General features: G+C 32.7%; 58 protein-coding genes, 2 tRNA genes and 1 pseudogene (1 of these 61 running past the window's edge). 22 read left to right on the forward strand and 39 right to left on the reverse strand.

Annotated elements, in window-relative coordinates:
- Window positions 1-1,497, reverse strand: a pseudogene (locus A5893_RS18250) (hypothetical protein); the annotation flags it as partial.
- Window positions 1,498-1,891: 394 nt separating this feature from the next.
- On the opposite strand from A5893_RS18250, the gene A5893_RS12240 reads away from it, so the two are divergent.
- Window positions 1,892-3,277: a LutB/LldF family L-lactate oxidation iron-sulfur protein gene (locus tag A5893_RS12240; RefSeq protein WP_068822872.1), complete on the forward strand. Its 1,386-nt coding sequence runs from the start codon at window positions 1,892-1,894 to the stop codon at window positions 3,275-3,277.
- A 7-nt stretch (window positions 3,278-3,284) separates the two neighbouring features.
- Complete coding sequence (locus A5893_RS12245; RefSeq protein WP_068823137.1) at window positions 3,285-3,908, forward strand: SprT-like domain-containing protein; 624 nt, start codon at window positions 3,285-3,287, stop codon at window positions 3,906-3,908.
- 1 nt (window position 3,909) lies between these two features.
- On the opposite strand, the gene A5893_RS12250 is transcribed toward A5893_RS12245, so the two are convergent.
- Together A5893_RS12250 and trmB are read right to left on the reverse strand one after the other, a co-directional pair.
- Window positions 3,910-4,251, reverse strand: a complete 342-nt coding sequence (locus tag A5893_RS12250; protein ID WP_068822873.1) for an MGMT family protein — start codon at window positions 4,249-4,251, stop codon at window positions 3,910-3,912.
- Window positions 4,251-4,898 carry a tRNA (guanosine(46)-N7)-methyltransferase TrmB gene (trmB, locus tag A5893_RS12255; RefSeq protein WP_068822874.1) on the reverse strand — a complete coding sequence of 216 codons (648 nt, stop codon included), beginning with the start codon at window positions 4,896-4,898 and terminating at the stop codon, window positions 4,251-4,253. Before trmB ends, A5893_RS12250 begins: the two co-directional genes overlap by 1 nt.
- 61 nt (window positions 4,899-4,959) lie before the next feature.
- On the opposite strand from trmB, the gene fcl reads away from it, so the two are divergent.
- Complete coding sequence (gene fcl / locus A5893_RS12260; protein WP_068822875.1) at window positions 4,960-5,889, forward strand: GDP-L-fucose synthase; 930 nt, start codon at window positions 4,960-4,962, stop codon at window positions 5,887-5,889.
- 99 nt (window positions 5,890-5,988) lie between these two features.
- Here the strand turns inward: fcl and A5893_RS12265 are convergent, their stop codons facing one another.
- The 6 genes from A5893_RS12265 to A5893_RS12290 form a co-directional block, all read right to left on the reverse strand.
- A complete protein-coding gene (locus tag A5893_RS12265; protein ID WP_068822876.1) occupies window positions 5,989-6,459 on the reverse strand; it encodes a hypothetical protein in 471 nt (156 codons plus the stop codon).
- 2 nt (window positions 6,460-6,461) lie between these two features.
- The gene (locus A5893_RS12270) at window positions 6,462-6,818 is read right to left on the reverse strand and encodes a phage holin family protein (RefSeq protein WP_068822877.1); all 357 of its coding nucleotides are present in this window, start codon (window positions 6,816-6,818) and stop codon (window positions 6,462-6,464) included.
- Between the two features lie 11 nt (window positions 6,819-6,829).
- Window positions 6,830-7,105 (reverse strand): YtxH domain-containing protein, encoded by a 276-nt coding sequence (locus A5893_RS12275; protein WP_068822878.1) that lies wholly within the window; start codon window positions 7,103-7,105, stop codon window positions 6,830-6,832.
- Window positions 7,106-7,194: 89 nt separating this feature from the next.
- Complete coding sequence (locus A5893_RS12280) at window positions 7,195-8,229, reverse strand: AI-2E family transporter (RefSeq protein WP_068822879.1); 1,035 nt, start codon at window positions 8,227-8,229, stop codon at window positions 7,195-7,197.
- Window positions 8,230-8,356: 127 nt separating this feature from the next.
- Entirely contained in the window at window positions 8,357-8,869 is a 513-nt protein-coding gene (locus A5893_RS12285; protein WP_068822880.1) for a hypothetical protein, read from the reverse strand.
- Window positions 8,866-9,444 carry an RNA polymerase sigma factor gene (locus tag A5893_RS12290; protein ID WP_068822881.1) on the reverse strand — a complete coding sequence of 193 codons (579 nt, stop codon included), beginning with the start codon at window positions 9,442-9,444 and terminating at the stop codon, window positions 8,866-8,868. Before A5893_RS12290 ends, A5893_RS12285 begins: the two co-directional genes overlap by 4 nt.
- Window positions 9,445-9,730: 286 nt before the next feature.
- Here A5893_RS12290 and A5893_RS12295 point away from each other — a divergent pair, with 286 nt between their 5' ends.
- Window positions 9,731-10,084 carry a DUF6249 domain-containing protein gene (locus A5893_RS12295; RefSeq protein WP_068822882.1) on the forward strand — a complete coding sequence of 118 codons (354 nt, stop codon included), beginning with the start codon at window positions 9,731-9,733 and terminating at the stop codon, window positions 10,082-10,084.
- Between the two features lie 65 nt (window positions 10,085-10,149).
- Here the strand turns inward: A5893_RS12295 and A5893_RS12300 are convergent, their stop codons facing one another.
- A complete protein-coding gene (locus A5893_RS12300) occupies window positions 10,150-10,335 on the reverse strand; it encodes a CsbD family protein (protein ID WP_068822883.1) in 186 nt (61 codons plus the stop codon).
- Window positions 10,336-10,411: 76 nt separating this feature from the next.
- A complete protein-coding gene (gene acs, locus A5893_RS12305; protein ID WP_068822884.1) occupies window positions 10,412-12,319 on the reverse strand; it encodes an acetate--CoA ligase in 1,908 nt (635 codons plus the stop codon).
- A gap of 472 nt (window positions 12,320-12,791) precedes the next feature.
- Here acs and rpmB point away from each other — a divergent pair, with 472 nt between their 5' ends.
- The 10 genes from rpmB (at window position 12,792) to A5893_RS12355 (ending at window position 20,539) form a co-directional block, all read left to right on the forward strand.
- Window positions 12,792-13,025 (forward strand): 50S ribosomal protein L28, encoded by a 234-nt coding sequence (gene rpmB / locus A5893_RS12310; protein ID WP_068822885.1) that lies wholly within the window; start codon window positions 12,792-12,794, stop codon window positions 13,023-13,025.
- A 24-nt stretch (window positions 13,026-13,049) separates the two neighbouring features.
- Window positions 13,050-13,232 (forward strand): 50S ribosomal protein L33, encoded by a 183-nt coding sequence (gene rpmG / locus A5893_RS12315; RefSeq protein ID WP_068822886.1) that lies wholly within the window; start codon window positions 13,050-13,052, stop codon window positions 13,230-13,232.
- Between the two features lie 36 nt (window positions 13,233-13,268).
- Window positions 13,269-13,442: a DUF4295 domain-containing protein gene (locus A5893_RS12320; protein WP_068822887.1), complete on the forward strand. Its 174-nt coding sequence runs from the start codon at window positions 13,269-13,271 to the stop codon at window positions 13,440-13,442.
- A 69-nt stretch (window positions 13,443-13,511) separates the two neighbouring features.
- Entirely contained in the window at window positions 13,512-14,474 is a 963-nt protein-coding gene (gene ftsY, locus A5893_RS12325; RefSeq protein WP_068822888.1) for a signal recognition particle-docking protein FtsY, read from the forward strand.
- 78 nt (window positions 14,475-14,552) lie between these two features.
- On the forward strand, window positions 14,553-14,927 hold the full coding sequence (locus A5893_RS12330) for a GxxExxY protein (protein ID WP_068822889.1): 375 nt from the start codon (window positions 14,553-14,555) through the stop codon (window positions 14,925-14,927).
- Window positions 14,928-15,007: 80 nt separating this feature from the next.
- Window positions 15,008-16,339: a 30S ribosomal protein S12 methylthiotransferase RimO gene (rimO, locus tag A5893_RS12335; protein ID WP_068822890.1), complete on the forward strand. Its 1,332-nt coding sequence runs from the start codon at window positions 15,008-15,010 to the stop codon at window positions 16,337-16,339.
- Between the two features lie 47 nt (window positions 16,340-16,386).
- Complete coding sequence (gene bshC, locus A5893_RS12340) at window positions 16,387-17,973, forward strand: bacillithiol biosynthesis cysteine-adding enzyme BshC (protein WP_068822891.1); 1,587 nt, start codon at window positions 16,387-16,389, stop codon at window positions 17,971-17,973.
- A gap of 22 nt (window positions 17,974-17,995) precedes the next feature.
- Window positions 17,996-19,084: an Ldh family oxidoreductase gene (locus A5893_RS12345; protein WP_068822892.1), complete on the forward strand. Its 1,089-nt coding sequence runs from the start codon at window positions 17,996-17,998 to the stop codon at window positions 19,082-19,084.
- A 335-nt stretch (window positions 19,085-19,419) separates the two neighbouring features.
- A complete protein-coding gene (locus A5893_RS12350) occupies window positions 19,420-20,022 on the forward strand; it encodes a hypothetical protein (protein WP_068822893.1) in 603 nt (200 codons plus the stop codon).
- A gap of 22 nt (window positions 20,023-20,044) precedes the next feature.
- The gene (locus A5893_RS12355) at window positions 20,045-20,539 is read left to right on the forward strand and encodes a photosystem reaction center subunit H (RefSeq protein WP_068822894.1); all 495 of its coding nucleotides are present in this window, start codon (window positions 20,045-20,047) and stop codon (window positions 20,537-20,539) included.
- Between the two features lie 75 nt (window positions 20,540-20,614).
- On the opposite strand, the gene A5893_RS12360 is transcribed toward A5893_RS12355, so the two are convergent.
- The 5 genes from A5893_RS12360 to A5893_RS12380 form a co-directional block, all read right to left on the reverse strand.
- Window positions 20,615-21,454 carry a 2OG-Fe(II) oxygenase gene (locus tag A5893_RS12360; protein ID WP_068822895.1) on the reverse strand — a complete coding sequence of 280 codons (840 nt, stop codon included), beginning with the start codon at window positions 21,452-21,454 and terminating at the stop codon, window positions 20,615-20,617.
- A gap of 122 nt (window positions 21,455-21,576) precedes the next feature.
- Window positions 21,577-21,650, reverse strand: a tRNA-Ala gene (locus A5893_RS12365).
- Window positions 21,651-21,707: 57 nt separating this feature from the next.
- Window positions 21,708-22,793 carry an alkene reductase gene (locus A5893_RS12370; RefSeq protein WP_068822896.1) on the reverse strand — a complete coding sequence of 362 codons (1,086 nt, stop codon included), beginning with the start codon at window positions 22,791-22,793 and terminating at the stop codon, window positions 21,708-21,710.
- A 125-nt stretch (window positions 22,794-22,918) separates the two neighbouring features.
- Entirely contained in the window at window positions 22,919-23,365 is a 447-nt protein-coding gene (locus A5893_RS12375; protein ID WP_068822897.1) for a hypothetical protein, read from the reverse strand.
- A gap of 68 nt (window positions 23,366-23,433) precedes the next feature.
- Window positions 23,434-26,397, reverse strand: coding sequence for a leucine--tRNA ligase (locus tag A5893_RS12380; RefSeq protein WP_068822898.1), 2,964 nt, complete (start codon window positions 26,395-26,397; stop codon window positions 23,434-23,436).
- A 355-nt stretch (window positions 26,398-26,752) separates the two neighbouring features.
- Here A5893_RS12380 and A5893_RS12390 point away from each other — a divergent pair, with 355 nt between their 5' ends.
- On the forward strand, window positions 26,753-27,244 hold the full coding sequence (locus tag A5893_RS12390) for a hypothetical protein (RefSeq protein ID WP_068822900.1): 492 nt from the start codon (window positions 26,753-26,755) through the stop codon (window positions 27,242-27,244).
- 419 nt (window positions 27,245-27,663) lie between these two features.
- On the opposite strand, the gene A5893_RS17705 is transcribed toward A5893_RS12390, so the two are convergent.
- The 3 genes from A5893_RS17705 to A5893_RS12400 form a co-directional block, all read right to left on the reverse strand.
- Window positions 27,664-27,813, reverse strand: coding sequence for a lmo0937 family membrane protein (locus A5893_RS17705; RefSeq protein ID WP_157687553.1), 150 nt, complete (start codon window positions 27,811-27,813; stop codon window positions 27,664-27,666).
- 115 nt (window positions 27,814-27,928) lie between these two features.
- A complete protein-coding gene (locus A5893_RS12395) occupies window positions 27,929-28,516 on the reverse strand; it encodes a YceI family protein (protein WP_068822901.1) in 588 nt (195 codons plus the stop codon).
- Between the two features lie 111 nt (window positions 28,517-28,627).
- Window positions 28,628-29,542: a PfkB family carbohydrate kinase gene (locus A5893_RS12400; protein ID WP_068822902.1), complete on the reverse strand. Its 915-nt coding sequence runs from the start codon at window positions 29,540-29,542 to the stop codon at window positions 28,628-28,630.
- 135 nt (window positions 29,543-29,677) lie between these two features.
- Between A5893_RS12400 and A5893_RS12405 the strand changes: the two genes are divergently transcribed.
- The 3 genes from A5893_RS12405 (at window position 29,678) to A5893_RS18335 (ending at window position 30,338) form a co-directional block, all read left to right on the forward strand.
- A tRNA-Asn gene (locus tag A5893_RS12405) sits at window positions 29,678-29,751 on the forward strand.
- Between the two features lie 51 nt (window positions 29,752-29,802).
- Window positions 29,803-30,105 (forward strand): GIY-YIG nuclease family protein, encoded by a 303-nt coding sequence (locus A5893_RS18330; RefSeq protein ID WP_068822903.1) that lies wholly within the window; start codon window positions 29,803-29,805, stop codon window positions 30,103-30,105.
- An 89-nt stretch (window positions 30,106-30,194) separates the two neighbouring features.
- Window positions 30,195-30,338 carry a GIY-YIG nuclease family protein gene (locus A5893_RS18335; protein ID WP_082911433.1) on the forward strand — a complete coding sequence of 48 codons (144 nt, stop codon included), beginning with the start codon at window positions 30,195-30,197 and terminating at the stop codon, window positions 30,336-30,338.
- A gap of 292 nt (window positions 30,339-30,630) precedes the next feature.
- Here A5893_RS18335 and A5893_RS12415 read toward each other — a convergent pair whose 3' ends face one another.
- The 4 genes from A5893_RS12415 to A5893_RS12430 all read right to left on the reverse strand — a co-directional run bounded on the left by A5893_RS12415 (window position 30,631) and on the right by A5893_RS12430 (window position 36,428).
- A complete protein-coding gene (locus A5893_RS12415) occupies window positions 30,631-31,497 on the reverse strand; it encodes a DUF808 domain-containing protein (protein WP_068822904.1) in 867 nt (288 codons plus the stop codon).
- A gap of 99 nt (window positions 31,498-31,596) precedes the next feature.
- Window positions 31,597-32,904, reverse strand: a complete 1,308-nt coding sequence (locus A5893_RS12420; RefSeq protein WP_068822905.1) for an amidohydrolase — start codon at window positions 32,902-32,904, stop codon at window positions 31,597-31,599.
- A 73-nt stretch (window positions 32,905-32,977) separates the two neighbouring features.
- Complete coding sequence (locus tag A5893_RS12425; RefSeq protein WP_068822906.1) at window positions 32,978-33,922, reverse strand: Smr/MutS family protein; 945 nt, start codon at window positions 33,920-33,922, stop codon at window positions 32,978-32,980.
- Between the two features lie 196 nt (window positions 33,923-34,118).
- Window positions 34,119-36,428 carry a sensor histidine kinase gene (locus A5893_RS12430; protein WP_068822907.1) on the reverse strand — a complete coding sequence of 770 codons (2,310 nt, stop codon included), beginning with the start codon at window positions 36,426-36,428 and terminating at the stop codon, window positions 34,119-34,121.
- Between the two features lie 417 nt (window positions 36,429-36,845).
- Between A5893_RS12430 and thrA the strand changes: the two genes are divergently transcribed.
- From thrA to thrC, 3 genes are all read left to right on the forward strand, one after another.
- Entirely contained in the window at window positions 36,846-39,302 is a 2,457-nt protein-coding gene (thrA, locus tag A5893_RS12435; protein ID WP_068822908.1) for a bifunctional aspartate kinase/homoserine dehydrogenase I, read from the forward strand.
- A 97-nt stretch (window positions 39,303-39,399) separates the two neighbouring features.
- Window positions 39,400-40,326, forward strand: coding sequence for a homoserine kinase (locus tag A5893_RS12440; protein WP_068822909.1), 927 nt, complete (start codon window positions 39,400-39,402; stop codon window positions 40,324-40,326).
- 106 nt (window positions 40,327-40,432) lie between these two features.
- Complete coding sequence (thrC, locus tag A5893_RS12445; protein WP_068822910.1) at window positions 40,433-41,734, forward strand: threonine synthase; 1,302 nt, start codon at window positions 40,433-40,435, stop codon at window positions 41,732-41,734.
- A 5-nt stretch (window positions 41,735-41,739) separates the two neighbouring features.
- Here thrC and A5893_RS12450 read toward each other — a convergent pair whose 3' ends face one another.
- From A5893_RS12450 to A5893_RS12500, 11 genes are all read right to left on the reverse strand, one after another.
- Window positions 41,740-42,084, reverse strand: a complete 345-nt coding sequence (locus A5893_RS12450) for a type II toxin-antitoxin system PemK/MazF family toxin (protein ID WP_068823138.1) — start codon at window positions 42,082-42,084, stop codon at window positions 41,740-41,742.
- On the reverse strand, window positions 42,074-42,343 hold the full coding sequence (locus tag A5893_RS12455; RefSeq protein ID WP_068822911.1) for a hypothetical protein: 270 nt from the start codon (window positions 42,341-42,343) through the stop codon (window positions 42,074-42,076). Before A5893_RS12455 ends, A5893_RS12450 begins: the two co-directional genes overlap by 11 nt.
- A gap of 207 nt (window positions 42,344-42,550) precedes the next feature.
- Window positions 42,551-42,979: a hotdog fold thioesterase gene (locus tag A5893_RS12460; RefSeq protein ID WP_068822912.1), complete on the reverse strand. Its 429-nt coding sequence runs from the start codon at window positions 42,977-42,979 to the stop codon at window positions 42,551-42,553.
- A complete protein-coding gene (locus tag A5893_RS12465) occupies window positions 42,976-43,497 on the reverse strand; it encodes a DinB family protein (RefSeq protein ID WP_068822913.1) in 522 nt (173 codons plus the stop codon). Before A5893_RS12465 ends, A5893_RS12460 begins: the two co-directional genes overlap by 4 nt.
- Window positions 43,478-44,680, reverse strand: coding sequence for a sensor histidine kinase (locus A5893_RS12470; protein WP_068822914.1), 1,203 nt, complete (start codon window positions 44,678-44,680; stop codon window positions 43,478-43,480). The genes A5893_RS12465 and A5893_RS12470 overlap by 20 nt, the downstream gene beginning before the upstream one ends.
- Window positions 44,681-44,862: 182 nt before the next feature.
- Complete coding sequence (locus tag A5893_RS12475) at window positions 44,863-45,768, reverse strand: prohibitin family protein (protein ID WP_068822915.1); 906 nt, start codon at window positions 45,766-45,768, stop codon at window positions 44,863-44,865.
- 21 nt (window positions 45,769-45,789) lie between these two features.
- Complete coding sequence (locus A5893_RS12480) at window positions 45,790-46,017, reverse strand: DUF6358 family protein (RefSeq protein ID WP_068822916.1); 228 nt, start codon at window positions 46,015-46,017, stop codon at window positions 45,790-45,792.
- Complete coding sequence (locus A5893_RS12485; protein WP_068822917.1) at window positions 46,017-46,331, reverse strand: rhodanese-like domain-containing protein; 315 nt, start codon at window positions 46,329-46,331, stop codon at window positions 46,017-46,019. The genes A5893_RS12480 and A5893_RS12485 overlap by 1 nt, the downstream gene beginning before the upstream one ends.
- Window positions 46,332-46,582: 251 nt before the next feature.
- Window positions 46,583-48,013, reverse strand: coding sequence for a hypothetical protein (locus A5893_RS12490; protein ID WP_068822918.1), 1,431 nt, complete (start codon window positions 48,011-48,013; stop codon window positions 46,583-46,585).
- Between the two features lie 84 nt (window positions 48,014-48,097).
- Window positions 48,098-49,930 carry an outer membrane protein assembly factor BamB family protein gene (locus tag A5893_RS12495; protein WP_068822919.1) on the reverse strand — a complete coding sequence of 611 codons (1,833 nt, stop codon included), beginning with the start codon at window positions 49,928-49,930 and terminating at the stop codon, window positions 48,098-48,100.
- Between the two features lie 33 nt (window positions 49,931-49,963).
- On the reverse strand, window positions 49,964-50,344 hold the full coding sequence (locus A5893_RS12500; protein WP_068822920.1) for a hypothetical protein: 381 nt from the start codon (window positions 50,342-50,344) through the stop codon (window positions 49,964-49,966).
- A gap of 163 nt (window positions 50,345-50,507) precedes the next feature.
- On the opposite strand from A5893_RS12500, the gene A5893_RS12505 reads away from it, so the two are divergent.
- On the forward strand, window positions 50,508-51,620 hold the full coding sequence (locus A5893_RS12505; protein WP_068822921.1) for a DUF4407 domain-containing protein: 1,113 nt from the start codon (window positions 50,508-50,510) through the stop codon (window positions 51,618-51,620).
- Between the two features lie 142 nt (window positions 51,621-51,762).
- Here the strand turns inward: A5893_RS12505 and A5893_RS12510 are convergent, their stop codons facing one another.
- From A5893_RS12510 to porU, 5 genes are all read right to left on the reverse strand, one after another.
- Window positions 51,763-52,704 (reverse strand): L-histidine N(alpha)-methyltransferase, encoded by a 942-nt coding sequence (locus tag A5893_RS12510; RefSeq protein WP_068822922.1) that lies wholly within the window; start codon window positions 52,702-52,704, stop codon window positions 51,763-51,765.
- A gap of 5 nt (window positions 52,705-52,709) precedes the next feature.
- Entirely contained in the window at window positions 52,710-53,861 is a 1,152-nt protein-coding gene (gene egtB / locus A5893_RS12515; protein WP_068822923.1) for an ergothioneine biosynthesis protein EgtB, read from the reverse strand.
- Between the two features lie 214 nt (window positions 53,862-54,075).
- Complete coding sequence (gene ispF / locus A5893_RS12520; protein WP_068822924.1) at window positions 54,076-54,552, reverse strand: 2-C-methyl-D-erythritol 2,4-cyclodiphosphate synthase; 477 nt, start codon at window positions 54,550-54,552, stop codon at window positions 54,076-54,078.
- On the reverse strand, window positions 54,553-55,716 hold the full coding sequence (porV, locus tag A5893_RS12525; RefSeq protein WP_068822925.1) for a type IX secretion system outer membrane channel protein PorV: 1,164 nt from the start codon (window positions 55,714-55,716) through the stop codon (window positions 54,553-54,555).
- A gap of 39 nt (window positions 55,717-55,755) precedes the next feature.
- Window positions 55,756-57,671, reverse strand: partial view of a type IX secretion system sortase PorU gene (gene porU, locus A5893_RS12530; RefSeq protein ID WP_068822926.1) — the 3' portion only. It continues 1,921 nt past the right edge of the window; 1,916 of the gene's 3,837 nt are visible here — the last part of the coding sequence; the start codon falls outside the window, past its right edge — the gene reads right to left on this strand; the stop codon is at window positions 55,756-55,758.

A 57,671-nucleotide genomic window follows, 5' to 3' on the forward strand; every position in this document is an offset into this window, starting at 1 on the left:
TTTATCGCCTGTCGCTCCGGTAGAACCTGTATCTCCTTTGTCGCCTGTCGCTCCAATGTTTCCGGTTGCTCCAATTGAACCCGTATCTCCTTTGTCGCCTGTCGCTCCAGTGTTTCCGGTTGCTCCAATTGAACCTGTATCTCCTTTATCACCTGTCGCTCCAGTATTTCCGGTTGCTCCTGCTGAACCTGTATCGCCTTTATCGCCTGTCGCTCCGGTTGAACCTGTATCGCCTTTATCACCTGTCGCTCCGGTATTTCCGGCTGCTCCGGCTGAACCTGTATCCCCTGTTGCTCCAGTATTTCCTGTTGCTCCGGTAGAACCCGTATCGCCTTTTTCACCTGTTGAACCGGTATCTCCTTTTGCTCCATCTATTCCATTTGTGCCGTTCGTACCTGCTGAACCTGTCACTCCAGTTTCGCCTTTTTCACCTGTTGCTCCTGTATCGCCTTTTAATCCTTGTATGCCTTGTAAGCCTGTTGCACCGGTATCACCTTTTACACCATCAGCTCCGTTAGTTCCATTTGTTCCTGCTGAGCCTATTGCTCCTGTATCGCCTTTTACACCATCAGCTCCGTTAGTTCCTGTTGCGCCAGTATCTCCTTTTAATCCATTTGTTCCTGCAGAACCTGTATCGCCTTTTGCTCCAGTTGCTCCGTTGGTTCCGTTTGAGCCATTATTTCCTGTTGCACCTTTTTCTCCTGTATCTCCTTTTGGTCCTTGCGCTCCAGTATCTCCCTTGAGACCTTGTGATCCTATTGAACCAGTTAAGCCTATATCGCCTTTTAACCCTTGAATCCCTTGTAAACCAACTTCTCCCTTATCACCAGTTGATCCTTTAGCCCCAGTTGCTCCTGTTAAACCAATTGGCCCAACATCTCCTTTTACACCTTTTTCTCCTTGTAGTCCTGCTGCCCCTTGTGCTCCTTTATCTCCCGTTTCACCTTTATCTCCTGTATCGCCCTTTATTCCTTTATCGCCTGTGTCACCTTTAATTCCCTTGTCTCCTTGTGGACCTTTATCACCAATTAAACCTTTATCACCAGTTGGACCTTTAGAGCCAGGAGTTGTACTTGATTTATTTCCACTTGATTTTGCATATAAAGCAAAAGGAACTGCAATTAATTCTGAGCTTCCAAAAGGTTGGAAATTATTACCATTATTTAAGTCCAGTTCTATTTTTAGGTAATAATTTGAGACTGAAAAATCTACGTCTGTTAATTTAATTGAAGAAGTTGGTGTTCCTCTTCCTACAATATGAGAAAAAAGTCCAAACTGATTTGATGTAACTCTTTGGGTTTCACTATATATTTCAACACCGTTAGAAGATCCACTAAGGATAGTGAATCTGGCATTTATTTTTTGATTAGATAGCTCTTTTCCATCCGCTTTTCTTACTACTGCCTGATACTGAAAACCATTAAGTCCGTCTTGGGCATAAGTGTTTCCGAAACACAGAATAAAAAGAAAACATAAGAAGAGTAAGGATTTTTTCATATTATTTATTTAAGAGCGTTTGTTATATTATAGTTATTTAAGTTTTCTGATGTTTAGTAATTTTAGTTTGACTTGTAGTTTCATTTATTTCTACATAATGGAGAAAAATTTCTACATTATTATTAATCATCGCTTTTCCACAATTTAAAGCAAAGAGTGTTAATAACTTTTGAACATTAAATTTAATTAACATGATTTGAAAAAATATTTATTATTTCAACATGCAAAAACTAATATTAATTATAAGTTAATAACATAGTTTCAAATACTATCAGTCCATTTCCAACATCTTAATCAATTATACGAAGGAGTAGTGGTAATGGTTATGATATTTTTTCACATGAGGTAACCAAAAGAAGCATTAAAAACTTAAAAGAAATGTTAAATTTGATATATGCTTAACACCTCGGAAAAGTTTGTAGAAATTTCTACCCAAAAATCTTTTGATATCCCACACAGATCAATTATTAACAATAATATAGGTAAATATGACGCTGCTGTAGATAGAGGATTGAGTAGATTACAAAACCTGGAAAATGCTAAAAAGAAAGGTCATCAAACAAAATGGAAAGTGATGGAGAACCTTGATAAGCTTTTACCCGAATTTGAAAGTAACTTTCAGAAAAAAGGAGGCAAGGTATTATGGGCTAATACTGTTGATGAAGCTAACCAAGAAATTCTAAACATACTTAAAAAGGTTAATGCTAAAAGTGTTATAAAATCTAAATCTATGGTTACAGAAGAAATTCATTTAAATGAATTTCTTGAAAGTAATGGTATAGAATCTTTGGAATCTGATTTGGGGGAATACATAGTGCAATTATTGGGACAAAAGCCATATCATATTGTAACTCCGGCTATGCATTTAAGCAAAGAGGATATCGCAAAATTATTTAATGAAAAATTTGGAACACCAGTTAATGCCTCTCCACAAGAACTTACTTTAAAAGCAAGAGAATTGCTGAGAGATAAATATCTTACTGCCGATGTTGGCATAACTGGGGCAAATTTTTTAATTGCAGATTGTGGAAGTATCGCAATTACAGAAAACGAAGGAAATGCTAGATTAACCACAACTTTTCCAAAAATTCATATTGCAATTGTTGGTATCGAAAAAATGATTCCCTCAATTACTGACTTAGATTTATTTTGGCCTATGCTTTCTACCCATGGAACCGGACAAAATTTAACTGTTTACAATACTATTTTAAATGGGCCGAGACAGGCTAATGAAACAGACGGGCCAGAAGAGATGTATGTTATATTGTTAGATAACGGCAGAACAGAATTATTGGCCCAAAAAGAACAAAGACAAGGTTTATATTGCATAAGATGTGGAGCATGTTTAAATGGCTGCCCAATTTATAAGAATGTTGGCGGTCATGCATATGATACTACTTATAGCGGACCAATTGGTTCTATCATAACTCCGCATTTAAAAGGGATGAAAGAATTTAAACATTTAAGCTATGCTTCTAGCCTATGCGGAAAATGTAGCGAGGTTTGTCCTGTAAAAATTGATATCCACAAAATGCTTTTGCTAAATAGACGAGATTCTGTAGAGGAAGATTTAAGTACAAAGACAGAAAAAGCAGGTTGGTATTTTTGGAAAAATGGAATGTTGAAAAGAAGCTTTATGGATCAATTTGGTGGGAATTTCAAAAACTTTATCCTTTCTAAATTTTTTAAGAAAACCTGGGGAGAACAAAGAAAACTTCCAAAAGTTGCTGTCAAATCCTTTAGTAAGCAATGGAAAAATAACCATAATCAAAAAGATTAATTTTTGCATGGTTGATCAAAAAGTTCATATCCTTTCTAAATACATTCATATTGAAGCAGCACAATTAATTGCGAAATGGATTGATTTTTATCATTGCGATTTTAAAATCTCTAAAACAAGAAATACAAAATTTGGAGATTATCGACCTCCGCAAAACGGAAACGGACATAAAATTTCTGTTAATCATAATCTAAACCAATATTCTTTTTTAGTGACTACAGTTCATGAGTTTGCTCATCTGGTTACTTGGAAAGAATTTACAAACAAAGCAAAACCTCATGGCTTAGAGTGGAAGACTAATTTTAAAAAAATGATGCAACCGTTTTTTGAATTTGAGGTTTTCCCAATGGATATAAAAAGAGCAATTGTTACCTATTTAGAAAACCCAGCGGCTTCTAGTTGTAGTGATCTAAATCTTTTTAGAGTTTTAAGTAGTTATGATAAAAAAGACCCCAATTTAATTCATGTAGATAAAATTATCGAAAACCAACAATTTGTAATGAAAAATGGACGTGTTTTTAAAAAGTTAAATAGGATTAGGAAACGATTTAGATGCGTTGAAGTAAAAACTGGATTGATATATCTTTTTAGTCCGATTGCTGAAGTCTATTTATATAATGAAGAAAATTAAATTACTTATTCAAATCTAATTCTAGATTTGGGTCCCAATAATTATTCTTAAAATTTACAATTTTATCATCAACTACAGCAATTCCTTCGGCGGCTAAAAGTTCTTGCATTTTATTAGGCTCTTCAAAATGAAATTTCCCGGTTAAAAGTCCATTTCTATTCACTACTCTATGGGCTGGAATTTCAGGATTCACACTCACAGCTCCATTCATTGCATAACCTACCATTCTTGAGGAGCTTTTTGAACCTAGATATTGAGCAATTGCACCATAAGATGTTACTTTTCCTTTTGGAATTAAGGCAACAACTTGATAAACTTGCTCATAAAAAGACGCCCTATCCATTAAAATTTAAACTTTAAATAATTGATGTTTTTACCTTTATTCAAATAAATTCTTTCATAATGAGTTTTGATTGAAAGAACTTCATCATTAGGAAAATCTCTATAAACATCAGCCGTTTTTTCTAAAACATTTAAACCTAATTCCGCCACTTTTTGTAAAGTATATTCATAAAAACCATCATTATCTGTTTTCAAATTTACTGCCCCACCATTTTTTAAAACGGTTTTATACTTATTCAAAAAAGTAAGATTTGTCAATCTTTTTCTTTCTAGGGGACTTTGCGCTTGTGGATCTGGAAATGTGATCCAAATTTCATCAATCTCATCATCTGCAAAATAATCCATAATATTTTGTATCTGAATTCTCAGAAATCCTACGTTTTCTACATTTTCATCCAGCGCCATTTTAGCACCAATCCATAATCTATTTCCTTTATAATCTATCCCAACAAAATTTTTATTTGGATATTTTTTCGCCAGATTAACACTGTATTCACCTTTACCGCATGCTAGTTCTAAAACAATGGGATTATCGTTATTAAAAAAAGATTTAGACCAATTACCTCTAAATTCTTTTCCCTCTTCTAATTGTTTAACATTCTTAAATGTACCAACTTCTATAAATCGTTGTAATTTTCTTTTAGCCACTAATATTGTTTTTTTACAAAAATAGAATTTTATCTTTGACGATATTTTTAAAAACGATCCATTGGAAAAATCTTCAAAAATTTACGTTGCCGGCCATAACGGAATGGTAGGTTCTGCAATAATAAGAAAACTAGAAAAAGAAGGCTTCACAAATATCATAAAAAGAAGTTCTAAAGAATTAGACTTAAGAGACCAAGTTGCTGTAGCAAATTTTTTTGAAGAACAAAAGCCCGATTATGTTTTTTTAGCAGCAGCAAAAGTTGGTGGAATTGTAGCTAATAATACCTATAGAGCCGAATTCTTATTTGATAATTTACAAATCCAAAACAATATTATCCATCAATCTTATTTAAATAAAGTTAAAAAATTGATGTTTTTAGGTTCGAGCTGTATTTATCCAAAAATGGCGCCTCAACCTTTAAAAGAAGAGTATTTATTGACCGGATTATTAGAAGAAACGAACGAACCTTATGCCATCGCAAAAATTACGGGTATAAAAATGTGTGATGCTTATAGAGCGCAATACGGTTGCAATTATATATCGGCTATGCCAACTAATTTATATGGTTATAACGATAATTATCATCCTCAAAACTCTCATGTCTTACCTGCTTTAATAAGAAAATTTCATGAAGCAAAACAAAATAATGAGCCTCACGTAACCATTTGGGGCAGCGGAAGCCCAATGCGAGAGTTTTTATTTGCAGATGATTTAGCTGATGCCTGTTTTTATTTAATGCAAAATTACGATGAACCAAACTTAATTAACATTGGTACTGGAGAAGATTTAACCATTAAAGACTTAGCGTTAATGATTAAAGATATTATAGGCTTTAAAGGAGATTTAGTTTTTGATAGCAGCAAACCAGACGGAACTCCACGTAAATTGATGGATGTTAGCAAACTACACAGCAAAGGATGGAAACACAAAGTTAATTTAAAAGAGGGAATTCAACTGGCTTACCAAGACTTTTTAAATAAGCATTCATAATCGCAAGAAAAATAGGGCTTAATTTCTTTGGAATATTATGAACCGAAATTTAAATAAAAAAAAGCCTCGAAATTAAATTTCGAGGCTTTCTGGATAATATTAATATGTTTCGCTTCCCGGAGGAATACCATAATCAATTTGTTTAGCTGGCTTAACTTTTTTCTTAGTCGAATTAATAAAACCAGTAGCCTTATCAATCCAGTTTACCAATACATTTTTATTAAAGCTCATAGAATTAACTGTTCTTTGAGATAATATAGAAACTAAAGATTTAACAATTATTCCTCTATTTCTTAATAATGTTTTATTCAATAATAATGGTAAAAAAACGCGACCAAAATTAGTTACCCAATCTGCTTTAGTAGATGAAGTTGAATGAGTTGCTGCTCCACTATTGTGAGTTATTCCCACCATTGAACCAATTCTTTTTAAAAATTTTAATGGTGATGTTAATGTATCTTTAATTGATTGAAATTTTTGTTTTATGACTAATTCATCATCAAGCTGTTTTAATTCTAAAAAAGCTATTCTTGTTTTTAAGTCTTGTAAGTTTTGAATTTGAGTCTCCATTTTTAATCTTTTTTAGTAGAAAAAATACTTTTAACCAATGAGTTTGCTAATGGATTTGCAATCAAATTACCTTTTCCAAAAAATATAATTAATGCAATAATTAGATAGAATAAAGCAACTATAAAATATCCTGCAAAACTGCTATCTAAAACTGTACAAAGATAAATGCTACAACCAATACTTAAAAACACAAGAAAAAATAAACCAACAATTGCTAGCACCATTAAAGAAACCAAACTACCAACTCCTGTTACTACTTTTTCTATAATGGTTAGTTTTTTTAACTCAACAGTAGTAGAAATATAATCTTTAATTTTTATAAAAAGCTCTGAAAAGCCTTTGTGGTCAGTATTTTCCATTGGTAGGTAAATTAGGCGTGTTCTACATCGTTATCAAGTTGATCAATATCTTCTTCAGCTACCTGAAGTTTTGATTTGATTTTACTCACAACTTTATCCTTAAATTCACTTAAATTATCAATTTCTTCAGCAGCTTTTTCTTTAATGCTATCTCCAAGATTTTTTAAAGAATCTGATAATTTATCTCTTGTTTCTGAACCTTTTTCTGGCGCAAATAAAACTCCTAAAGCAGCTCCTGCAACCAATCCTGCCATTAATGCAATTAATGATTTTGAATTATTTTCCATGTTTTTAATGTTTTAGATTAATAATAAAATTGTTTTTCGATTTTCATTAAGAAAATACCTTGCCAAAAAAAGCTAATATCATTTAAAAATTACGCTGTATTTTCTAAGCGATGTTCTAATCTATCTTCAGCTGCTTTATCATTTTCATAAATATTAATAAGGTGCATAAACCAAACTAATAACAATGGTCCAAATACTAAACCAACAAACCCAAATAATGGCAAACCTATAATAACACCAATTACAGTAATAATTGGATGCGTATCCGCTAGCTTTTTATTAATTATAAATCTAATTACATTATCAATATTAATGATAACAACTAATGTAAATACCAATAGAAAAGCACCTTGCCAGGTATCGCCGTTTAAAAACAAAAATAAAGTTGCTGGCAGTGTAACAACAGGTGCACCAATTACTGGCATAAATGATAAAAAGAATCCAATAACTCCCCAAAAAATTGCATCATCTAAGCCAACAATAAAAAAAGATAACGTAACTAAAGATCCCTGTATAAAAGCAATTAAACCTTGACCTAATATGTTTGAGTATGTGGTGTTTTTAAGCTCTTTTGCAAATTGAATAGCGTGATGCTGTCTTAAAGGAGTATATTTTAATAAATTTTTTTCAAAAGCGGATGATTGTACAAACATAAAATAAAGTATGAAATACATTACTGTTATGGTTAAAAAAACACCTAATGCCCCGGTTAATAAAGAAGGGAATAAATCCTGTACAAAAGTTGAAAGCTTAGATAAATAATTATCTATTAAATTGGGCTGGTTTAATTTTAGTCCTACAAAATCATCTAATCTAGAAATCATAGCTTTAATAACAAACTGATCTTTCTTAAACATTGCCATTCTGTTAACTATCATATAGCTTAAAGAAAAGAAAGGAATGATGATAATTACAAAAGATATAAATAATACCGAAATTGCAGAAGCTACCTTACCTATCTTTTTCTTAAAATAAACATATAATGGTTTGCATAATACATATAGAATTACAGCCCCTAAAAAAGCATTAAATAACTCTCTTAAGCTGTATAAAATAATTGCACCTAAAAAAATTAGTGCCACCAGCACTAAAATATTCCTTTGTTTATATGTAAATACCGACATTCAATTATAAAGTTGCATAAAAAAACCCGCAATAAGCGGTTTTTTTATTTTACAAATTATCTTCCTTTCACAAATAACATTATAAAATTTATATTATCAAATGAATAATTACATTAATAAAAGGTATCTAAAAACTAGGCGATTTTTTTCTCATCAACTTATCCAAGAACATCAATCCAACTATCATATCAAACATTAAAAATCCATAAAAAAATTTATTGATAAAACCATTTGAAATCTCTCCGCTAAAGCTTTTAAGATTTAATCCATTTTTAGGCATTATACTAAAAGGTGTAGAATTATTAATGCTCCAATCAATTTGATTAATCCCTACCATAATACAGGCTACCATCATCAAACCAAATAATCCTGCTATCAGATAGATAATTTTTTTATCCGTTTTGGCCTTCGCCGATAAAGGCTTTGCTTCCAAATAAATTTGATGCATTACTTTATTGGTAAAAACCATTGAGGGAGCATCTAATCCTATTAAATCAAAATCCGAATTAGCTGCTAAAAGCTCTTCATATTTGGCTTTAAAAACTAAATCAGTCCTAATTAATTGTTCAACATTGGTTCTTTCATCTTCGGAAGAAAGTCCATCAATATAGTCCCAAATCCTTAACTCTTCATCTTTCATAATAACTCCTTTACTTCATTTTTTAAAAGGGTTTCTAATCTCTCTTTCAATTTATGCCTTGCTCTGTGCAATTTAACTTTTACCGTATTAGGTTCTAAATTCATTACAGTTGCGATTTCTTCTAAAGACTGCTCTCCTTGGTAAAATAGAGTAATAATTGCAGCATCATCTGGCAACAACATTCCAATTGCTTTGTTTAAATAAAAACTTCTAGATTTCTTCTCTACAGAATATTCATCATAAGCACCTTTACTTTCCAGTTGGATTAAATTTGCTTCATCATCCAAAGAACTTGTTTCCAATTTCTTCTTTCGCAAATGCGTCATCGCAGTGTGATAGGTAATTGTATACAGCCATGTAGAAAATTTACTTTCTTTTTTATATTGCGATAATGACCTATAAGCTTTAACAAAAGTTTCTTGCGCAACTTCCTCCGCATCTTCTCTTTTTCTGGTAAAGCGCATAGCCAAACTAAAAACATAAGACTGATGTCTCTTAACCAAATCAGCATAAGCCGATTGATTACCGTTAAGTATCACATCTATAATTTCTAAATCAGAACTTTTATTTCGCATTTATAGATACTTTGACTACTTACATTGAATACAGGTTACGATAGTTTATTAAAAATAAATTATTAAAATTGAATTTGGGCGTTTTAACACGCTATACGTTATAGTTTTTTTGCTAATTGCGTAATGGTGAAAAGCAAAAAAAGCTGCCACTCCTATCGTTAACGCAATCTTCACATTAAAATATGCCCTTCAATAAATAAAATGAAACTTCTTGTAACCTAAATAAAATTGAGGTAGTCATAAACTGCAAAACAACAAGAATTTTAAAATTTAATAATTTATTATCATGAACGGACCAGAAATTTTAATACCCATCACATTTTTCATTTGCACATTTGCAGCAATTTTCGGACTAAGATACATGGCCAATAAAGAGCGTATGGCGATGATTGAAAAGGGAATAGATATTGGCTCTATTAAGGCACAACCCCAACCATATAAAAATTTAAAATGGGGATTATTACTTATCGGCGCTGGCTTAGGTTTATTTTTGGCTTTTGTATTAGACCAAACTGTCTTTAAAATTGCAAGTGGTGTAAATCTGGATAAAAATGTTCCAATTTATTTTGCATTGATTGCCATTTTTGGTGGATTAGGTTTATTTATATCTTATCTGATAGAAAAGAAAGAAACTTTATAACTGCTATCTATAAAGTTCAAAAATAAACATGCATAAAAAAACCCGCTAAAAGCGGGTTTTTTTATTTATAAACTTTTAAGCCAATCAACAACCTCATCTCTGGTTTTACCAGTTTTTTGTTGAACTTTTCCAACCATTTCGTCTTCTTGTCCTTCTGCGTATGTTAAATCGTCGTCAGTTAAATCTGCGTAAGCTTGTTTTGCTTTTCCTTTAACTTCATTCCATGCTCCTTTAAATTCTAACTTATCCATGATGTTTTATTTTTGGTATTTGTTAATAATTGTATTAATTATTGATAATAAACCAAGGATTGTGCCAAAGCAAAATTTAAATCTTATTGTTTTTAATATCCTCAACTACAGTTGGATCCAATAAAGTCGAAGTGTCCCCGAGATTAGCAACATCTCCTTCAGCAATTTTTCTTAAAATTCTACGCATTATTTTACCTGATCTTGTTTTAGGCAAACCTTTTACAAATTGGATTTTTTCTGGACGAGCTATAGCACCAATAATTCTGCTTACCGTCATTGAAATATCTTTACGAGTCAATTCTTCATCATCAGATTCTTTATTTAAGATTACGTAAGCATAAATTCCTTGTCCCTTAATTTCATGTGGGTAACCTACAACTGCAGATTCTACCACATCTGTAAACATATTTATAGCGTTTTCAACCTCGGCTGTGCCAATTCTATGTCCAGAAACATTGATTACATCATCTACCCTACCCGTGATTCTGTAATAACCATCTTCATCCCTCATGCAACCATCACCTGTAAAGTATTTATTTTCATAAGTAGCAAAATAAGTTTGGCGACAACGTTCATGGTCTCCATAGGTTGTACGCAACATTCCTGGCCAAGGGAAAGTGATACATAAATTTCCAGAAACTCCATTTCCTTTAATTTCATCTCCTTTTTCATCAACCAACATTAATTGTACGCCTGGCAAAGGTAAAGTTGCAAAGCAAGGTTTTGTTTTTATGATGTTTGCCAACGGAGAAATCATAATTCCGCCAGTTTCTGTTTGCCACCAAGTATCTACAATTGGGCATTTTCCTTTACCGATATTTTCATTGTACCAATTCCAAGCTTCTTCATTTATTGGTTCGCCTACAGAACCTAAAACTTTTAAAGAAGAAAGGTCTTTATCTTTAACATAATCTAAACCAGATTGCATTAATGATCTAATAGCTGTTGGTGCGGTATATAAAACATTCACTTTAAATTTATCTACAATGTCCCAAAACCGACCAGCATCTGGATAAGTGGGTACGCCTTCAAACATTAATGTGGTTGCACCTTGAGCTAATGGTCCGTATATAATGTAAGAATGTCCGGTTATCCAGCCAATATCTGCCGTACAGAAATAAACATCATTAGGTTGATATTGAAAAACATTTTGAAAAGTATAAGCAGTGTAAACCATATAACCAGCGGTTGTATGTACAACTCCTTTTGGTTTACCTGTAGAGCCCGATGTGTATAAAATGAACAACTCGTCTTCGGCATCCATTTCTTCTGCGGGACAATCTATTAAACCTAAAGTCTCAACTTTTTTAATCTCGTCTTCCCACCATTTATCCCTTCCTTTAATCATAGAAATTGGCGTTCTGGTTCTTGTTAAAACGATAACCGTTTTAACAGAGCAACATTGAACTAAGGCATCGTCAATTACATTTTTCAATGGAATATCTTTTGGACCTCTAAAACCACCGTCAGATGTGATTACCATTTCGCATTGGGCGTCATTTATCCTATCGGCGATTGATTGTGCTGAGAAACCTCCAAAAACAACCGAATGGATTGCGCCAATTCTGGCACAAGCTAAAACTGCTATAGCTAATTCTGGCACCATTGGCATATAAATACAAACTCGATCACCTTTTTTAACGCCATTGTTTTTTAAGACATTAGAAAAAAGACAAACTTTTTGATGCAGTTGTTTATAGGTTAAAACCCGATGATGTTCTGTTGGATCATTTGCTTCCCAAATGATAGCAGGTTGATCTGCTTTATCTTTTAAGTGTCTATCTAAACAATTTTCTGTTATATTAAGCTTTGCGCCTTTAAACCATTCTATTTTTGGCTCCTTAAAATTCCAGTCTAGCACTTTATCCCATTTCTTTTTCCATTGAAAATTTTCGGCTATTTCTGCCCAAAATTCTTCGGGTTTTTCTACACTTTTTTGATATGCAGCGTTATATTCTTCTATGGATTTTATTTGAAAATTCATTTAAAATAAGTTTTTTGGTTTACGATGTTAAATTACGGGTTTTAAATTATTATGAAGAATTATATGTTAAAATGAATATTTTGAGGGTGATGTCGGAAACAAATGAAAGTGTTTTTGTTTTTGGTTATGAAAAATCTAAATGAATGCAAACAGAAGTAAAAGCACAATTTCTGTTATTAGCTGCGTTAGGGATAGGAGCGATATCCTTTTTTGTTTTTCACAAAAAAGATTTAGTGTATAGCCCGATCCGTCCGCTAGCTAGCGGACGGAGAACGCCCAAATTATTTTAATCTATTATTTTTTGGTCTACAAGTAAGAGTCTATTAACAAATTTTAAATATAATTTAATAGGTAAATTGAGCTAAAAATATTCCTTAACATTTTTTTGAATTGATGTTGCTATTTCAAAAGTATTTTAGGATATTTGCAAACTCTTTGTGAAAAGGGGTTTAACAGAAACAACAAAACAGTCATGTCAAGAATTTGTGATTTAACAGGAAAGAAGACGTTAGTAGGTAACAGAGTATCTCACTCTAACATCAAAACGAAACGTAAATTTTACCCTAATCTTCAAATGAAGCGTTTTTACCTTCCCGAAGAAGACAGATGGATTACTTTAAAGGTATCAACATCGGCAATTAAAACCATCAATAAGATTGGTATCACCGAAGCAATAAACAGGTTCGTTTTAAAAGGAACTATTTAATTAAAAATATAAAACCCGAATATAATGGCTAAGAAGGGAAACAGAGTTCAGGTAATTTTAGAGTGTACCGAACATAAAGGAAGTGGAATGGCTGGAACATCTAGATACATTACCACTAAAAACCGTAAAAATACTCCTGAAAGATTAGAGGTTAAAAAATTTAACCCTGTTTTGAGAAAAGTTACTGTTCATAAAGAAATCAAATAATTGATTGCTAATTTATTAGCGTAAAAAATATTTAACATGGCAAAGAAAGTAGTTGCAACATTAAAAACCGGTAAAGGTAAAGAGTACTCTAAAGTGATTACTATGGTAAGATCACCAAAAACTGGTGCTTATTCTTTTAAAGAAATGATTGCGCATAATGATCACATTAAAGATGCAATTGTAGTTGCTAAAGAAAGCGTTACAGAATAATTATATCTTGAAAATATTAAAGCCATCCTGAAAATTTAGGATGGCTTTTTTTGTTTAAATTTATCGCCCATGGGATTATTTGATTTCTTTAAGAAAAAAGAAAATACGGTTGAAGAGCAAGTTTCTTTAGATAAAGGTTTAGAGAAAACAAAAGATAATTTTTTTGCTAAAATAAGTAAGGCAGTTGTTGGTAAATCTACTGTTGATGATGAGGTACTAGATAATTTAGAAGAAATTTTGGTAACTTCTGATGTTGGTGTTTCCACGACCTTAAAAATTGTTGAACGCGTTCAAAACCGTGTTGCAAAAGACAAATACACCAATGTTTCTGAACTCAACAATATTTTAAGAGAAGAAGTTCAAGCTCTTTTAGAAGAAAACAACAGCACCAATTTTGAGCAAATGGATTATGGAAACCATAAACCTTATGTGATTATGGTGGTGGGTGTTAATGGCGTCGGCAAAACCACAACTATTGGTAAACTGGCTTACCAACTAAAACAAGCAGGACAAAAAGTGGTTATCGGCGCTGCTGATACTTTTAGAGCTGCAGCTGTAGAACAGATTCAACTTTGGGGAAAAAGAGCTGATGTAAGGGTTGTTTCGCAAGGAATGAATGCCGATCCTGCTTCTGTAGCTTTTGACACCATTCAATCTGCAGTTGCAAACAATGAAGATGTTGTAATTATTGATACGGCGGGGCGCTTACATAACAAAGTTGGTTTAATGAACGAGCTTTCTAAGATTAAAAAAGTGATGGATAGAGTTGTACCCGGTGCACCTCATGAAATTTTATTGGTTTTAGATGCCTCTACCGGACAAAATGCAATTGAACAGTGTAAGCAATTTACTCAAGCAACTGATGTAAATGCTTTGGCTTTGACCAAATTAGATGGTACAGCCAAAGGTGGTGTAGTAATCGGTATTTCTGATCAGTTTAAGATACCGGTTAAATATATTGGGGTTGGAGAGAAAATGACTGACCTTCAGCTGTTTAATAAGAAAGAGTTTGTGGATAGTTTGTTTTCGTGATTGCACAGATCTAAATGATTTCACAGATATTCTTTGTGATTTCACAGATTTATTAGATTATACAGATTAGTTTGATTTATGGATACTGAGATATATGATGCTTTAACCCATAAAATTATTGGTTGTTGTTTTGAAGTTCATAGGGAATTAGGTCTTGGATTTTTAGAGAAGATTTATTCAAGAGCTTTAATTGAACAACTGACCATTGAGAATATAAAATTTGAATGTGAGAAAGAGTTTAATGTATTTTTTAAAAATAAGTTGATTGGAAAGTTTAGATGTGACTTTTATATTGAAGAGAAAGTAATCTTAGAAATAAAATCAGTTACTGGAATTCAACCGCAATTATTTCAAACTCAATTAATATCATATCTAAAAGCAAGCAAAGTAAAAACAGGCCTATTAGTAAATTTTGGTAACGGTAGTTGTGATGTAAAACGGTTATCAGTATAGATTAGATTCGTGATTATAATCACAAAAATAAGAAATCTGTGAAATCACCTTAATCGGTGTAATCACAAAAATAAGATAGAATGAGAGTTAAAGATAAACAGATTAAGGAATTAGTTAAACCTCGTGTAAACGTAATCACACTTGGTTGTTCTAAAAATACCTATGATTCTGAAGTGTTGATGGGACAATTGCAGGGTAACAAAATCAATGTGGTTCATGAGGCAAATGATATTCGAAAAGATGATATCATTGTTATAAATACTTGTGGCTTTATTGATAATGCAAAGCAAGAATCTATCGATACTATCTTACAATATAGTGATTTAAAGCAAGAAGGAAAAGTTGGAAAAGTTGTGGTTACCGGTTGTTTATCAGAACGTTACAAGCCTGAATTATCTGCAGAGATTACCAATGTAGACTCTTGGTTTGGCACAAATGATCTTCAAAACTTACTGAATTCGATTGGTGCAGATTATAAGCATGAACTGATTGGAGAACGCTTATTAACTACGCCAACACACTCGGCTTATTTTAAAATTGCCGAAGGTTGCAACCGCCCTTGTTCATTTTGTGCAATTCCGTTAATGCGTGGAATGCATGTTTCTAGACCGATAGAAGATTTAGTAAAAGAAGCGAAGAACTTAGCAAAAAATGGAACCAAAGAACTGATTTTAATTGCACAGGATTTAACTTATTACGGTCTAGATTTATATAATCAACGTAAGCTTGGAGATTTAATGCGCAATCTGTCTGATGTGGAAGGTATTGAATGGATCAGGTTACAATATGCTTATCCAAGTGGCTTCCCAATGGATATTTTAGATGTGATGAATGAACGTTCTAACATCTGCAAATATTTAGATATGCCCTTACAACATATTTCTGATGATATGTTAAAGTCTATGCGACGTGGAACCACAAAACAAAAAACCATAGATTTAGTCAATAAAATTAGAGATAAAGTGCCAAATATCGCCATGCGAACCACTTTAATTTGCGGTTACCCGGGCGAAACAGAATCAGATTTTGAAGAGATGAAAAATTGGGTTGAAGAAACTCGTTTTGATCGTTTAGGTTGCTTCACTTACTCTCACGAAGAAAAAACCCATGCTCATGATTTAGTTGACGATGTTCCTCAGGAGGTAAAAGAGCAACGTGTTGAAGATATTATGGAAATTCAACAAGCTATTTCTTTTGATTTAAACCAACAAAAAGTTGATAAAGTTTTTAAAGTTTTAATCGATAAAAAAGAAGGCGATTATTTTGTTGGACGTACCGAATTTGATTCTCCAGAAGTGGATAATGAAGTTTTAATTGATGCAAAAATCAATTATGCAACTTCAGGAACTTTTGTATACGCTAAAATTGACCGAGCAGAAGACTTTGATCTTTATGGTACAATTGTCAAATAATTGATGTAAAAAACCTTAATTATGTTTTTTGGTTATTTTCGTAATTCATGGATGCACAATATATTGAATACGATGAAACTCGATGTTTTTCCTCAACGGTAAACAGATTATTAGCTAAAGATGAAAACATTAAACCTTTCATTAATCAATTTCCTGATTTAAAAAGTTTCAAAGACATTATTTCCGAAAGAAAATTCAATGGAAATAGAACTGAATTGGTTAATGTTTTAACAAGCCAATATCAAAATATAACTGCTTCTGATTTAGTATATCAGCATATAGAATCTCTTAAGGCCGAAAATACTTTTACAATAACCACAGGTCATCAACTCAATATTTTTACTGGTCCGCTTTACTTTATTTTCAAGATTGTTAGTGCTATAAATCTGGCTAAGGACTTAAAAATTGCTTTCCCTGATCAAAATTTTGTGCCTGTTTATTGGATGGCAACGGAAGATCATGATTTTGAAGAAATTAATCATACCTATTTAGCTGGCAAAAAAATAGAATGGAAAAACAATAAGGCTGGCGCAACCGGCAGGCTGGCTACAAAAACCATTATCCAAGCTTTAAATGATTATAAAGGTGTTTTGGGTATTTCAGAAAATGCAAAAAAACTTTCAGAAATTGTTTCTAAGGCTTACGCCGATGATAAGACGCTAGCAGAGGCTACATGTTATTTAGCAAATGAACTGTTTGGAGAGTATGGTTTAGTGATTATTGATGCTGACGATAAAACCTTGAAATCACAGTTTGCAGAGATTATGGCGCAAGATATCATTCAACGAAACAGCTTTAAAAATATTGAAGAAAGCAGCAAGAAATTATCCGAGATTGATATTCATGCTCAAGTAAACCCTAGAGAAATTAACTTCTTTTACCTTACGGATGATTTGCGGGAACGCATTGTTTTTGAAGATGGAAAATATCAGGTTTTAAATACAGCTATTTCATTTAGCGAGGCAGAATTAAAAAAAGAAATCAAAGAAAATCCAGAAAGATTTAGTCCTAATGTGGTGATGCGTCCACTTTACCAGGAAGTGATTTTACCCAATTTAGCTTACATTGGCGGCGGTGGCGAGTTAGCTTATTGGTTGCAATTAAAATCTAATTTCGATTTTTACAAGGTTGATTTCCCTTTACTAATCCTAAGAAATTCGGCTATGATTGCAGATGAAAAATCTGTTGCTAAGCTTCATAAATTAACTTTGGCTTTCGCCGATGTTTTTAAAGCGACAGAAATCTTAAAAAAAGAATATGTTGATGCGCATTCAGAACATACTTTAAATTTAAAAGTCGAGTGGCAAGAACTTCAATCAATTTTTGAAAATTTAAAAACAAGAGCAGCCAAAATTGATCCCACTTTAAAACCAAGTACTGAAGCTGTTGAAGCGAGATTAAAAAAAGCAATAGATAGTTTAGAAAAAAAGTTAATGCGAGCAGAAAAAAGGAACTTTTCTGAAGCTATGGACGATATTGAAAAGTTAAAAAGTCAACTATTTCCAGGCGGTGGTTTACAAGAAAGAAAGGAAAATTTTGGTTTATTTTATGTTAAATACGTTGAGGATTTTATCCCTGAACTTATTAAACATTTTAATCCCTTAGATTTTAAGTTTACTATTTTGTTTGATTAAGTTATAAGTTTTAAGTTTAAAAATGGAGTTTTATAATTTTTCAGAGCAAGTTTTAAGAGATTTTACTCAATCTGTTTTTGAAAAAATGGGTTGCTCTGAAATACATGCAATCTTGGCAACAGATGTTTTAATTAAAGCTGATTTACGCGGAATAGATTCTCATGGTGTTGCCAGATTAACAGGTTATGTTAGACTTTGGGAAAAAGGAAGAATTAATCCAAAGCCAAATATTAAAATTGTTCATGAAACAGCGACAACTGCAACCGTAGATGGCGATGCAGGTTTAGGCTTGGTAGTCGCTCCTTTTGCGATGGATTTAGCCATTAAAAAAGCAAAAGAATTTGGATCGGGTTGGGTAGCCGTTAAAAACTCCAACCATTTTGGTATTGCGGGCTATCATGCATTAAAAGCTGTTGAAAACGATATGATCGGCTACGCTTTGACCAATGCAAGCCCCTTGGTTGCGCCCACTTTTTCAAGCGAGCGCATGTTGGGGACAAACCCAATTTGCTATGCATTTCCTGCAGGAAAATTCCCTGCTGTTGTAGTAGATATGGCAACATCTACAGCTGCTAACGGTAAATTGGAAATAGCGCAACGTCAAGGTAAAAATGTACCCGAAGGTTGGATACAAGATAAAGATGGAAATGCTGCTTTGCATCCTGAAGATTTAAAAAACGGAGGTTCTCTCCTTCCGCTAGGCTCCGATAGAGAGCATGGTAGCCACAAAGGTTTTGGATTAAGTGCTACGGTAGATATCCTTTCAGCAGTTTTATCAGGAGCAAGTTACGGGCCCTGGGCACCACCGTTTGTGGCATTTATGGATCCTCTACCTAATCAACCTGGTGAAGGTTTGGGTCATTTTTTGGGAGCGATGCGAGTAGATGGTTTTAGACCAATCGAAGATTTTAAAGCCAATATGGATAATTGGATCCAACGTTTTAAGGATGCAAAACCTATAGATGAAAACCAAAAAGTAATTATACCCGGCGAGCCTGAACTACAAGCCGAACAAGACAGAAAAATCAATGGAATCCCATTGATAGATGCTGTGGTAAATGATTTGAATGAAATTGCCGAGAAATTGAATATAGCTAAATTAGCAATTTAGGAAAATTATCTTTTCGCCTAATTACAAATCCTATCTTTTTAATAGTTGCGTTAACGATTGTAGCGGCATCCTTTTTTTCTTTTTCAAAAAAAAGATATAGCGGAAATCCGCCAGCTGGCGGATAAAACGCCCAAAATAATGATCCATCATGATTTCAATTTCTAGTTTTTCTTATTTTCTTCAATCAATTTTCTAATCTCTCAATACAATCTTACCTCATAATACATTCAGTTTTTTAATAAAAAATTTTCTAATGGCATGGTTGTTATAATATGATAAATGATTAAATCGAACATTTAATCAAAACCATTTATTTACCTATAAAAAATATTATTATGGCAGAAATTAAAATTGAAAAGAAAAGTCCTATATGGCCTTGGATATTAATCGGTCTGATTATCCTCGCAATTATTATTTATTTCTTCGTTTTCAAGGATAAAAATAATTCTCAAGTAGTCGCTAACAATGCTGACTCTACTATGGTGGATAGCACAAATTCCACAATGAACATAGATGCTGATGCAGTGACGTCTTACATTAATTTTATTAATGAAGATAGAGGTACTATGACTTTAAGCCACGAATACAGTCATGAAGCATTAACTAAACTAGCAAATGCTACTGAGGCAATGTCGACTAAAACTGGTGTTGATGTTAAAGTTAACTTAGATGAGGTTAAGCAATTATCTGCTGATATTACTCAAAATCCTGATGCTACAAATCATGCCGACATGATTAAGAAAGCTGCGGGAATTATTGCTTCAGCTTTAGGAACTATTCAAAAATCTAAATTTCCTGATTTAAGTTCTGATTGCGATGACTTAATGAAGAATGCTAATGAGGTCGACGGGAATGATTTAGCTTTAGATCAAGAAAGCACCATTAAAAGCTTTTACAAAGATGCCTCTGATGTTTTGGAGAAAATGAATAAAATGTAGAATCTATTTAAAGAAGAATATTATGAAAAATGAAAATAAAGACCTTGTTTACTTACATGATTTATCAGGTTATAAGGTTGCAAAAGATTATCCAGATGTTAGAGATTGGGATGTACAAGATAATGATTTTAGAAAAATCGGAAAAGTTGATGCTTTATTAGTAAGTAAAATTGCTGAAAGAGTAGTTTATTTAGATGTTGAAGTTGATGAAAGTGTAATTGAAGAAGGACATGAAGTTTATGGAAAACCAACTGCAGAAGGTATTCATGAATTTTTAAACAAGGATGGCGATGATCATTTAATAATCCCTATTGGATTGGTTAAGTTAGATGAAGAGAATAAAATTGTTCACGCTAGCCAAATCAATTACTCTACTTTTGTGAAAACCAGTAGATATAGTAAAGGCAATGATATTAGCAGAGATTATGAATTAGGTGTTTATAAAAATTATGTTCCTGATTATGATGATGCAAACGATGGAGATGATTTTTATCGTCGTGATGCTTTTAATATTTAATTAGATTTTTAAATAAATCAAAAAAACCTCTACAGATATTTTGCAGAGGCTTTTTTGATTTTAAACTCCTGTTATTTATTCATCATTACTTCTTATAATTCCATTATAAATAAGTGGAGGAGTAATATTTTTTATCAATGATTTAAGGCGTTGCTTACCGGTTGATTTAAATGCTGTTTTATCAATATCGTTGTTTTTGCGTTCTTGAAAAAGTGTGTTGTGTTTAGCATTATGGTTGATCTCTGAAGAAGGTCTTCCATTAGAATAATAATACAATGCTAAGGATTTTCTACTTCTATCTTCCGGACAATTTAAAGCATCTGGATGACCGTGATAAGAAAAATCTGTGGTGGAAAAAATTGCTAACTTATTAAAAGTTGGTAAAATTTTCTTATCGCAATTTTCCATATTTTTATCCCAAAGCTCAAAAAAGCCTCCGTATTCTTCTTTCCAATCTTTGTTTAAATAAACCAAAACATTAATTCTACGGTCTAATTTTAGCTGGGGATGTTTATTAAAATCGGCATGAACTTTAAGTAAACCACCTCTTTTTATTTCATGTTGCCCACCTCCAAAAAAATAAGGGTCTCCTGTTAAAGGCTCTTCAATTCCTGTTAAAATCTGCAAAAAATTTAAGAAAGGTTCAGAATTTAAAAAATGCATAAAGGATTTAGTCTCTTCACCAAAATCATTTTCGCCTTTACCTGCAAATTTAATTTGCTTTTGATCTTTATAAGAGATGCTATCTTTTTTTGATAAATCGGGAAACTCTTCTAAGATTTTACTTAATAGATCTGGGTTAAAAAAATCATCGAAAGAAATACTAGGAAATGGACTTGCAGAAAGATAAGCTGCTTGATTTTGTTGAGCTAATTTTATTAAATCTTGATTCGCAGTATTTAAATATTTCGACATATTAATTCCAGATTAGATATTTATTTATTAAATATAATCATTGGAACTATAATCTCCACATTAAAGAAAAAAAATTCATGTTAAATAATAAAAGCTTTCAATAAAATTGAAAGCTTTTAAGGTGGAGAATATCGGATTCGAACCGATCACCTCTTCACTGCCAGCGAAGCGCTCTAGCCAAATGAGCTAATCCCCCTTTTTATAAGGATGCAAATATTGAAAAAATTAACGTCCTTATAAAATAATTTAAGGTTTATTTATCCATAAAAGGATAATCTGTATAGCCTTTTTCTCCAGGAGTATAAAATGTATCCATATCTGGCTCATTTAATTTTGCTCCAGCTTTGTAACGTTCTAATAAATCTGGGTTTGCTAAATACGGACGACCAAATGCTATTAAATCCGCTGATTTATTTTCTAATGCTTCAGCAGCTTTTTTATCATCAAAATTACCGCAAAGTATTAATGTGCCTTCAAAATTCTCTCTGATATTTATTCTAACATTATCAGGAAGCTCTGTGGATCCCATTGCAGAATGGTCTAAAAGATGTATATAAACCAATCCTAACTTATTCAATTCTTTAGCTAAATAATCATAAGTTTCTTCCATTTCTGGATAAGCTCTCATATCATTAAATGCTCCGTTTGGAGACAACCTGATACCAACTTTTTCAGCGCCAATTGCTTCAATAGATTTTTCTACAATTTCCAATAAAAATTTAGACCTGTTATGAAGACTACCTCCATATTCATCCTTACGATTATTGCTATTTGGATTCAAGAATTGCTCTACCAAATAACCATTAGCTCCATGAATTTCTACCCCATCAAACCCTGCTTCAACTGCTAATTTAGAAGCATTTACATATTCTTCAATTGCTTCATGAACCTCATTTGTAGACATTTCTTTAGGTAAATCGTTTTCCTTCATCCCCTCTTTATCTGTATACATTTGCCCTTCTGCAATAATTGCAGATGGCGCTAATACCTCTGCTCCTTCTGGTAAATTAAGGTGATGAGCAATTCTGCCACAATGCATTAACTGCAAAAATATTTTTCCAGCTTTTTTATGAACTGCATCAGTTGTTAATTTCCATCCATCAACATGATGTTGGTTATACATTGCAGGAATGCGTGGGTAGCCCAAGCCATTTGCAGAAGGTGAAGTACCTTCTGTGATAATTAAACCTGCACTTGCTCTTTGTCCATAATACTCTGCCATTAATTCGTTTGGAATATTGTGTTCTACAGCTCTAGAACGAGTCATAGGAGCCATTACAGCTTTATTTTTTAATTCAATTTTACTTAATTGATAATTTTCGAAAAGTGGATTTGCCATTATATTAGTTTAATGTTAAACAAATATTAGCAATTATGTTTCCAAAAACTATATCAATTAAAGAAATGACTTTTCTTAGTTAAAGAAAAAATTAGGATTAAAATCTTAAATCTACAGATTGATTATTATTCCTCTAGGTATTTGTTTTCTAGTAAATAATTAATGGTACTTTTCAATTGTGATGCGTTTTCAAGATTATCTTCAATTTTTATTATTTGTTGATAATTAATGAAATTAGAACCGTTATGCACAACATTATCAGTTAATGTATTTAAAGATGCATCCAATATTTGTTGTTGATTTTTTTTAACCTTATTTAATAAATCAATTTTAAGCTCAGCAATTTCTTCACCTTCGGTCTCAAAAAATTTGACTACAAATCTTGTAACCTTATCTCCCTCTAAATTAATGGCGTTGGTTGTATATTTCCCAACCAATTTATCCTGACATTTAATTTGCTGATTGATAATGGTAATTTTTTTTGCCGAGTCGTTTGCGGTATTTAACGAATAGCTTGCAAAGCCTACTTTATTAAAAAAAAGGAAAAAGAAAATGATAACAATGTTTTTCATAGAAAATAGATAGATATAAATCCTTGTACGAATTTAAACGGAAATAAGATACAGATTATTTCATTTTTTTATATCACAATATTAATAATCCTACCTTTAACAACAATCACCTTTTTAGGGTATTTCCCATCAAAATATTTGATAATTGCCTCTTCTTTTAAAATGATTTCTTCTACTTCTTTTGGTTCTAAAGTTAAAGCTAAATTTATACTTGTCTTGGTTTTTCCGTTGATAGAAACCGGATAATTAAATTCATTTTCTATCAAATGATCTGGATTAAAAATCGGGAAAGGAGTGTAGGATAAAGTTCCTGCTTCGTTGCCTAATAATTGCCAAAGCTCCTCGCAAATATGTGGTGCATAAGGCGAAAGTATAATTACCAAATCTTGTAAGATTACTCTTTTATTTGATTTTAAATCTGTTAACTCATTAACGGCAATCATAAAACTAGAAACCGAAGTGTTGAAAGAAAAACGTTCTACATCATCTTCTACTTTTTTAATAATCTTATGCAAAGTTTTTAATTCTGCCTTTGTTGGTGCTTCATCAGAAACGGAGAAATTAAAGTTTTCATCATGAAATAATTTCCAGAATTTCCTTAAGAATTTAAAAACACCTTCAATTCCGTTGGTATTCCAAGGTTTACTTTGCTCTAACGGACCTAGAAACATTTCGTACATACGCAAAGTATCCGCACCATAACGTTCTACCAAATCGTCTGGACTAACCACATTAAATTTGGATTTAGACATTTTTTCGACCTCCGTACCACAAACATATCTGTGCTTGCTAATTGGAAATAAATTTTTCACCTCGGTACCTTCCATAAAAACGTGTTCTTTTTCTGGATTTAGGATAGACTTTTCGCCATCCTCAAAAATAAAAATAGCATCATTATATTCTGGTCGCCACTTTTTAAATGCCTCTGTGTCTAAGACATCGTTTTCAACCATATTAACATCAACATGTAAAGATAAAGTTCTGTAATTTTCCTTTAATCCATTAGATACAAAAGTATGGCTCGGTCTTCCATCAACATCTAAAATCATGTAAACAAAATTACTCCTGCCTTGAATCATCCCTTGGTTAATCAGTTTTTTAAAAGGTTCTTCTTCGTTTACAAAACCTAAATCTTTCAAAAATTTATTCCAGAAACGGCTGTATAAAAGGTGTCCGGTTGCATGTTCGCTTCCGCCGATGTATAAATCAACATCTTTCCAATAAGCAATTTTATCACTATCGGCGAAAGCCTGATTATTATTGGCATCCATATAACGGTACCAATACCAACTGCTTCCCGCCCAACCCGGCATGGTGCTCAATTCATATTCGTAAGCCTCCCCTAAATCCTCTCCAAAGGAGAGGACTTCAGAACCTATTTGCTCCCTCTCCTTTGGAGAGGGCTGGGGTGAGGCTTTATATTTCCAATCCTTCGCTCTTCCTAAAGGTGGTTCTCCGCTTTTTGTTGGTAAATATTTATCAACTTCTGGCAATAGTAAAGGCAATTCCTCCTCCTTAATTAGATAAGGTAACCCATTCTTAAAATAAACCGGAACTGGTTCTCCCCAATATCTTTGTCGGCCAAAAATGGCATCACGCATACGGTAATTAATTTTACCGTAACCCACTCCTATTTCTTTTAATTTATTTACGATAGCTTCACTCGCTTCTTTATAACCCATCCCATCAACAATCCCAGAATTAATAAATTTTCCTTCTTTAGTTGGGTCGGCTTCCTTTTCAATTTTTTGCGAATCTAAAATTTGAAGAATTGGTAAATGGAATTTTTGAGCAAAAAGAAAATCTCGTTGGTCGCCCGATGGAACGCCCATTACAGCACCAGTTCCATATCCTGCCAAAACATAATCTGCAATCCAAATCGGAATTTTATCACCGCTTAACGGATTTGAAGCATAACTACCAGTAAATGCTCCAGAAACAGTCTTCACATCAGACATTCTATCTAATTCCGATTTCTTTTTTGTGGCTAAAATGTAGTTTTCAATATCCTCTTTTTGCTCTTCAGTTGTTAAAGACGCAACTAATTCATGTTCTGGAGCAATTACCAAAAACGAAACACCAAAAATGGTATCAACTCTTGTTGTAAAGACTTCAATGATAGCGTCTTTGTTCCTTGCTCCTTGCTCTTTGTTCTCAATTCCGAAGGAAACCATCGCTCCAACACTTTTCCCAATCCAGTTTCGCTGCATTTCTTTAAGCGGTTCTGGCCAATCAATGTTGTTTAAACCTTGCAATAATCTTTCGGCGTAAGCAGAAATCCTCATGCTCCATTGCATCATTTTCTTTTGCTCCACTGGATGTCCGCCACGTTCGCTAAAACCATCCTTAACTTCATCGTTTGCTAAAACAGTTCCTAAAGCAGCACACCAATTAACCGTACTTTCCTTTAAAAAAGTTAAACGATATTTCAATAATTCTGCTTGTTTTTCTTCAGCGTTCATATTGCTCCAATCACTTGGAAGCAGATTTAAAACATCCTCATCACAAACAGCATTAATTTCTGAAGAAGGAATGGCTTCTAACTTTGCAATTAAAGTAGAAATAGATTCGGCTTTATCAGTTTCTTTATTATACCAGCTATTAAAAAGCTGCATAAAAATCCATTGTGTCCATTTATAATATTCTGGAGAACTGGTACGCACTTCTTTACTCCAATCGAAAGAGAAACCTAAATTATCTAATTGTTCGCGGTATCTATTAATGTTAGTTTCGGTAGTTTTTGCGGGGTGTTGACCGGTTTGAATAGCATATTGTTCTGCCGGCAGACCGAAAGAATCATATCCCATTGGGTGCAAAACGTTAAAACCTTTTAAACGTTTATAACGGGCAAAAATATCAGATGCAATGTATCCAAGTGGATGCCCAACATGCAAACCCGCACCACTTGGATAAGGAAACATATCCAACACAAAATATTTGGGCTTACTCGCATCCACATCCGCTTTAAAAGTTTCGTTCTCTGCCCAAAATTTTTGCCAGCTCTTTTCTATCTGCTTAAATTGATAATCCATCTGATACCGTTTTTTTTCTTGGTGCGAAAATAAAAAATTTAAAACAGTGCTTGGCTTTAATTGGTAAATAATTACGTTTCTGATTTGTTATGCATTTAGATTTATTTTTTTTGGGCGTTCGGGCGGGCTTTTTATTTATACTGCACAAGGCATTAGCCACAAGGCCGGTATCCATTTCAATCCCTAACGCAAAATGTGCTTTCTAATTAATTTTACCGATAAAAAAATGACGCTATTTAAATTCTACACCATAAAAGATTAGAGAATATTTAACTTAATGAATTTTAGAAAATCTTAACTGGCTTTATTTTTGACTTTAAAACCTTAATTAACAAAAAATTTAAAATCACAAACAATGAGAAATTTATTAAAATTAAAAAGCATATTATTTTTAGCTGCTATAGCTTTAGTGATAAGCTCTTGTTCTCCTAAAGCAGGCGGAATGGTGAGTAATAATGTATCAAAAGGAACAATATCTGGTACATGGGTAGTAAATAATGTAAGTTTAGAAGGATTTCCGCAAGGCTATGAAGTAAAGAATGTGTTCGATATTGCTCCATATCAAGACTTTAATGGCAGTACATGGAAACTTTACGGAGGTTATGGCGGGATGATTACTTTAGCCAATGGAACTACACAAGAAATTTATTGGTCTTTAATAAATGATGGTATCAATCCGATTTTCCAATTCAAAAAAATTGGTACTGATGAAAAAGCAAAAAATGTTGATGAAGGTTATCAATTGCAAATTGCTAGTGCTTCAAAAACCAACTTGACTTTAAAAACCCCATTTAAATTATTAAATGGAAATATGGCTCATGTGGTTTACAATTTTACTCCACAGTAAGCAAATTGTCTGAATCTTGATTTACTTATTTTAGTATAATCATGATTATTAAAACATAAAAAAAGACTGCTTAATTAAGCAGTCTTTTTTTATGTTATTTTAGAAATAAAGTAAACATTGTAAAGAATTCGAAACTGGCATTGAAATGCTGAAATTTTAGATAAAGTGTAAATTATTAGTAATTAAGATTTTGCGTTAAGGATAGGGACGGCATCCTTTTTTTGCCTCTTGCCATTAAGTAAATGCAAAAAAAGATATAGTGTATAGCCTGTTAAAACGCCCTAATAAATAATTCAGGTAAATGATTAAATTTTAATATCTACCATTCAAAATAAAAAATTGCCCACATTTTTGAAAGTAAAAAAAGCATCATGACTTCATAATGCTCCAGTTTTTAAACTCGAATTATATAAAGGTATTTATACAGGCTCTGATAAAAAATTTATGATGAAGGCAAAAACGGCTAATATCAATAAAATATGAATTAAAAATCCTGCACTAAAAATAAAAAATCCTAAAATCCAGCCAAGTATAAATGCGATTGCTAAGATATTTAATATCAATCTCATAACTCTCAATTTGTTTATTGGGGGTATGCAAAGGATATGCCACTTAAAAAAATTTAAATAAAAAAAGGGGATAATTTATAATTATCCCCTTTTTTAAAATGGTTAAAATGACTAATTATTTTTTAGCTACCAAATTGATATTTAATTCAAATTCATCATCAATTGCTTTATCTCCAATACCTGCAATGAAGTTTTTAGAACCATATTTTATGTCGTATTTAGTTCTATCAACCTTTACCCCAGAAGCTACTGCTACTATAAAACTACCTTTTTGTTGTACACTAGCAGGGAATGTAATCTTATTATTAATTCCTTTTATTGTTAAATTACCTGTGATATTTACTTTGTTAGCATCAATAGCTGTAACATTAGTAATCTGGAAATTTGATGTAGGATTTTTTTCTACAGAGAAAAAATCTGGAGATTTAAGATGACCTAAAAGTTTCCCTCCGTTAGTAGCATCTAAATCTGTACAAGTCATTGTACTCATATCAATATTAAATGCTCCACCAACAAGTTTGCTTCCATTAGCACTTAAAGTTCCGTCAGCTAATTTAATTTCGCCTGTATGCTGTCCTGTAATTTTTTTGCCAATCCATTCAATTTTAGATTTGCTAACATCTACTGTATAAACATTTGCAGCAGGTTTAAAGGCAAAAAACAATCCTGTTATTGCCACTATTGATAAAACTATTTTTTTCATATTTGTTATTTATTTATGTCAAAGATATAAAAAATATACATGTTTAAACATGTATATTCTATTTTGAGATTAGATTACCTTTTATTGACAATCTATTATAATTGTTTAAACTTAAATGGTAAAGCTACTTAAGTTAATAAATTCCTGTACACGACTTGAAATTTCCTTTTGCGAGAGATTTTTTATTTTCTCTGTCCCAAACTTTTCTACACAAAAAGATGCTAACGCAGAGCCATAAATAATCGCATTTTTCATATTGGAAAAATTGATGGTCCCTACTTTCGCTAAATATCCGATAAACCCACCTGCAAAAGTATCACCAGCACCAGTTGGATCAAAAACATCTGCCAAAGGTAATGCTGGTGCAGAAAATATTTGATCTCCATGAAATAATAGCGCACCGTGTTCGCCTTTTTTGATGATTAAATACTTTGGGCCCATGGTTAATATTTTTTTTGCTGCTTTTACCAAAGAATATTCGTTAGAAAGCTGTCTTGCTTCGGCATCGTTAATAGTTAAAACATCAACCATTTTAATAGTTGCCAATAAATCATCCATCGCAATATCCATCCAAAAATTCATCGTATCCATCACAATTAATTTCGGACGCTTTTTAATCCTGTTAATTACTGTTTGCTGTATTTGTGGAGTAAGATTACCTAGCATCAAAAACTCGCAATCTTGGTAAGATTCTGGAATAATTGGATCAAAGTTTTCCAAAACGTTTAACTCAGTTGTGATGGTATCACGGCTATTCATATCATTATGATATTTACCGGCCCAAAAAAAAGATTTTTCTCCTTCTTTAATTTGCAAACCTTCTACATCAATACCATGTTTGCCAAAATCTGCTATATCTTCTTTTTGAAAGTCATCACCTACTACAGCAACAATTTTAGTTTTATCATAAAAATAAGAAGCGGCCAAACTAGCGTAAGTGGCTGCTCCGCCAACAATTTTATCAGTTTTACCAAAAGGTGTTTCAATTGCATCAAAGGCTACAGTGCCTATAACTACTAAGCTCATAAATTTTTTTAAATTTTTTCTTTACAAATATTGCATAATTAATTTTAATTCCCGAATATTGCACTCCCGAAAGGGGCAAAAGCTTTGAAAAAAGTGATTGTTAACCAGAAAGTGTTTCATAAAAACACCCGAAATTCCTAAGTAGCTCAGCTGGTTAGAGCATCTGACTGTTAATCAGAGGGTCCCTGGTTCGAGCCCAGGCTTGGGAGCTTAAAAAACCCTTCAAACTACTGTTTGAGGGGTTTTGTGTTTTATGAGATATGTTCTATTTATATATTCTTTATTCTATTTCTTCCGACAAATATTATTTAGGGTATTCTGAGGATCCTGAAAGACGATTATTGGAACATAATAATACTGGAAGAGTGACTTATACTTCTAAACATCGTCCTTGGATAATTAAGAAAGTGATAGAATTAAGTAGTAATCGGGCATTTGCCATGGAGGTGGAAAAAATAATTAAAAAAGCTAAAAGCAGAGTTATTATCGAAAAAATAATAACCAATGCAAATTCTCTAGACGATATTAACCAGCTGGTTAGAGTCCCGACCCGTCGGGATTAATCAGAGGGTCCCTGGTTCGAGCCCAGGCTTGGGAGCTTAAAAAAACCCTTCAAACTACTGTTTGGAGGGTTTTGTGTTTTATAAGATTTATGTTCTATTTATATATTCTTTATTCTATTTCTTCCAACAAATATTATTTGGGGTATTCTGAGGATCCTGAAAGACGATTATTAGAACATAATAATAGTGAAAGAGTAACTTACACTTCTAAACATCGTCCTTGGATAATTTAGAAAGTGATAAAATTAGGCAGTAATCGGGCATTTGCCATAGAGGTGGAAAAAATAATTAAAAAAGCTAAAAGCAGAATTATTATCGAAAAAATAATAACCAATGCAAATTCTCTAGACGATATTAATCAGCTGGTTAGAGTCCCGACCCGTCGGGATTAATCAGAGGGTCCCTGGTTCGAGCCCAGGCTTGGGAGCTAAAAAAAACCCTTCAAACTATTGTTTGGAGGGTTTTCTGATTTATAGGATTTATATTCCACATATATATTCTTTATTCATACTATACAATAAACCTTTACCCTTTAACCAGCTTCAGCACTTTTTTACCAGCAATCATGATAGGGATTGCTATTAACCCACCTATTAAACCGGCGGCAAATTCTTTTAAAATGGATATTAGGTTAGGCAAAATATGATGTAAAAATTCTATGTTATGCACAAAAATACCTCCGGCTACTAATACAAGGGCAATGGTACCCACAACCGATAATAGTTTTATAATGATAGGGAGCCCTTTAACTAAGACATGACCAAATGAGGCAATTATGCCTTTATCATCAGCGTGTTTTATTAATTTATATCCAGCATCATCCATACGTACAATAAGCGCTACCATACCATAAACCCCTATAGTTGCAATAATTGCCACTATAGAAACTGTTAAAATTTGGGTGATTTGGCTACTCTCTATTACTGAACCCAAAGCAATAATTACAATTTCTATGGAAAGTATAAAATCAGTAATTATAGCAGCTTTTACTTTAGTTTTTTCTGCATCATTATCGTCTAATTTTAGCTCTATTATTGTTTCCTCTTTAGCCTTAGACCTATGAAAAAAGTATTCGATGATTTTTTCTACACCTTCATAAGCTAAATAAAAACCTCCCATAATTAAAATCACTTTAATGGCAATTGGAAAAAAAGCTTGTAGAAGTAAGGCTACTGGAACAATAATTAGTTTATTAAGAAAGGAACCTTTTGTGATGGCCCATAAAACCGGAAGTTCTCTCGTTGCTAAAAAGCCGGTAGCCTTTTCGGCGTTAACAGCCAAATCATCACCCAATATACCGGCGGTTTTACGAGTGGCAACCTTACTTGCTAAAGCCACATCATCCATTAAAACCGAAATATCATCTAAAACTGCAAAAAAACCCGAAGCCATAATTCTTTAATAAAGTACAAATATAATTATCACAAATTAATCGTAAAAAAAACCTTCAATCATAAATGATTGAAGGTTTAAATTCGGTTATGCTATAAACTACTTTGTTCCTCCATTCATATAATCTATCGTTAAATCCGCTAACGCTTTAACACCTAAGGTAAATCCGCTTTCGTCTATAAAAAAATCTGGTGTATGGTGCGAAGGTGCTTTTAATGGGTCTTTACCTTTTGGCATCCCACCTAAAAAGATAAAAAGTCCTGGCACTTTTTCTTGAAAGAAAGAAAAATCTTCTGCCCCAGTTACTGCTGGCCTTAGTAATACATTTTCTTTACCTGCAACAGCTTCTAAAGTAGGCAACATTTTAGCAGTTAAAACAGGGTCGTTAAAGGTAACTGGATAATGAACGCTAAATGGAATTTTTACTTCTGCAGTTGCTCCTGCAGCTTCAGCTGTTTTGGTCACGATAGTTTTAATACGATCAATAAACATGTTCTCATCTTCTTTGCTAAGGTTACGTACCGTTCCCATCATCACTACTTCTTCTGGAATAATGTTAGACCTTAAACCTCCATGAATAGAACCAATAGTTACTACTCCTGCATTTTCGGTTAAATTTAAATTTCTACTTACAATGGTTTGTAATGAGTTGATGATTTGTGCGGATACAACAATTGGATCTACTGATGACCAAGGATAAGCCCCATGCGCCTGAACTCCTTTTACCGTAATTTTCATATCGTTTACAGCTGCCATTGTGCCTCCAGGGCGATAAGTGATTTTTCCCACTTCGGTTTGAGAATTAACATGCAAACCGAAAATAGCATCAACATGAGGGTTTTCCAATACACCTTCTTTTACCATCAATTCTGCTCCCCCTTCTTCTCCAAACGGAGGACCTTCTTCTGCTGGTTGAAATATAAATTTTACTGTTCCTTTTAAATCGCTTTTCATAGATGAAAGCACTTCTGCTACACCCATCAAAATTGCCATATGTGAATCATGACCGCAGGCATGCATAGCGCCTACTTCTTGTCCATTAAATTGAGTTTTTACCTTAGACGCAAAAGGAATCGGAGTGCGCTCAACTACAGGCAATCCATCCATATCTGCCCTTAATGCTACAACTGGGCCTGGTTTTCCTCCTTTTAAAATACCAACTACTCCTGTTTTAGCTACTCCGGTTTTCACCTCAATTCCTAAAGATTTTAAATGCTCTGCAATGATTTTAGAAGTGCGAAATTCCTGATTTCCTAATTCGGGGTGTTCGTGGAAATCTCTACGCCAATCGATAATTTTCTTTTCTATGGCATCTACTTTTTTAGAAACCTGGCTTTTTATTGCTTCGGTTTGTGAAAAGGAATTTAATGTAAAACAAATGAAGGATATCGTAATGATTAATTTCATATTTAATAAAAATTTTAGTGATTAAATATATGTAAAATAATATGAGTTAGTAAATTATGAAATTGAAAATTGGTTACTTAAAAACAACCTCGGTAGCTCCATATCCAAATTTTTCTCTTTTGGCATCCATAAAAGTTTTTACTTGTGGGTGTTTGCTTATCATCTTATGGATTTGGTGTTGCAAGGTTCCATTTCCGGTGCCATGTATAAAAATAATTTTATCAAACTGATGCACTATTGCAGCGTCTAGCGCTTCTTGAAATTTTGCCAACTGAATGTCTAACATTTCTTGTTTGTTTAAGAAATGAAAATCATCTCGTAGTTTTTCAATATGTAAATCAATTTCTTTTGCCGGTTTTCCTACTTGCTTTTTCTCTTCTGATGGTTTAAAGAAGGCTTCCTTCAGTTTCTCAGCATCTATTTTAATAGTTGCTTCGTCCATTTTGAAAAGCCAACCATTCTCGCTTATAACTGGAATTTGAGTTTTACTACCTGCAAAATCTTTCGCTTTAAAGCTGATATCGAAAGTTAAAGGCTTTAATTGTGGTTTATCTTGTGATGTAAAATATAATGCTTGGAAATGGAATTGTGGCCAAACATCCAATTCTGCTAAAGAAGCTGAATATATTTTAGATGATGAATTTGAAGAGATTTTATCTGCAAATTCTCCTTTAAATACTTGTTTTAGTGATGTTTTAAAAGTGGTTAAAATTTGATAAGAAGTTAGATTTACAAGGTAGAAATGAACTATTGAAGCTTTATTTTTATCGGTTATAGCGGATAGGAAAATACCTTTTTCAATAAAATCTTGCTCCTCTGTTATATTTTGCAAATCTGTTTTATTGCTTTCCGGATTGGTTTTATGTCCGTGAACTCTTGTTAAATTATTGATCATTACCGGAATCTCGAAATCATCCTCGCCGGTTACGCCAACCATCTCTTCACTTATTATTTTAGTGATATATCCTTCACGTTTTTCATCTACAAAGCGCACAAATTCTCCTAATTGATATTTCATATGGTAAAGATAAGGTGTTTATTTTACAAGTGTTTTCCATGAAATAGGTTTTGTTTAATAGCAAAGGCTTATTTTACTAAACCCGATTGGCAGTGGTATGCTTTTTTGTTGGGGGAAATGGAGGGAAAAAGCATTTAGCAGAAAGCGGGGCTATCCTAATTTTAAAACGAATGCCCTTGCTTTTCATAAAAACCTTTTAATCTTCTATTGGCAGTTCAAAATAAAATGTAGCGCCTTGGCCCATTTTGCTATCTACACCAATTTTTCCGTTGTGTTTACGGATGATTTCTGAGGCAATGAATAAGCCAATACCAAATCCTGGAAAAGTCTTTTCGTTTTTGCCCTCTACCCTGTAAAAACGATCAAAAACCTTCTTCTTATCTTCTTCTCTTAATCCGATTCCTTTATCAGTTACTGCAACTTTAACATAATTGTTATCTATACAGGATTTTACACTAACATTTAATGAGTCTGGAGAATATTTAACGGCATTGGTTAAAAAATTAATGAGCACTTGAGAAATGCTTTCCCTATCTGCAAAAACTTCTTTATCTGTTTCCTGGCAGAAAATGATTTGATGATGTTGGTTAATATGTTGGATTTCTTGAATTACATCTTCTACCAATTCATTGATTGCAAATTTAGATTTCTTTAATAATAAACTGCCTGATTTAATTTTAGAGACATCTAACAGATCTGTAACTAATGTGGTAAGTGTAGTAACTTGTTTATTTAAGATGTTTAGAGCATTTATTAAAAAAGCATCCTCGCTATTCTGATATTTATTTTTTAAAAGTTGTACATATCCTTTTACTGAAGTAATTGGAGTTCTAAGTTCATGACTAGCCATGCTTATGAAAAAATCTTTTTGCTGATCTAATTCTTTCATGTCGTGAATATCTGTACTGGTACCAACCCACATTTGAATTTTTCCATCATTATCTTTTAATGGTTTTGCCCTACTTAGCTGCCACCGACTTTCTCCGTCTTCACGAATAAAACGATGCTCAAAAACAAAGTCACTACCTGTAGTTATGGAATTTGACCACAAACTCATATTTTGTGTTTGGTCTTCGTGATGTACGATAGATATCCAACTATCATTTTCAAGAATACTTTCATCTAAACCTGTATAATTATAAACAGATTTATTAAAATAATTTAAAGTTCCATTAGCATCTGCTGTCCACACAAATTGAGGCATTTCATTAGCCAATAATCTAAATTTTTCTTCTCTTTCTATTAAATCCTTCTTATACTTTTTTTCATCTGTAATGTCTTTAATTGTACCCATCATTTTTGATGGCTTATTATCATCATCGTAAAACATGGTACCATTTACTTCTATCCAGTGTATGGAACCATCCTCGTTATAAATACGACTCTCATAATTTAAGATTCCCGTTTCAATCACTTTTATATTAGCACTTTCCCGAATAGTTTCATCATCAGGATAGAGTAACTTTCCGATCATATCTTGGGATAATTGTTCTTTATTTTCAAAACCAAAAATCTGAGCATATCTATCATTAAATATTCCTGTATTTTCTTTTGAATCAAATTCCCAGATACCTAATTTACTTGAATCAATAACAACACTTAGTTTTTTTTCACTTTCAATAATTTTGTGTTTAGAAACCACTTGTGCAGTAACATCTGTTCCCATTGCAAAAATGCTTTTTACTTCACCATTTACATCTTTAATAGGCTGATATAGAAAATTTAAATAAACAACTTCTAAACCACCGTTTCTGGGTAATGAAACTGCCCTCTCATTTGCTTCAAATTTAATTCCAGTGGTATAAACTTGATTCATTATATCTTCTAAACCCTGTCCTTTTGCCTCTGGCAAACCTTCAAAAATTGGCTTATTTGATATTTGATGTGCCTCCTTTCCCCAAAGCTCAAGCATCATATCATTAGCAATTTCCACAATAAAATTTTCACCTTTAAAAATGCACATTGCAACAGGTGTCTGCATTATATTCTCAAAATATTGTTGGTTTGCTTTCTGTAATTGCTTGCGGGCATAAACTTCTTTAGTGGTCTCTACACAGGTAGATAAAACTCCAGCAATAGAATCAGATTCATCAAAAATTGGACTGTAACTAAATGTCCAATAAACATCTTCTAAACGGTTGTTTCTAAAAATAGGGATTAGGTGATCTTCGCTCCAGGTTGCCTCTCCGGTGTTATAAACTTTACTTAACAATGGTTCAATTATATCCCAAGTCTCTGACCATGCCTCCTCTCCTTTTAGTCCTAAAATATGAGGATGCTTGCCTTCATTTCCTAAGCTAGGTCTAAATGCATCATTATAAAAACCTAATAAATCCTTCCCCCAAAAAATAAATCCAGGAAATTTAGAACTTAAAACAATGCTTAAAGTTGTTCTTAAGCTTTGTGGCCAAGTTTCAGGCTTACCAATAGGAGTTTGGGACCAATCCCTTTCACGGATAAGCTTCCCCATTTCTCCACCATTATTTAAAAATTTTAACTGATTCATAAATATGCTTGAAACTTTTTAAATAGCTCTTAACAACATTCCTAAAAAGAGGATGACTCTTCTTTTATTGTTTTTAAATTTAGGCACTTATCGGGCTAAATTATAGTTTTTTTATTCCCTCATTAAGGTTACAAAAAATCTACCACTTCCATTAAAAATAGAAATACAAACTAAAAACGCTAAATCAAAAGGCAATTATTAAATATCTTGTCCTCAAAATTAAAATATTAGAAGAAAAATTTGCATTTAAAATTTGAAAGCTTAGTTTTGGCAACAGAAATAATACAAGCAATGATCTCAACAAACTCATACACTACAACAACCACAACGCATAAAGCGTAAGGGAGGTAGTATATGGTTTAAACATACAAAGCGCCTTCCGAATATATCGGTAGGCGCTTTTTTTATATAAACAAAATGAAAATCTTAAAATTCGGGGGAACATCCGTAGGTTCCGTAGAATCGTTAAAAGCATTAAAACAAGTTGTAGAAAGCAACTTAGCGCAAAAGGAAAAAGTAATTGTAGTTGTTTCTGCCATGAGCGGTGTTACTAACATTTTGCTTAAAATGGCAGAAGAATCTGTTATAGGTATTGATTTTTCTTTGGCTTTATCCGATTTGGAGAAAAGACATTTTGCTGTGGTAAAAGAATTGGTGCCTTTGCAACAACAAAACCAAGTGATTACAAAACTTAAACTTTATTTCCAGGAGTTAGAAGATATTTTGCAAGGCATTTCTGCTTTGAAAGAACTGAGTGCCAAAACAAAAGATATGGTTTTGAGTTTCGGAGAAAAATGTTCGGCTTTGATGATTAGCAGAATATTGAAAAACGAAGATCTTAATACGGAGTTTTTAGACGCTTCCTCCATTATTAAAACCGATAGTAGTTTCGGAAATGCAAAAGTGGATTTTGAGCAAACCAATTTATTGGTGATTGATTATTTTAAGCAACATCAAAATGATTTGGTTGTGGCTACAGGCTTTATTTCTAGTGATAATCAAAAAAGGATAACTACTTTGGGGCGTGGAGGTAGTGATTATACTGCTGCAATTTTTGGTGCAGCTTTAAACGTTAGCCAAATAGAAATTTGGACAGATGTAAATGGTATGATGACCGCCGATCCAAGACGTGTTAAAAAAGCTTTTTCTATGGAAGAGCTTTCTTATACAGAAGCTATGGAGCTTTCTTTTTTTGGTGCGAAGGTGATTTATCCACCAACCATGATTCCCGCATTTTTAAAGAAAATCCCAATAGTTATCAAAAATACTTTTGAGCCAGATTTTGCCGGGACATTTATAAAACACGATCTAAAACCATCAAATACTACAATTAGGGGCATTTCTTCAGTTGATCATATCAGTATAATCAATATTGAAGGAAGTGGAATGGTAGGAAAAGCTGGGTTTAGTGGCCGGTTATTTTCATTACTATCAAGAGAGCAAGTAAATGTAATTTTGATTACTCAATCTTCATCTGAACATTCTATTACTTTTGCGGTAAATCCGGATGATGCCGTAAAAGCAAAAGTTTTAATTGAACAAGAATTTGAATTAGAACTTTTAGCGGGAAAGTTAGAACCTGTTAAAGTAGAAAATAACCTTTCTATTTTAGCCATAGTTGGCGAGAATATGAAGAAAACTCCAGGTATTTCTGGTAAGCTTTTTTATTCATTAGGCAGAAATGGTGTTAATGTAGTTGCCATAGCACAAGGTTCATCAGAATACAATATTTCGGTAATTATTTACAATTCAGAATTATCTAAAGCATTAAATGCCGTTCATGATGCTTTTTTTGCCGAATTGCAAAAAACCTTAAACGTTTTTATGGTTGGTGTAGGTAATATTGGGACAGAATTATTGAGCCAAATTAATGGGCATAAAGACTTTTTGGCGAAGAAAAACCTCATTAACATCAAAATTTTGGGATTGTCAAACTCCAGAAAGATGTTGGTAGATGCAGATGGGATTGATTTATCAAAATGGCAAGAACGTTTAGAACAATCCTCGGCGAAAGCCAATTTAGAAGAATTTATTTTACAGATGAAGGCATTGAATTTGCCAAATTGTGTCTTTATTGATAACACAGCAAGTCCGTATCCTTCAAAATTTTATAAGCAAGCTTTTGAGGCTAATATTTCCGTAGTTACCTGTAATAAAATTGCAAACTCGGGTGATTACGCACAATTTGCCGATTTAAGAGAAACTGCTCAAAAGCATGGTGTCGATTTTTATTATGAAACCAATGTTGGAGCGGGTTTACCGATTATTAAAACCTTAAATGATTTAATCATTAGTGGAGATAAAATTTCTAAGATTGAAGCCATACTTTCTGGTACCATTTCTTTCATCTTTAATAATTTTAAAGGAGATGCGAATTTTCATGATGTGGTAAAATTAGCACAGGAAAAAGGTTTTACAGAACCTGACCCAAGAGATGATTTAGGCGGAATCGATTTTATGCGTAAAATGTTAATCTTAGCAAGAAACGCAGGTTTTGAATTAGAAGCAAGCGATGTAAAACTTGGGGCAATTATTCCGGAAGCCGCATCAAAAGCAGCAAGTGTAGATGATTTTTATAGCGAATTACAAAACGCAAATGAGTATTTTGAAAAACTTAAGAGCGATGCAGAAGCAGACGGAAAAATGTTACGATATATTGGTAAATTGGAAAATGGAAAAGTAGAAATCAGCATGCAATCCGTTGATTCTAATCATCCTTTTTATGCATTATCAGGAAGTGATAATATCATAGCTTTTACCACAGATAGATATAATGAAACGCAAATGGTGGTTAAAGGTCCTGGAGCTGGCGCAGCAGTAACTGCCGCTGGCGTTTTTGCAGATTTGGTAAAAGTGGGAGCTTCTAAAGCTTAAGGCTAAATGCTAAAAGCGAAAGGCTAAAAAAGTAATTTTAAAACACATAACAGGCAAGTCCTTCCGCCAATTGGCGGAAGGATTTAGGATGAGGCTAATGAAATCAATAAAAGTTTTTGCTCCGGCAACCGTTGCTAATGTGGTTTGCGGATTTGATATTTTAGGTTTTGCAGTAAACGAACCCGGTGATGAATTGGAGATGGAAATGATCGATACTCCAGGCGTTAACATTATTTCTATTGAAGGTGACGAGGGAAAATTACCTTTAGACCCATCAAAAAATACTGTGAGTGCCAGTATTATCAGCTTATTAAAAAAATTAGGGCGTGAGGATGTTGGCTTTAACCTCAAATTGAAGAAGAAAATGCCAATGGGAAGCGGTTTAGGATCTAGCTCTGCAAGTGCAGTGGCGGGATTATTTGCGGCAAACGAATTATTAGGAAAACCATTAAGCAGATTAGAATTATTGCCTTTTGCAATGGAAGGGGAAGCTTTAGCTTGTGGACACGGACATGCTGATAACGTTGCTCCTGCCCTATTTGGAGGTTTTACTTTAATAAAAAGCTACGACCCTTTAGAAGTTATCCAACTTCCTGTTCCGAAATTATTTTGCGCTTTATTATACCCTCATGTAGATGTTCCCACTCGTGATGCAAGACAAATTATCCGTTCTAAGGTTTTATTGAAGGATGCCGTTACCCAATGGGGAAATATTGCAGGTTTAGTAAGTTCGCTTTATACTCATGACTATGATTTACTAGGAAGATGTATGAAAGATGTAATCATTGAACCAATACGTTCTATTTTAATTCCAGAATTTGATAATATGAAAGAATTGGCAATGGGCAATGGGGCTTTAGGATTTGGGATTTCTGGCTCAGGTCCAACTGTTTTTTCATTGTTTAAATCGAAAGAAAATGCCCGAAAATCTTTAGAAGAAATGCAAGCAATGCTTAATAAGTTAGGTATTGACAGTAATATATATTTATCAGAAATTAACGAAAAAGGACCAGTTATTTTGTAGGTTGTTAGGGATTAGATTGTTAGTTTGTTAGGTATTGCTAAATCGGAAACTGAACGAACTACTAGCCCAACCAATTAACAAACAGACCACCAAACAAACTAATAAAATGAAACTCTACTCTACTAATAATAAAAACTTATCTGTTGATTTTGAAACAGCGGTTTTTAATAGCTTACCAGCTGATAAAGGTTTATATATGCCAACTTTTTTTCCTCAGATTGATAAAGAGGTGATGGCTAATTGGGATAGAAAATCTTTTCCAGAGATAGCTTTTGATATGGCTTATGCTTTATTAAAAGATGATATTTCTGCAGAAGATTTAAAAACAATTGTTGATGAAACTGTAAATTTTGAAGCTCCTTTACATCAATTAGAAAGAGATGTTTATATTCTAGAACTTTTTCATGGACCATCATTAGCTTTTAAAGATTTTGGTGGGAGATTTATGAGCCGTATTATGGCTCATTTCTTAAAAAAGGAGAAGAAAGAAATCCAAATTTTGGTAGCAACTTCGGGTGATACCGGCGGAGCAGTTGCTTTGGGATTTTTAAATATTCCGGGAATTAAGGTTACTATTTTATATCCAAAAGGGAAAGTTAGTGCTACACAAGAATTACAGTTAACTACTAACGGAAATAATATTGAGGCTATTGCTATAGATGGCACTTTTGATGATTGCCAAGCATTGGTAAAAACCGCATTTCATGATAAAGAATTGAATGAAAAGTTAAACTTAACATCTGCAAATTCTATAAATATCAGCAGATTGATTCCTCAAATGTTTTATTATGCAAATAGCTATGCAAGATTAAAAGATAACTATGAAAATATAATTTTTGTGACCCCAAGTGGAAATTTTGGAAATATTGCAGCAGGAATAATGGCCTACAAAATGGGTATTCCCATCACTAGGTTTATAGCTGCGACCAATAGCAATGATGTGGTTCCAGAATATTTAGAGACGGGAATCTATAAAGCTCGGCCTTCCATACAAACATTAGCCAATGCTATGGATGTAGGTAATCCAAGTAATTTTGTACGGGTTTTAGATATGTTTGATAACGATTTAGAACTGTTAAAAACAAAATTAACTGGATACTCTTATACTGATGAGGAAATTAAATCGGCCATTTATTATGTTTACAATACCCACAGTTATGTAATTTGCCCACATACTGCAACCGGTTGCTTAGCAGTAACCTCTGATAAATTATTAAACCCTGATCAAGAAAAAACAGCTTATGTTGTTTTGGCAACGGCGCACCCTTGTAAATTCCCTGAAGTTTTTGAAGAATTAAGAATTCCTTTTGATGAGCCTGAACAAGTTGCACAGCTTTATAAAAAAGAGCATAAAAGTTTAGAAATGAAAAATAGTTTTGAGGATTTTAAGAAATATTTGATTGGATAAATATTTCAAATATCCAAAATTAAAGAAATTGCTTTTTTAATTTCTTTCTCATATTTTTCTTCAAGTACTCCTATTTTTTCTTTTAAACGAGAAAGATCAACGGCTTTAATTTGATCAATTACTATAGAGGAAGGTTTTTTTAGACCATTTGTTACAGATTCTTTAACTGCAATTCTTAGCTCAGAAATCCCCCTTTTTTGAGAACTGATGGGACATACAATTGTAGAAATATGATTTAATTGATGAAGTAAGTCATTTTGAACTATTAATACAGGGCGAATTTTACCTGGTTCTGTACCTAATCCAGGATTTAAATCAGCTATCCAAATTTCATACTTTTTAATAATCATCTTCATCATCTAAAAATTTAGCTAAATCTATTAATGAAGCTTCTTCAAACATTTTCATCTCAGCCCGTGTTTCTTTATCCTCCCTGATCAAATTAATTTCGTTTCTCAAATTTCTTTCCAGTTTTTTTCTTTGAATACTTTTAATAGCATCTGAAATCGCTGTTTTTATAAAAGCTGTTTTAGAAATTTTTACATCTTTGATAGAATCTTCCAATTCTTCAAAAAGCTCGTCGTCTATTTTTAATAATATACTTTTCATGATATATAATTTTAATATACAAAAGTATATATTTTTATATATATTTCAAAAATAGTCGATTATTTTTTTTGCAAGAGGGATGCGATGGCTTGGTACATTTTTGTTGGTGCATAATCACCAACTAAAATTACGGAACCCGAAAGCAGCCCGGCCCGTGAATTGGATTTGTGTGTTGGAGAGGGACTTGCCCTTTATATTAAATTAAGTTTAAATTTTAACAACAGGAACAATGGCGGTAGTTAACCTACTTATGCAAGTTATTTTTCCTTTATCATTATAAAGTTTAATATCCCAAACATGAGTTTTACCGCCAATATGGATTGGCGTACATATCCCGGTCACAAAACCAGATTTTACAGGGCGTAGGTGATTGGCGTTTACTTCTAAACCTACGCCCATTTTAAAGTTTGTATCCAAAACTAAATTACTGGCTACGCTACCTAAAGTTTCTGTTAAAACCACCGAAGCGCCACCATGCAAAATGCCATAAGGCTGTCTGGTTCTATCATCAACTGGCATTATGGCTTTAATAAAATCATCACCAATTTCCGTAAACTCTATACCTAGCAACCCGCCAATATTATTTTTTGGGCGATTATTCAATTCTTCTAAATCGGGTTTTGTGAACCAGATCATTTTTTAAGATATAATTCTTTCATCACATTAAAATGATGCTCGATATGACCATAAATGATAAACAATAACGCTCCGGCAGAAACTGTATTTCCACTTGCTGTTCCTTTTTTCTTCATATCTTCTTCAGATAATGATTTAAAGAAAAATAGATTTGCCTGACGTAACATTACTAATTCGTCCACCAGATCACTGTATGTATATTTATCTATTGAGGTATTTGCCACTATTAAGTCCTGATCAAAACTAGGTAATTCTGTTTGGTCATTTCTGGCAATGCGCATGGCTCGGTAAGTCATTACTCGTTCTGTATCAATTAAATGAGAAATCACTTCTTTAACAGTCCATTTTCCTTCTGCATAAGCAAAGTCATATTTCTTTTCTGGAATATCCGCTAAAAAATCATCTATGCCATTCAACTGACTTTTTAGCCTTTTTAAAATAGGTTGATTGCCGGCAACCGCCAATTTAATATATCCTTCGTAAAATGGTGCGTATTCGTTACTTAATGGTTGGTACATAATTTAAACTGCTTTTTATGATTATTCTAAAGGTTGTCCCTTTTCCAATTTCAGATTCTTTAACAAAAATTTGTCCGTTATGATAATTTTCTACAATTCTTTTTGTTAATGAAAGCCCAAGTCCCCAACCTCTTTTTCTGGTAGTAAAACCGGGTTGAAATACTGCCTCGAATTTTGATTTTGGAATTCCTTTGCCTGTATCTGTAATATCTACAAATATCTGTTCTTTTACTATATTTTCAATGATATTTACAGATATTTTTCCTTTACCATCAATTGCATTAACTGCATTTTTTAAAATATTTTCTATTACCCAATCAAATAAAGGGATATTTATTAGTGCTTCTTGCTGTTCATCACCGGTAACGGTAAACTCTATTTTATCACTTACTCTTATGCTAAAATAATCTACATAATCTTTTATGGTTTGATAAATAGGATGATTGGTTAAAATAGGCATAGAACCAATTTTAGAAAACCGATCGGCAACTATTTCTAACCTTCTTACATCATGCTCCATTTGGAGTATAAGAGGGTCTCTTTCTGCATTAAATTTATCCTTTAATAATTCTATCCAAGCCATTAAAGATGATATTGGTGTTCCTAGTTGATGCGCAGTTTCTTTAGCTAAACCAACCCAAACTTGGTTTTGTTCTGCTCTACGAGACGAATTAAATGTAGTGTAGGCTATTAATAAAAAGAATGCTATAACAGAGAGTTGAACGTAGGGAAAAACTCGTAGTTGGCTTAATAAATCACTATCCTTATAATAAACATAATTTTTTTTACCATTCATTTCTATCACAATAGCATCATGTTGAGATTTCATAATGCGTAATTGTCTTTGAAAATAACGAGGGTCGTATATTTTATCTTTTTCTATTTTATAATAAGTTTTGGTGGTATCTAATGCGGTGTAAACAGTAATTGAATCTTTATCGTCTGTTACAATGGCCGGAACTATCAGACTGTCTTTTACGGTAAAAAGATAGTTCATCATCTCATCATTATCTGTAGCAAACAGTTTTTTTAAACTTTGGCTCCAAACCTCGGCCCTTGTACGCTCTGATTTTGATATCCCTTTAACCAAAAAATCAGTATACCAAAGCGATGATGTTGCGATAATAATAGCAAAAAATAATAGTAGATATTTCCAGCGCTTTTTATGTTGGTATGGATTCATTTTTTGAATGCCTAATTAAATACAGCAAGCTTAAATTAAGCTAATATTAAAATCTAGATAGGATTTGGTGAAATTCATTTTACTATCCCTTTAACGGATTTTAATAAAATATTTTACAATTACAGTTAAAGAAAGAAATATATTAAGATCCTAATCCAGAAATACTACTCAAATAATAAAAATTAATTCCCACCAATAATTACCGGATTTTTACCACTCCCCATAATAATGACTTTTGCGTTTGGTGATGTAGCAATTTCTTTCTGCGCTTTGATACTTTCGTATTGTAATTGTTTATCAGACAAGCCGGTAGATAATATTTTTTGATAATCGGCAATACCTTGAGCTTCTACTCTTTTTCGCTCTGCCTCCTGTTTTTCTTTTTGAAGAACAAAGGTCATTTTTTGGGCATCTTGCTCTGCATTAATCTTAGATTCTATGGTTGCCTTTACTGATGCTGGCAGGGCAACATTTCTAATTAACAATTGTTGCAACTGCAACCCTCTTTTTGCAAAACTTATTTCTATAGTTTTGTAAATTTTATTTTGAAACTCATCTCTTTTAGATGAATATAGTGCAACTGCGTCATAAGAAACGGCGTTATCTCTGATTGCTGTACGCGAAACCGGACGGACGATTTTGTCTAAATAATCTGTTCCTATTTCCTTTAAAATTCTGGGAGCTTCGTTACTTTTTACATTAAAAAGTACGGATAAATCAATTACCACTTCCAAACCATCTGCTGTTAAAATTCTAATGGCATCATCTCCTTTAATTGTACCCTCTTCACGGTCTCCAGACATAGTATAGGTTTGTGTTCTAACATCAAATCCAGTTACTTCTACTAAAGGATTTACAAAGTTTAAACCACTGTATAATACATCATTATCTACTTTACCAAATAAAGTTTTCACACCCACTTGCCCAGGTTCAATGGTTTTAAAACAAGATGTAAAAACACCTAATAAAATAAATATTGGGGCAATAACATATAAAATTTTTCCCACTTTATCCGCTTGTTCGTTTGGTTGTTTAACTAATACAAAGCCAATAATTAAAGCGATGATTCCGAGTATGATTAGTATCATTTTGTGTTTTTAAAAGAAGAGTTATTTCTTCTTTTTAGTTTTATTCTGCACTTTTAATTCTGCAATATACTTCATTTCTTTTTGCACAGCCTTGGTGTGCTTAATCTTATAGAATACAGTAAGTCCAAAAGCTGCAGCACATAAGATAACAATAAATAAGCTATCTGCTTTAAAGCTGTAATAACCTACAATTGCAGAAACTATAAGTAAAATATTAAGAATTGTACTAAAGATGATGTGCTTACCCATTAATAAACTTGAATACTATCATCTATTTCAGCCGCCCAAGCTAAAATTCCACCTTTTAAATTATAGAGATCGTTATATCCTAAACTTTCTAACTGATTAACTGCTGCGGCACTTCTTGCACCACTTCTACATTGCATTACCACAGGCTTATCTTTAGAAATTTTATCCGCCTCAATCACAATTCCGGCTAATGGAATATTTTCTCCCTCAATATTAGACATTTCATATTCAAAAGGCTCACGTACATCTATCAATTGGAAATCTTTACCTTCCTCTTTCCATTGTTTTAGTTCTAAAACTGATATCTCTTTCATGTTTAATTGTTTTTATCAAAGGTAGAAAAAAAGAAATTTGTTAATAGGAAAGCATTGAGTATTATATTTTACTTACAATTAGGTTATATTTTTGAGGAAGAATTCAAAGTATATCATTCATGTGGGCGTTTTATCCGCCAGCTGGCGGACCACTATATCTTTTTTTGCTATTTTGCAAATTGGATAGAAGCAAAAAAAGGATGCCGTTACTATCGTTAACGCATCCTTTAAAGTTTAATATCAATTGTTAATTAATTACCGGAAAGATAGCTTTTCGGAAGTTTAACCTTCATTATTTGATAATTACCATCTTTAAAAGTTTGGTAATAAAAATTTTCATTTTTACTATCGTAAACCATCGATCCTTGAGATTCTTCATCATTTATAATTTTACCCAAATTGATTGGATCGCTCCATTTTTTCCAGGTATCGTCTAACCTAACAGAATAATAAATATCCTCATTTCCATAACTGCTTATCCCATTACTGATAAAAAATAAAGTTTTATCATCATCACATAAAAAAGGGAGCAATTCATTATTTGCAGAATTAACATTTTTGCCAAAATTTTGAAGGAGTGAATAAGTACCGTCATCTTTAATTTTAGCAGAATATAAATCCATACCTCCTTGAGAAATATCTGATTCTATGGCCATTACAATTATACTTCCATCTTTACTAGCTGTTAAATCCGCCACATTATCAAAGTTGTTATAGGCCACTATTTGTATAGGCTTTTCTTCTGTAAAGTTTTCGCCAGATTGTTTATAAACGTTAAATCCTGTTTCGGAAGTTCCTTTTTTATAGTCTGCACTACCTGTTATAAATTTTGTATCGATAATTGCACCTATATAATTATGGTAAGGATTTTTATTTATACTTTCTGGTAATTGTGTCAAAGTTAGATTATTTGTATTTGAAATATCTAAATAGTTAATCTTAGATTTTTCATAACTATCGTTATACAAACTTAAATAAAGCTTATTATCTCTTAATGCCTCTAAATGAAAATAATTTTTAGAGGTATAAACTGAAACCGGTTTATCTAGCTTTTCAAATTCTTGTCTTGTATTTACATCCGCAACAATTGGTATGTCAGAGTCTGAAATTCCTATTGCGTCTATTTGTTTATCACCCTCGGTCTTTTGAAAATTAAAAACTATTTTTAAAGCTTTAACATTTTCAAGGGGTTCTTGTAATTTGGCATATTCTATCCCTGGTTTATTATTAACATCCGATGCTTCATTAACTTTTCTTCTTTTTCTGCCAAAGTAATAAGTTCTTCCCTCTGCACCAGCTTTATGGAAAACACCCATATCATTATTCATGTAACTCATAGTGCTTCTATAAACTTCTTTATACTTGCCATCACCAGTACCAGCCAAAACCTTTACAAAGCAACCAGTATTTAAATTTTCAAAAATGGCTATTTGTTTTACAGTTTGGGCTTTTTCAAACTCTACCTCAATAAAATCATGACCATCTTGAGCGTTTTTAGGTGCCCATGCATTTGGACTATCCCCTCCTTGAGGAAAAACATCAGGTTTGCCAATTATTCTTCTAGAGCTATACTGCTTTCCACCTAAATCTGAAGAGCTTTTGATTACTTTAGTAACCCATTGTACTTGCTGACCAAACGTAATCGCAGGAAATAAAAACAGTAGAATTATAAACTTTTTCATATTTCTATTTTATAATTAATAAAAAACGGCTGCAACCTAGGTTGCAACCGTACCACAAACAATTGCTATACTTAGCAAAAGATCTTAGTTATTTACTTTTATTTTTTCTACTTTTTTATTTTTAAAGGCATATATATATTCGCCATCTTCAGAAATATCAATTCCATCTCCATAAACCGGGCTACCACCTTTACCTTTAGACTCTACAGTTCCTTTTGTTTCGCCAGTTTCCATATTGATCCCATGTATGATGTTTTTACTATTTTTTTGGTTTCTTAAAAAGAAATTCCCGTTTAATTCATACCAATAATCAATTCCAGATAGTTTATCGGTTGCATAATTTCTTTCCCCGCCTGCTTTTTTATAGCTGGCCAAACCTTTTTCTGAAATCACTACCACATTATCTCCGTAATCTACTACATCAAATGCTTTTCCAACCTTCGCATTTCCGTGTTTTACATCAAAAAGTTGTTTTCCAGAAGCGATATCATAAGAATAAAACTCATCACCATCACCAATAAAAACTGTTTTATCATTATCAATGATCATATCAGTAATACGTTTATCAAATTTTTCTGATCGCCAAACTGTTGTACCATCTTTATCATTTAAAGATAATAGACTATTTTTTTGTGCTACGTAATCCCAATAAATTTTATAAGTAACAGAGCTTGCCCCTAAAGATGCGTAAGCTGCTGAACCACCTTCTGTTGATATTTCTTGTACCTGTACTTTACCACCTACTTGTACTAAAATTCTATCTCCAGATTTGTAAATCTTTGGCATAGAATAAGCTCCTACAATTTTTTCTGAAGCCCAAAGAAGTTTACCTGTTGCTATATCATGCTTTTCAACATATTTAGTTCTGTTTCTTGTTGCGAAAATCACTAAATAAACTGCATCTTCAGTAAACAGAGGGTCTGCGAGCATTCTATAAGTTTCTTTTCGTGTGCCACCACCACCAAAAGGTACTTTGGTAGTTTTACCTAAATCATTTTCATAGGCAACTTCCCACATTTTTTGCCCGCTATTGGCATTATAAACTTGTATTCCATCTAACCATAAAAAAACTTTATCTCCTTTTAACCATAAATCTAGAACAGGTTTACGCGTTACCAATTCCTTTTCTACAGTTCCTCTAAAAGATGCATCCCAAATAATTTCACCGTTAGCGGCATTAACTTTTAATAGTTGATTTTTAAATCCACTAATTAATGCACCCATAAAAGTTGGTTTATAATTTAGCATCACTATCTCATTCTTTGCTTTATCATATGTATATTCTGCTACAGCTCCTTTAATTAACTTAGTTTCCCAAACCTTTTCTCCAGTTTTCGCTTTAACCAAGTTCATCCCATCTTTTTGCGCTATTAAAAAAGCATCTAATTCATCAATATATTTTATAGTCTCTAAATCTGATGTACTGCTTCCAAGCTCTCCTTTATCTTTAGGGATTAAATTTTGATAGTTTTCACTGTTCCAAAGTTCTTTACCAGTACCCATATCAATAACCGCAATCCTATCGGTTCCTAATTTTCTAGCATCAAATAGGAAAAGGTAACCGCCCTTACCGCCGTCTTTCCAAATCGAATATTGATAATCACATTTATTGGTTTTATTGGTGGTAATATTTTTATAATCGCCCTCCCAAACCTGCTTTCCATCTCCATTTAATATGGAAGCCGAATTTTCATCTGTTCCTAATACATAACTATCTCCTGAAGAGCCAGTTACAGCTAAAACGGTAGCTTTGTTTGAAAATTCTGATTCCCATACGGTTTTAAAATTTCCAGACATTTTACTCCCTTTACCGGCCACCAGGCCTCCCATTTTTTCTTTTAGTTTACCAAATTGTGCATTGGCCGCAAACCCACCACTTATAAGCAGTAGAGATAACGCAATAATTTTTTTGTTCATGGTTTTTTTGTTTGTGTGATTGTTAAGTTGATTTTAAATTTCTATTGTTTGTCTTATCTTATATTTTTGTTGTTTTGGAAGTTTAAAGTTGAATTTGTAATTGAGTAGATAATCTGATAGAAATTCAAAGAAATCATTGTCTTTAATGTCAGAATCTACTTTAAAAAATGTTGCGATCTTTCCATTTTGAACTACAGAAATATCAGTAACTACATATCCTTTTATAGTTGGAAACTTTTTACTCATCTTTTTTAAGAATGCTTCACTCTTAAAAGCTGTCTCAATTTCTTTTCCTACTTCTTCTTGCACCTGCTCTTCTTCAGTTAAAATTTGTTTCTTCTGAGAGAAAGAATTAAAACTTACGAGCATAATTGAAAAGATTAAAAATACTTTAGTGAAATTTTTTATGTTCATGGTATAATTATTTTTAGTAAAAGTATAGATATAGGTAAATTAAAAAAATACGTAAAACTGCGTATTTTTATATACCCATTAATACTGAGTAGCATCTGAAATTTGAAGGATATAAATTACCGGGATTTAACGTTCTTTGTACAATAATTGATAATATCAAATAATGAAAAAAATTACCGACTTTTTTTGGTTTTGCTCCGGAGCACATATAGAAACTTTAGTTAAAAACTCTACAGAGCACAATAAATATGTTGGCATTGGTGCTACTATATTTTTTACAGCTTTATTCGCCTGTCTTTCTGGCGGATATGCCATGTATTTTGTTTTTTCTGGAAATCCGGTAGCTGTAGTTTTTGCTCTATTTTTTGGGTTGATTTGGGGTTTGGCAATTTTCAATATGGATAGATATATAGTTGCCAGCATTAAAAAAACAGGATCTACCAATCATCAAATTATGCAGGCTTTACCTCGTATTTTGTTGGCAATTATGATCGGTATCATTATATCTCGCCCATTAGAGTTAAAGATTTTTGATAAGGAAATTCGCCAAAAATTAAAGACAAGTTATTTGAATGGGCAGCGTTCAAAAATTGATACTTTAAACAAAGCCTTCAATAATAAATACAGCTTAGAATTGGCTAAATACGGCGAATTAAGAGATGAAAAAGACTCTTTAGATAAGGATATTAACCGCTCAAGATATGTTTTAAATCAAGAAGTTTTTGGTGATAAAACCAATCAAACTAGCGGTATTAATGGATACGGAACTTATGCCAAACAAAAAGAAGCAGTTGTAAACCAAAAAGTAGAAAGGCTTACCCAAGTGAGAAGTGATTTATCTCAGATGGATAAAATTTTAAGTACCAGAAAAGAAATTGAAGGTTTAAATAGCACCAAACTTTTTAATGAAACCCAATTAGATAGTTTAGTTAATATTGCAGGTTTTGCAGATAGAAATTATGCATTAGGTCAGCTTTCTTTTAACCCTGACGGATCTAGGGATATTGATACTTATTTAGCCATAACTTTTATTTCTTTCCTATTTATATTATTAGAATGCTTACCCGTTTTTGTTAAATTAATGAGCGATAAAGGCCCTTACGATATTGCTCTGCAAAACGTAGAAGCTGTTTCAATCTATAAAAGTGAAAAAGATAAAGACCATAAGTTAATTGTAATTGATAATATATTAGAGACCAGAAATGATGTGGTAACTGATAAAAAGAAAATTCTATTAAAGCGAAAGAAAGATAAGGATTTAGACCAGGAGATATAAAAAAAGTGAGCCGTTATCACAACGCCTCACTCATTTTAACTAAACCTAAACTATTGTATGATTATTCTGTACAAAGGAATAACAATGCAAATGTATAATTGAGATATTCATTTTATGTTAAATTTCAATGAATAAATTATATTTAATTGCATTCCCAAACAGCATCTAAAAACCAATTTTTGCTGTCAAAAAAATGTTTAACAGGTTTAAATCCAGCTTGTTTAGCCATTTCATCAGTTTCAGAAACACTATATTTTTGAGAAATCTCCATAAAAATAGGTTCATTTTCTTCAAATTCAATAAAATCTGCTTCGCCAATTCTTACTTTCTGTTTTTTTAAGCTTATTAAATAACTTTTACATGATCCGTTTAATGGATCATAAGATGGATAATGCTCAAAATTATCAATATTAAAATTAGCTTCTAACTCTTTATTCATTCTACGCAATAAATTCAAATTAAAGTCTTTTGTAAAACCTTTCGAATCATTATACGCTGCTCTTACTACTCTTGGGTGTTTCTTTAGGTCTATCCCTACTAAAACTAAATCTGTTTTGCTTAAGCTTTGTCTTAAAGTTTTAGCAAACTCCCAAGCCTCAGAAACTGGCATATTGCCAATATTAGAGCCTAAAAAAAGTACAACTTTCCTTCTATTAGAAAATTGGCGGGTTTTCTCCAGCATTTCAAAATATTCGCCGTTAAAACCTTGAATTTTTAAACCTTCAATTTCTTTAGGTAAATTATACTCTAAATTTTTAATGGTGTTGGTAGAAATATCTATCGGGAAATAATTGAAATCTACTTTATCAGCAACTAATTGCCTTAATAAATGAGAAGATTTTGTAGCATCACCAGCGCCTAATTCAACTAAGTCGAAACCATCAAAGCCATTTTTTAGGGTTTTGGCTAATTGTTCGGTTTGGTTTTCAAATATTTCCATCTCGCAATCGGTTGGATAATATTCTTCACTAGCCATAATTTGTTGAAACAGTTTATCACCAGCTTCATCATAAAAATATTTTGAGTGTAAATGCTTAGGTTCTGCATTTAGGCCTTCCAAAACCTCTTTTAAAAACTTATTCATAGGTATTATTTAGAAAGTCGTAATCCATTATAATGCCAACGTAAACCTGGGTAAAAAAAATTACGATAAGTTAACCTTTTGTGGTTTGGGGAAGTTGCAACGGAAGCTCCTCTCAATACTTTTTGACTTACCATAAACTTTCCATTGTACTCTCCAATTGCTCCAGGAGCTTTTGAAAAACCTGGATATGGCAAATAAGAACTTTCTGTCCATTCCCAAAGTTTACCCCAATCTAATTTTTGGGCTGCAATTTCCCACTCAAATTCTGTTGGTAATCGCATTCCTTTCCAAGATGCAAAAGCAGCAGCTTCGTAAAAACTGATATGAGTTACTGCATCTTCTAGTTTTAAAGGTTTTAACCCTCCAGCTAAATCATATCGTAACCATTCTTCATCAACAAAATGCCAATATAAAGGGGCCGTTATTTTATTTGTATTCACCCAATCCCAAGCTTCTGCATGCCAATGCTTAAAATCCTGATAGCCTTTATCTTCTATAAATTCTAAATATTCTGCGTTGCTAACTAATGATGTTGAAATCTCAAAATCAGCTAAATAAACTTTATGTCGCCCTAATTCATTATCAAAACAAAAATCATTTCCCTCATGCCCAATTTCATAAACACCTGCATCAACTTTTAGCCAAACTTGATCTTCAACTTTTAAATCTTGTTCAATATGTTCATCGGCGTAAGCTGGAAATAAAGGATTATGCCCTAGTATGTATTTGATATCGTATCGTAATAATTCTTGATGTTGCTGCTCATGATTTAAGCCTAAAATCAATAATTCTTTTACACTTTCTTCTGGTTCTCTGCATAAAAAACTTTCCATCGCTTCATCAACATATGCCCTATATTTATACACATCTTCGACCGTTGGGCGACTTAAATTTCCTCTATCAGTTCTGATTACTCTTGCACCAACAGTTTCATAATAACTATTGAAAACGTAATTATAATTAGGGTCAAACTCTCGATAAGCAATAAGATTTGGTTTTAAAATAAAAGTCTCAAAAAACCAGGCTGTATGCCCTAAATGCCACTTAGGAGGACTAACATCTTCAATTGGCTGCACCACATAATCTTCTATTTGAAGAGGTTCGCAAATTGTTTCAGAAAATTTTCTTACAGATAGATAGTTGGATAACAGCGACATTTTATGCTTTTTTTAACTTTAACAAAAATAATGCCTTTAAGGTTTTGTGAATTTTTGATTAAAAATGCTGTAATTACAATGTCTTATTTTTATTGATTTTATGTCTACAACAGGGATTAAAGTGACATCCCTTTTTTCTTTTTTTGCAAAACACTTATCCACTAGCTAACGGAATGCCCGATTAAAAGATAATTTTTAAAATGATTTAATGTGGTTATTTCTGTATTAAACAAACGGCATAAGCTACAACGCCTTCCTCCCTACCAATAAAACCCATGGTTTCGTTAGTGGTAGCCTTTATAGAAATATCATCCTCATCAATTCCCATTGCTGCAGAAATTTGCTTTTTCATTTCGGGTACATGAGGATTGATTTTTGGAGCTTCTAAACAAAGCATTGCATCAACATTATTGATAGAATAACCTTTTTCTGTAAGCATTTTAACGCATTCTGTTAATAAAATTAAGCTGCTAATTCCTCTCCAACGCTCATCTGTATTTTTAAAATGATGACCGATATCCCTCAAATTTGCAGCTCCTAAAAGTGCGTCGCAGATAGCATGGACTAAAACATCGGCATCTGAATGACCAAAAGCGCCTTGATGATGGTCTAACAAAACTCCACCTAATACAAAAGGATGTCCTTCCTTTAATTGATGAACATCAAATCCAAAACCTACTTTAATTTTCATTTATCTACCTGATGAAGGTGAGGCAAAATTAAATAATAGAGAAAATCTAAGTGTATTTGCCAAAGGCGATTGTTGCTGATTTGCCAAAAGATAAGAGAAATTTAGATCTACTACGTTATACTTTAAGCCCAAACCCAAAGATAAATATTGACGATTTCCTTTGTTAGGATTTTCATAAAAATAACCTGCCCTAATTGCAAACTGCTGGTTATACCAATATTCTAAACCTGTTGAAATGCTCACTTCTTGTAATTCTTCAGAAGAACCGCCAGGAGCATCAGAAAAGGAACCAAAAATACCTGCTGGTACGGAGCGGTTTGGGTCTTTGCCCGCAGTAATATTTCCATCTATATCTCTTGTAGGATTAGTAGGAACTAATAATTTGTTGAAATCTAAGGCAAAAGTAAAGTCATTAAATTCATCTGCATGTATGGTTGCAGCACCACCTAACCTCATATTTGTTGGTAAAAAATATTTTGGACCGCCATCTGTATAACTCATTTTTGTACCAATGTTAGAAATATCTAATCCCGCAGAAACGGTAGAGTTTTTACCAAAAAGTTGATTTTCTTTAGTATAAAATGCAGAAACATCTGCTGCTAAAGCAGTACCTGGTCTTGTTTGCTGATCAGAAAAAGTTGCACCGCCAGAGAGATTAGAATAAATAAACCTTAAAGCTGTCCCTAAAGAAAAGTTTTCACCAAAACTTCTTGCGTAAGTTCCATCTACAGCTAATTCATTTGGATTAAAGTCTCCTTGTTTAATTTGATTAACATCAACAAATTGTATATTTCCTAAAGAAAAATAACGTAAAGATCCGCCAATGGTACTTCTATCATCCAATTTATAATATCCGTTTAAATAAGCTAAATTAATATCGGGAACTAACTTTTGTAACCAAGGGCTGTAGGATAATCCAAATCCATAAGGATCTTTCATAAATGCCAATTTTGCCGGATTCCAATGTGTAGAGTTTGCATCCTGACTTATTGCTACTCCAACATCGCCCATAGCACCAGATCTGGCATCTGGAGTAATTAACAAAAATGGTACTGCTGTAGTAATTGTATTTCCTTGTCTACCATCTGTTGATGCCTGTTGGGAAAAACTTTTATATCCAGTAAATAAAAGGGCAAATAATAAAGTGTACCATTTAAATTTCATACAGTAAAATTAAAATTTTTATTAATAATTGTGTTAGGTTTATAACAAAACAAGCTTTTCAATTTTTTGAACAGTTTGACTCGATAACGTAGAACGTACTTTTAGCTCATAAATGTATATGCCTCTGGCTAATTTTTCTCCATAATCATCTTTTCCATCCCAAAATATATCATTTATCCTGTTGCCTAATGAGTTGACCTGCTGATTTATTGTTTTAACCAATTTGCCAGAGACTGTTCTTATATTGACCTGAACTTGTAAATCCTCATTTGGATGATTATGCTCAAATTGGAAACTTGTTCTTGTAGTAAATGGATTAGGATAATTTAATACATGCGATAAAGCTAATTTTTCTGAAGGTTTAACCTCAAAGGTGATATTTTGTTCGGATGAATTATTAAAAACATCCCAAGCTTTAATTTTTAAACTATAAAATCCTGGCTCTAAATTGTTTAGATTATATTTAACTGAACCTTCTTGGTAAGAATCTAATTTGGCTTGATAAAACTGATTGAGGATAATGATCTTCTCATTTTTATCTGTTGTGCTTAAAGTCGCAACTATATCATGTCCAATTCCAATTCCAGTTGTATTTATTCCACTCTCATCGTTTAAATTGACTAACAAAATAGGATTAGTATTGGTAATTCCTCCAGAAACAAAATTTTCATCGTTCAAAAAGGTTTTAATTTCCGGACCTATTTTATCACTTTGATTATTTAAAGCAGATCCACCAACTAATAAATCTAAATTTGCCCCTTCTGCATCGGTAATATTATTTGAGGCATAAAAACTTGCCTTCCCTTTTCCAACCTGTAAATTAATATCCTTTGGAACAATAAAATCAAAATTAAAATCTCCGTTTGCAACAGTTACTTTCCCTTTATATATGATGTTTTTTTGAGTTTGGAAATTTTGGGCATAACTTCCATTTAACTGTTGATCTTGTCCTAAAGTGGTGATTGTTGTAGGCTTATCTAATAGTGTTGGATAAAGAAATCCGTTAAAAGTGTTTAATTTATTTCCTTGCTTATCTGCTACATAACCTTTCAAATTTATTTTTTTACCTGCTTTTAAAGTATCAGATAAATTATTCATCACCACTTTATTTGAAGGAAAAGGAAACAATGCAGTAGGATCTCCCAAGAGCGTGAAATTTCTTGAATTTATATTTAACCCGCCAACATTGTTGTTTTTTGCAGCTTTAAATACTTCACCAAAAGTGACTTTATTATTTTGGTTTGCTGCATCAAACAAAGCCCTCAAAAAACTTTGGTTTAAATCAAAATTGTAGGATGCAAAAACAATTCTTGTAGTACTAAATATAGATGGAACGCCATTGTCTTTTTGTAATAAAGCCAACTCTCCTCCAGATACTATTTCAGGATCATCCCATCTGCTAAAAGAACAAGTTGCAGTAAATATAATGGGTAAATTATTATTGTTTTTCCAAGATTTAATATCATCTAAAGTTAAAACTCTTTCTGCAGCCCAGCCAGTTTCTCCCCCATGGCCTGTATAATTAATCAATAAGGCGCCATTATTTATTCTTTGGTTGATTGCGTCTCCAACTTCAGGATACCGACTACCGCCAGCTAAGTTTTGCTGTTCATAGGCATCAAAATATATTTTATCTACATTAATATCTTTATATCTGGAATTTACTAAGGCTGCATTAGATTCTGCTTGGTTTAAATGCAGATTATTATCCTCATCATCTGCTACAATGGCAATTTGATTTCTCCAATCGCCAAAACTATTTATGCTGGCATAATTAATTAACTTATCAACTATATTTTTTGCTTCTTCAGTTGTTTTTACTGGAATTCTACCAACGGCAATATCTAGTAAACCTGGATTACTCACATAATCTTCAGGGAAAGTCCCTTCATCATCATCTAATAGAGCAAAATAATCATCAGATGTATAGCTTTGAGTTGGCGACAAAGAATTTT

Origin of the sequence: Pedobacter psychrophilus, from assembly GCF_001652725.1 — a bacterium.
GTDB classification, from domain to species: Bacteria; Bacteroidota; Bacteroidia; order Sphingobacteriales; family Sphingobacteriaceae; genus Pseudopedobacter; species Pseudopedobacter psychrophilus.

What these genes read in the sequence shown, in the direction of transcription:
- A5893_RS12240 (WP_068822872.1), top strand. Translation starts at nt 1,892, where the DNA reads ATGCTTAACACCTCGGAAAAGTTTGTAGAAATTTCTACCCAAAAATCT.
- A5893_RS12245 (WP_068823137.1), top strand. Translation starts at nt 3,285, where the DNA reads ATGGTTGATCAAAAAGTTCATATCCTTTCTAAATACATTCATATTGAA.
- A5893_RS12250 (WP_068822873.1), bottom strand. Translation starts at nt 4,251, where the DNA reads ATGGATAGGGCGTCTTTTTATGAGCAAGTTTATCAAGTTGTTGCCTTA.
- A5893_RS12265 (WP_068822876.1), bottom strand. Translation starts at nt 6,459, where the DNA reads ATGGAGACTCAAATTCAAAACTTACAAGACTTAAAAACAAGAATAGCT.
- A5893_RS12270 (WP_068822877.1), bottom strand. Translation starts at nt 6,818, where the DNA reads ATGGAAAATACTGACCACAAAGGCTTTTCAGAGCTTTTTATAAAAATT.
- A5893_RS12275 (WP_068822878.1), bottom strand. Translation starts at nt 7,105, where the DNA reads ATGGAAAATAATTCAAAATCATTAATTGCATTAATGGCAGGATTGGTT.
- A5893_RS12280 (WP_068822879.1), bottom strand. Translation starts at nt 8,229, where the DNA reads ATGTCGGTATTTACATATAAACAAAGGAATATTTTAGTGCTGGTGGCA.
- A5893_RS12285 (WP_068822880.1), bottom strand. Translation starts at nt 8,869, where the DNA reads ATGAAAGATGAAGAGTTAAGGATTTGGGACTATATTGATGGACTTTCT.
- A5893_RS12290 (WP_068822881.1), bottom strand. Translation starts at nt 9,444, where the DNA reads ATGCGAAATAAAAGTTCTGATTTAGAAATTATAGATGTGATACTTAAC.
- A5893_RS12295 (WP_068822882.1), top strand. Translation starts at nt 9,731, where the DNA reads ATGAACGGACCAGAAATTTTAATACCCATCACATTTTTCATTTGCACA.
- A5893_RS12300 (WP_068822883.1), bottom strand. Translation starts at nt 10,335, where the DNA reads ATGGATAAGTTAGAATTTAAAGGAGCATGGAATGAAGTTAAAGGAAAA.
- acs (WP_068822884.1), bottom strand. Translation starts at nt 12,319, where the DNA reads ATGAATTTTCAAATAAAATCCATAGAAGAATATAACGCTGCATATCAA.
- rpmB (WP_068822885.1), top strand. Translation starts at nt 12,792, where the DNA reads ATGTCAAGAATTTGTGATTTAACAGGAAAGAAGACGTTAGTAGGTAAC.
- rpmG (WP_068822886.1), top strand. Translation starts at nt 13,050, where the DNA reads ATGGCTAAGAAGGGAAACAGAGTTCAGGTAATTTTAGAGTGTACCGAA.
- A5893_RS12320 (WP_068822887.1), top strand. Translation starts at nt 13,269, where the DNA reads ATGGCAAAGAAAGTAGTTGCAACATTAAAAACCGGTAAAGGTAAAGAG.
- ftsY (WP_068822888.1), top strand. Translation starts at nt 13,512, where the DNA reads ATGGGATTATTTGATTTCTTTAAGAAAAAAGAAAATACGGTTGAAGAG.
- A5893_RS12330 (WP_068822889.1), top strand. Translation starts at nt 14,553, where the DNA reads ATGGATACTGAGATATATGATGCTTTAACCCATAAAATTATTGGTTGT.
- rimO (WP_068822890.1), top strand. Translation starts at nt 15,008, where the DNA reads ATGAGAGTTAAAGATAAACAGATTAAGGAATTAGTTAAACCTCGTGTA.
- bshC (WP_068822891.1), top strand. Translation starts at nt 16,387, where the DNA reads ATGGATGCACAATATATTGAATACGATGAAACTCGATGTTTTTCCTCA.
- A5893_RS12345 (WP_068822892.1), top strand. Translation starts at nt 17,996, where the DNA reads ATGGAGTTTTATAATTTTTCAGAGCAAGTTTTAAGAGATTTTACTCAA.
- A5893_RS12350 (WP_068822893.1), top strand. Translation starts at nt 19,420, where the DNA reads ATGGCAGAAATTAAAATTGAAAAGAAAAGTCCTATATGGCCTTGGATA.
- A5893_RS12355 (WP_068822894.1), top strand. Translation starts at nt 20,045, where the DNA reads ATGAAAAATGAAAATAAAGACCTTGTTTACTTACATGATTTATCAGGT.
- A5893_RS12360 (WP_068822895.1), bottom strand. Translation starts at nt 21,454, where the DNA reads ATGTCGAAATATTTAAATACTGCGAATCAAGATTTAATAAAATTAGCT.
- A5893_RS12370 (WP_068822896.1), bottom strand. Translation starts at nt 22,793, where the DNA reads ATGGCAAATCCACTTTTCGAAAATTATCAATTAAGTAAAATTGAATTA.
- A5893_RS12375 (WP_068822897.1), bottom strand. Translation starts at nt 23,365, where the DNA reads ATGAAAAACATTGTTATCATTTTCTTTTTCCTTTTTTTTAATAAAGTA.
- A5893_RS12380 (WP_068822898.1), bottom strand. Translation starts at nt 26,397, where the DNA reads ATGGATTATCAATTTAAGCAGATAGAAAAGAGCTGGCAAAAATTTTGG.
- A5893_RS12390 (WP_068822900.1), top strand. Translation starts at nt 26,753, where the DNA reads ATGAGAAATTTATTAAAATTAAAAAGCATATTATTTTTAGCTGCTATA.
- A5893_RS17705 (WP_157687553.1), bottom strand. Translation starts at nt 27,813, where the DNA reads ATGAGATTGATATTAAATATCTTAGCAATCGCATTTATACTTGGCTGG.
- A5893_RS12395 (WP_068822901.1), bottom strand. Translation starts at nt 28,516, where the DNA reads ATGAAAAAAATAGTTTTATCAATAGTGGCAATAACAGGATTGTTTTTT.
- A5893_RS12400 (WP_068822902.1), bottom strand. Translation starts at nt 29,542, where the DNA reads ATGAGCTTAGTAGTTATAGGCACTGTAGCCTTTGATGCAATTGAAACA.
- A5893_RS18330 (WP_068822903.1), top strand. Translation starts at nt 29,803, where the DNA reads ATGTTCTATTTATATATTCTTTATTCTATTTCTTCCGACAAATATTAT.
- A5893_RS18335 (WP_082911433.1), top strand. Translation starts at nt 30,195, where the DNA reads ATGTTCTATTTATATATTCTTTATTCTATTTCTTCCAACAAATATTAT.
- A5893_RS12415 (WP_068822904.1), bottom strand. Translation starts at nt 31,497, where the DNA reads ATGGCTTCGGGTTTTTTTGCAGTTTTAGATGATATTTCGGTTTTAATG.
- A5893_RS12420 (WP_068822905.1), bottom strand. Translation starts at nt 32,904, where the DNA reads ATGAAATTAATCATTACGATATCCTTCATTTGTTTTACATTAAATTCC.
- A5893_RS12425 (WP_068822906.1), bottom strand. Translation starts at nt 33,922, where the DNA reads ATGAAATATCAATTAGGAGAATTTGTGCGCTTTGTAGATGAAAAACGT.
- A5893_RS12430 (WP_068822907.1), bottom strand. Translation starts at nt 36,428, where the DNA reads ATGAATCAGTTAAAATTTTTAAATAATGGTGGAGAAATGGGGAAGCTT.
- thrA (WP_068822908.1), top strand. Translation starts at nt 36,846, where the DNA reads ATGAAAATCTTAAAATTCGGGGGAACATCCGTAGGTTCCGTAGAATCG.
- A5893_RS12440 (WP_068822909.1), top strand. Translation starts at nt 39,400, where the DNA reads ATGAAATCAATAAAAGTTTTTGCTCCGGCAACCGTTGCTAATGTGGTT.
- thrC (WP_068822910.1), top strand. Translation starts at nt 40,433, where the DNA reads ATGAAACTCTACTCTACTAATAATAAAAACTTATCTGTTGATTTTGAA.
- A5893_RS12450 (WP_068823138.1), bottom strand. Translation starts at nt 42,084, where the DNA reads ATGATTATTAAAAAGTATGAAATTTGGATAGCTGATTTAAATCCTGGA.
- A5893_RS12455 (WP_068822911.1), bottom strand. Translation starts at nt 42,343, where the DNA reads ATGAAAAGTATATTATTAAAAATAGACGACGAGCTTTTTGAAGAATTG.
- A5893_RS12460 (WP_068822912.1), bottom strand. Translation starts at nt 42,979, where the DNA reads ATGATCTGGTTCACAAAACCCGATTTAGAAGAATTGAATAATCGCCCA.
- A5893_RS12465 (WP_068822913.1), bottom strand. Translation starts at nt 43,497, where the DNA reads ATGTACCAACCATTAAGTAACGAATACGCACCATTTTACGAAGGATAT.
- A5893_RS12470 (WP_068822914.1), bottom strand. Translation starts at nt 44,680, where the DNA reads ATGAATCCATACCAACATAAAAAGCGCTGGAAATATCTACTATTATTT.
- A5893_RS12475 (WP_068822915.1), bottom strand. Translation starts at nt 45,768, where the DNA reads ATGATACTAATCATACTCGGAATCATCGCTTTAATTATTGGCTTTGTA.
- A5893_RS12480 (WP_068822916.1), bottom strand. Translation starts at nt 46,017, where the DNA reads ATGGGTAAGCACATCATCTTTAGTACAATTCTTAATATTTTACTTATA.
- A5893_RS12485 (WP_068822917.1), bottom strand. Translation starts at nt 46,331, where the DNA reads ATGAAAGAGATATCAGTTTTAGAACTAAAACAATGGAAAGAGGAAGGT.
- A5893_RS12490 (WP_068822918.1), bottom strand. Translation starts at nt 48,013, where the DNA reads ATGAAAAAGTTTATAATTCTACTGTTTTTATTTCCTGCGATTACGTTT.
- A5893_RS12495 (WP_068822919.1), bottom strand. Translation starts at nt 49,930, where the DNA reads ATGAACAAAAAAATTATTGCGTTATCTCTACTGCTTATAAGTGGTGGG.
- A5893_RS12500 (WP_068822920.1), bottom strand. Translation starts at nt 50,344, where the DNA reads ATGAACATAAAAAATTTCACTAAAGTATTTTTAATCTTTTCAATTATG.
- A5893_RS12505 (WP_068822921.1), top strand. Translation starts at nt 50,508, where the DNA reads ATGAAAAAAATTACCGACTTTTTTTGGTTTTGCTCCGGAGCACATATA.
- A5893_RS12510 (WP_068822922.1), bottom strand. Translation starts at nt 52,704, where the DNA reads ATGAATAAGTTTTTAAAAGAGGTTTTGGAAGGCCTAAATGCAGAACCT.
- egtB (WP_068822923.1), bottom strand. Translation starts at nt 53,861, where the DNA reads ATGTCGCTGTTATCCAACTATCTATCTGTAAGAAAATTTTCTGAAACA.
- ispF (WP_068822924.1), bottom strand. Translation starts at nt 54,552, where the DNA reads ATGAAAATTAAAGTAGGTTTTGGATTTGATGTTCATCAATTAAAGGAA.
- porV (WP_068822925.1), bottom strand. Translation starts at nt 55,716, where the DNA reads ATGAAATTTAAATGGTACACTTTATTATTTGCCCTTTTATTTACTGGA.